Annotated in this window: 51 protein-coding genes (2 of these 51 cut by a window edge); 26 read left to right on the plus strand and 25 right to left on the minus strand. The window is 70.3% G+C overall.

The window, feature by feature from the left end; all coding sequences use genetic code 11:
• Positions 1-729: the 5' portion of a hypothetical protein gene (locus tag V1227_RS40180; protein WP_329790281.1), read on the minus strand. It extends 114 nt beyond the left edge of the window; the window shows 729 of its 843 coding nt (coding positions 1-729); it begins with the start codon at positions 727-729; its stop codon lies beyond the left edge, outside the window.
• A 166-nt stretch (positions 730-895) separates the two neighbouring features.
• Here V1227_RS40180 and V1227_RS40185 point away from each other — a divergent pair, with 166 nt between their 5' ends.
• Positions 896-1576, plus strand: a complete 681-nt coding sequence (locus V1227_RS40185) for a hypothetical protein (RefSeq protein WP_329790282.1) — start codon at positions 896-898, stop codon at positions 1574-1576.
• Positions 1573-3183: a serine/threonine-protein kinase gene (locus V1227_RS40190; RefSeq protein WP_329790283.1), complete on the plus strand. Its 1611-nt coding sequence runs from the start codon at positions 1573-1575 to the stop codon at positions 3181-3183. Before V1227_RS40185 ends, V1227_RS40190 begins: the two co-directional genes overlap by 4 nt.
• Here the strand turns inward: V1227_RS40190 and V1227_RS40195 are convergent.
• Positions 3170-3790 carry a TetR/AcrR family transcriptional regulator gene (locus tag V1227_RS40195; protein ID WP_329790284.1) on the minus strand — a complete coding sequence of 207 codons (621 nt, stop codon included), beginning with the start codon at positions 3788-3790 and terminating at the stop codon, positions 3170-3172. The two genes, V1227_RS40190 and V1227_RS40195, sit on opposite strands and share 14 nt — an antisense overlap.
• A 38-nt stretch (positions 3791-3828) precedes the next feature.
• Here V1227_RS40195 and V1227_RS40200 point away from each other — a divergent pair, with 38 nt between their 5' ends.
• Positions 3829-4932 (plus strand): hypothetical protein, encoded by a 1104-nt coding sequence (locus V1227_RS40200; protein ID WP_329790285.1) that lies wholly within the window; start codon positions 3829-3831, stop codon positions 4930-4932.
• Here the strand turns inward: V1227_RS40200 and V1227_RS40205 are convergent.
• The 3 genes from V1227_RS40205 to V1227_RS40215 form a co-directional block, all read right to left on the minus strand.
• Positions 4922-6073 carry a sensor histidine kinase gene (locus V1227_RS40205; RefSeq protein WP_329790286.1) on the minus strand — a complete coding sequence of 384 codons (1152 nt, stop codon included), beginning with the start codon at positions 6071-6073 and terminating at the stop codon, positions 4922-4924. The genes V1227_RS40200 and V1227_RS40205 overlap by 11 nt on opposite strands.
• Before the next feature lie 234 nt (positions 6074-6307).
• Positions 6308-6937, minus strand: coding sequence for a DUF4360 domain-containing protein (locus V1227_RS40210; RefSeq protein WP_236221193.1), 630 nt, complete (start codon positions 6935-6937; stop codon positions 6308-6310).
• Between the two features lie 63 nt (positions 6938-7000).
• Positions 7001-7729: a DUF4360 domain-containing protein gene (locus V1227_RS40215; protein WP_329790287.1), complete on the minus strand. Its 729-nt coding sequence runs from the start codon at positions 7727-7729 to the stop codon at positions 7001-7003.
• 92 nt (positions 7730-7821) lie between these two features.
• Here V1227_RS40215 and V1227_RS40220 point away from each other — a divergent pair, with 92 nt between their 5' ends.
• Positions 7822-8211: a response regulator gene (locus V1227_RS40220; protein WP_236221192.1), complete on the plus strand. Its 390-nt coding sequence runs from the start codon at positions 7822-7824 to the stop codon at positions 8209-8211.
• Here V1227_RS40220 and V1227_RS40225 read toward each other — a convergent pair.
• Positions 8199-10922 (minus strand): substrate-binding domain-containing protein, encoded by a 2724-nt coding sequence (locus V1227_RS40225; protein WP_329790288.1) that lies wholly within the window; start codon positions 10920-10922, stop codon positions 8199-8201. The two genes, V1227_RS40220 and V1227_RS40225, sit on opposite strands and share 13 nt — an antisense overlap.
• Before the next feature lie 213 nt (positions 10923-11135).
• Here V1227_RS40225 and V1227_RS40230 point away from each other — a divergent pair, with 213 nt between their 5' ends.
• Both V1227_RS40230 and V1227_RS40235 read left to right on the plus strand, forming a co-directional pair.
• Positions 11136-12476 carry a hypothetical protein gene (locus V1227_RS40230; RefSeq protein WP_329790289.1) on the plus strand — a complete coding sequence of 447 codons (1341 nt, stop codon included), beginning with the start codon at positions 11136-11138 and terminating at the stop codon, positions 12474-12476.
• A gap of 149 nt (positions 12477-12625) precedes the next feature.
• Positions 12626-13519 carry a M48 family metalloprotease gene (locus V1227_RS40235; protein WP_329790290.1) on the plus strand — a complete coding sequence of 298 codons (894 nt, stop codon included), beginning with the start codon at positions 12626-12628 and terminating at the stop codon, positions 13517-13519.
• Positions 13520-13521: 2 nt separating this feature from the next.
• On the opposite strand, the gene pgl is transcribed toward V1227_RS40235, so the two are convergent.
• Genes pgl through tkt form a run of 6 tightly spaced genes read right to left on the minus strand, consistent with a single transcriptional unit; the run spans position 13522 to position 21660 of the window.
• A complete protein-coding gene (pgl, locus tag V1227_RS40240; RefSeq protein WP_329790291.1) occupies positions 13522-14301 on the minus strand; it encodes a 6-phosphogluconolactonase in 780 nt (259 codons plus the stop codon).
• On the minus strand, positions 14298-15314 hold the full coding sequence (gene opcA / locus V1227_RS40245) for a glucose-6-phosphate dehydrogenase assembly protein OpcA (protein ID WP_329790292.1): 1017 nt from the start codon (positions 15312-15314) through the stop codon (positions 14298-14300). The genes pgl and opcA overlap by 4 nt, the downstream gene beginning before the upstream one ends.
• Positions 15311-16852, minus strand: coding sequence for a glucose-6-phosphate dehydrogenase (gene zwf, locus V1227_RS40250; protein ID WP_329790293.1), 1542 nt, complete (start codon positions 16850-16852; stop codon positions 15311-15313). Before zwf ends, opcA begins: the two co-directional genes overlap by 4 nt.
• Positions 16849-18435, minus strand: a complete 1587-nt coding sequence (locus tag V1227_RS40255; protein ID WP_329790294.1) for a glucose-6-phosphate isomerase — start codon at positions 18433-18435, stop codon at positions 16849-16851. Before V1227_RS40255 ends, zwf begins: the two co-directional genes overlap by 4 nt.
• 25 nt (positions 18436-18460) lie before the next feature.
• Positions 18461-19573: a transaldolase gene (tal, locus tag V1227_RS40260; protein WP_329790295.1), complete on the minus strand. Its 1113-nt coding sequence runs from the start codon at positions 19571-19573 to the stop codon at positions 18461-18463.
• The gene (tkt, locus tag V1227_RS40265; RefSeq protein WP_329790296.1) at positions 19570-21660 is read right to left on the minus strand and encodes a transketolase; all 2091 of its coding nucleotides are present in this window, start codon (positions 21658-21660) and stop codon (positions 19570-19572) included. The genes tal and tkt overlap by 4 nt, the downstream gene beginning before the upstream one ends.
• A gap of 252 nt (positions 21661-21912) precedes the next feature.
• On the opposite strand from tkt, the gene V1227_RS40270 reads away from it, so the two are divergent.
• Both V1227_RS40270 and V1227_RS40275 read left to right on the plus strand, forming a co-directional pair.
• Positions 21913-22836, plus strand: coding sequence for a heme o synthase (locus tag V1227_RS40270; protein WP_090104952.1), 924 nt, complete (start codon positions 21913-21915; stop codon positions 22834-22836).
• A 22-nt stretch (positions 22837-22858) separates the two neighbouring features.
• Complete coding sequence (locus tag V1227_RS40275; RefSeq protein WP_329790297.1) at positions 22859-24769, plus strand: hypothetical protein; 1911 nt, start codon at positions 22859-22861, stop codon at positions 24767-24769.
• Here V1227_RS40275 and V1227_RS40280 read toward each other — a convergent pair.
• The 3 genes from V1227_RS40280 to V1227_RS40290 all read right to left on the minus strand — a co-directional run bounded on the left by V1227_RS40280 (position 24762) and on the right by V1227_RS40290 (position 27063).
• Positions 24762-25409: an HD family phosphohydrolase gene (locus tag V1227_RS40280; RefSeq protein WP_442916428.1), complete on the minus strand. Its 648-nt coding sequence runs from the start codon at positions 25407-25409 to the stop codon at positions 24762-24764. The two genes, V1227_RS40275 and V1227_RS40280, sit on opposite strands and share 8 nt — an antisense overlap.
• Positions 25410-25470: 61 nt before the next feature.
• Positions 25471-26118 carry a hypothetical protein gene (locus V1227_RS40285; RefSeq protein WP_329790299.1) on the minus strand — a complete coding sequence of 216 codons (648 nt, stop codon included), beginning with the start codon at positions 26116-26118 and terminating at the stop codon, positions 25471-25473.
• Between the two features lie 6 nt (positions 26119-26124).
• The gene (locus tag V1227_RS40290) at positions 26125-27063 is read right to left on the minus strand and encodes a hypothetical protein (RefSeq protein ID WP_442916570.1); all 939 of its coding nucleotides are present in this window, start codon (positions 27061-27063) and stop codon (positions 26125-26127) included.
• 451 nt (positions 27064-27514) lie between these two features.
• Between V1227_RS40290 and V1227_RS40295 the strand changes: the two genes are divergently transcribed.
• The gene (locus tag V1227_RS40295) at positions 27515-28042 is read left to right on the plus strand and encodes an FKBP-type peptidyl-prolyl cis-trans isomerase (RefSeq protein WP_329790300.1); all 528 of its coding nucleotides are present in this window, start codon (positions 27515-27517) and stop codon (positions 28040-28042) included.
• 61 nt (positions 28043-28103) lie between these two features.
• Here V1227_RS40295 and V1227_RS40300 read toward each other — a convergent pair whose 3' ends face one another.
• Positions 28104-29045 (minus strand): quinone oxidoreductase family protein, encoded by a 942-nt coding sequence (locus V1227_RS40300; protein ID WP_329790301.1) that lies wholly within the window; start codon positions 29043-29045, stop codon positions 28104-28106.
• Positions 29046-29195: 150 nt separating this feature from the next.
• On the opposite strand from V1227_RS40300, the gene V1227_RS40305 reads away from it, so the two are divergent.
• Positions 29196-29942, plus strand: a complete 747-nt coding sequence (locus V1227_RS40305) for a glycoside hydrolase family protein (RefSeq protein WP_329790302.1) — start codon at positions 29196-29198, stop codon at positions 29940-29942.
• Here the strand turns inward: V1227_RS40305 and V1227_RS40310 are convergent.
• Complete coding sequence (locus V1227_RS40310) at positions 29939-31525, minus strand: DUF885 domain-containing protein (RefSeq protein ID WP_329790303.1); 1587 nt, start codon at positions 31523-31525, stop codon at positions 29939-29941. The genes V1227_RS40305 and V1227_RS40310 overlap by 4 nt on opposite strands.
• 36 nt (positions 31526-31561) lie before the next feature.
• On the opposite strand from V1227_RS40310, the gene V1227_RS40315 reads away from it, so the two are divergent.
• Positions 31562-31852: a hypothetical protein gene (locus tag V1227_RS40315; protein WP_329790304.1), complete on the plus strand. Its 291-nt coding sequence runs from the start codon at positions 31562-31564 to the stop codon at positions 31850-31852.
• Positions 31849-32697, plus strand: a complete 849-nt coding sequence (locus V1227_RS40320) for an ATP-grasp domain-containing protein (protein ID WP_329790305.1) — start codon at positions 31849-31851, stop codon at positions 32695-32697. Before V1227_RS40315 ends, V1227_RS40320 begins: the two co-directional genes overlap by 4 nt.
• 589 nt (positions 32698-33286) lie before the next feature.
• On the opposite strand, the gene V1227_RS40325 is transcribed toward V1227_RS40320, so the two are convergent.
• Positions 33287-34864, minus strand: a complete 1578-nt coding sequence (locus V1227_RS40325; protein ID WP_329790306.1) for a solute symporter family protein — start codon at positions 34862-34864, stop codon at positions 33287-33289.
• Entirely contained in the window at positions 34861-35271 is a 411-nt protein-coding gene (locus V1227_RS40330) for a DUF485 domain-containing protein (protein ID WP_329790307.1), read from the minus strand. Before V1227_RS40330 ends, V1227_RS40325 begins: the two co-directional genes overlap by 4 nt.
• A 333-nt stretch (positions 35272-35604) precedes the next feature.
• Here V1227_RS40330 and V1227_RS40335 point away from each other — a divergent pair, with 333 nt between their 5' ends.
• The 4 genes from V1227_RS40335 to V1227_RS40350 all read left to right on the plus strand — a co-directional run bounded on the left by V1227_RS40335 (position 35605) and on the right by V1227_RS40350 (position 39798).
• A complete protein-coding gene (locus V1227_RS40335; RefSeq protein ID WP_329790308.1) occupies positions 35605-38232 on the plus strand; it encodes a sensor histidine kinase in 2628 nt (875 codons plus the stop codon).
• A complete protein-coding gene (locus tag V1227_RS40340) occupies positions 38229-38648 on the plus strand; it encodes a roadblock/LC7 domain-containing protein (protein ID WP_236221164.1) in 420 nt (139 codons plus the stop codon). The genes V1227_RS40335 and V1227_RS40340 overlap by 4 nt, the downstream gene beginning before the upstream one ends.
• A 3-nt stretch (positions 38649-38651) precedes the next feature.
• Entirely contained in the window at positions 38652-39200 is a 549-nt protein-coding gene (locus tag V1227_RS40345) for a DUF742 domain-containing protein (protein ID WP_329790309.1), read from the plus strand.
• A gap of 79 nt (positions 39201-39279) precedes the next feature.
• On the plus strand, positions 39280-39798 hold the full coding sequence (locus tag V1227_RS40350; RefSeq protein WP_329790310.1) for an ATP-binding protein: 519 nt from the start codon (positions 39280-39282) through the stop codon (positions 39796-39798).
• Between the two features lie 68 nt (positions 39799-39866).
• Here the strand turns inward: V1227_RS40350 and V1227_RS40355 are convergent, their stop codons facing one another.
• Complete coding sequence (locus V1227_RS40355; RefSeq protein WP_329790311.1) at positions 39867-40331, minus strand: hypothetical protein; 465 nt, start codon at positions 40329-40331, stop codon at positions 39867-39869.
• A 141-nt stretch (positions 40332-40472) separates the two neighbouring features.
• Here V1227_RS40355 and V1227_RS40360 point away from each other — a divergent pair, with 141 nt between their 5' ends.
• A complete protein-coding gene (locus V1227_RS40360) occupies positions 40473-40937 on the plus strand; it encodes a GbsR/MarR family transcriptional regulator (protein ID WP_090104923.1) in 465 nt (154 codons plus the stop codon).
• A gap of 10 nt (positions 40938-40947) precedes the next feature.
• Complete coding sequence (locus tag V1227_RS40365) at positions 40948-42051, plus strand: ankyrin repeat domain-containing protein (protein WP_329790312.1); 1104 nt, start codon at positions 40948-40950, stop codon at positions 42049-42051.
• On the opposite strand, the gene V1227_RS40370 is transcribed toward V1227_RS40365, so the two are convergent.
• Genes V1227_RS40370 through V1227_RS40380 form a run of 3 tightly spaced genes read right to left on the minus strand, consistent with a single transcriptional unit; the run spans position 42030 to position 44628 of the window.
• Positions 42030-42956, minus strand: a complete 927-nt coding sequence (locus tag V1227_RS40370; RefSeq protein ID WP_442916571.1) for a COX15/CtaA family protein — start codon at positions 42954-42956, stop codon at positions 42030-42032. The genes V1227_RS40365 and V1227_RS40370 overlap by 22 nt on opposite strands.
• An 11-nt stretch (positions 42957-42967) precedes the next feature.
• The gene (locus tag V1227_RS40375; RefSeq protein WP_442916429.1) at positions 42968-43726 is read right to left on the minus strand and encodes an ABC transporter permease; all 759 of its coding nucleotides are present in this window, start codon (positions 43724-43726) and stop codon (positions 42968-42970) included.
• A complete protein-coding gene (locus V1227_RS40380; protein ID WP_245734241.1) occupies positions 43723-44628 on the minus strand; it encodes an ABC transporter ATP-binding protein in 906 nt (301 codons plus the stop codon). The genes V1227_RS40375 and V1227_RS40380 overlap by 4 nt, the downstream gene beginning before the upstream one ends.
• Before the next feature lie 201 nt (positions 44629-44829).
• On the opposite strand from V1227_RS40380, the gene V1227_RS40385 reads away from it, so the two are divergent.
• Both V1227_RS40385 and V1227_RS40390 read left to right on the plus strand, forming a co-directional pair.
• The gene (locus V1227_RS40385; RefSeq protein WP_329790315.1) at positions 44830-45405 is read left to right on the plus strand and encodes a DUF998 domain-containing protein; all 576 of its coding nucleotides are present in this window, start codon (positions 44830-44832) and stop codon (positions 45403-45405) included.
• Positions 45402-47387: a glycosyltransferase gene (locus tag V1227_RS40390; protein ID WP_329790316.1), complete on the plus strand. Its 1986-nt coding sequence runs from the start codon at positions 45402-45404 to the stop codon at positions 47385-47387. The genes V1227_RS40385 and V1227_RS40390 overlap by 4 nt, the downstream gene beginning before the upstream one ends.
• 60 nt (positions 47388-47447) lie before the next feature.
• Here the strand turns inward: V1227_RS40390 and V1227_RS40395 are convergent, their stop codons facing one another.
• Entirely contained in the window at positions 47448-51095 is a 3648-nt protein-coding gene (locus V1227_RS40395) for a patatin-like protein (protein ID WP_329790317.1), read from the minus strand.
• Positions 51096-51179: 84 nt separating this feature from the next.
• On the minus strand, positions 51180-52715 hold the full coding sequence (gene mptB, locus V1227_RS40400; RefSeq protein WP_329790318.1) for a polyprenol phosphomannose-dependent alpha 1,6 mannosyltransferase MptB: 1536 nt from the start codon (positions 52713-52715) through the stop codon (positions 51180-51182).
• Positions 52716-52809: 94 nt separating this feature from the next.
• Between mptB and V1227_RS40405 the strand changes: the two genes are divergently transcribed.
• The 6 genes in view from V1227_RS40405 to V1227_RS40430 are tightly spaced (at most 33 nt apart) and all read left to right on the plus strand, a layout consistent with a single transcriptional unit that may run on beyond the window.
• Positions 52810-53511, plus strand: a complete 702-nt coding sequence (locus tag V1227_RS40405; RefSeq protein ID WP_245734231.1) for a helix-turn-helix transcriptional regulator — start codon at positions 52810-52812, stop codon at positions 53509-53511.
• Entirely contained in the window at positions 53508-54962 is a 1455-nt protein-coding gene (gene sufB, locus V1227_RS40410; RefSeq protein WP_090104917.1) for a Fe-S cluster assembly protein SufB, read from the plus strand. The genes V1227_RS40405 and sufB overlap by 4 nt, the downstream gene beginning before the upstream one ends.
• Position 54963: 1 nt before the next feature.
• Positions 54964-56121, plus strand: coding sequence for a Fe-S cluster assembly protein SufD (gene sufD, locus V1227_RS40415; protein ID WP_329790319.1), 1158 nt, complete (start codon positions 54964-54966; stop codon positions 56119-56121).
• Positions 56118-56432 carry a non-heme iron oxygenase ferredoxin subunit gene (locus V1227_RS40420; RefSeq protein WP_236221151.1) on the plus strand — a complete coding sequence of 105 codons (315 nt, stop codon included), beginning with the start codon at positions 56118-56120 and terminating at the stop codon, positions 56430-56432. Before sufD ends, V1227_RS40420 begins: the two co-directional genes overlap by 4 nt.
• Positions 56433-56465: 33 nt before the next feature.
• A complete protein-coding gene (gene sufC / locus V1227_RS40425; RefSeq protein WP_329790320.1) occupies positions 56466-57239 on the plus strand; it encodes a Fe-S cluster assembly ATPase SufC in 774 nt (257 codons plus the stop codon).
• 26 nt (positions 57240-57265) lie between these two features.
• Positions 57266-57671, plus strand: partial view of a cysteine desulfurase gene (locus tag V1227_RS40430; protein ID WP_329790321.1) — the 5' portion only. Its footprint extends 872 nt past the window's final position; only the first 406 of its 1278 coding nucleotides appear in the window; the start codon lies at positions 57266-57268; its stop codon lies beyond the right edge, outside the window.

Here is a 57671-nt window from a genome sequence, read left to right on the forward strand (position 1 = left end):
GTCGACGTTGCCCACGAGCACGATTCCGCACTCCGCGCGCACCTTGTGGCGGCCGGGCTCGATGTTCGTGAACCTCACCGGGGAGCGGAAGTTCCCGTCCTCGTCGGCGACGGTCTGGCCGACGTCCTGGCCCAGCGACCGCAGCGTCACATTCGCGCCCTTCGGGCAGCCCGTGCCCGTCGCGGTCAGGTCGTCGCCGGGCTGGATGTTCTCCTTGTCGAGCACCAGGACGCCGTCGCCGGGGTCGGTCAGCGCGTCGGTGGACGAGGGAGGGGTCTCCGAGGACGACGGCGGCGTGGACGTCGTGGACGTCGTGGTCGCCGGGGGAGTCGTGGTCGTGATGACCGGCGGGCGGGTCGTCACCGGCGGGTTGGTCACCGGGGGGTTGGTGACGGGCGGCTGCGTGGTGGTGACCGGCGGCCGCGTGGTGGTGACGGGGGGAGGGGGCGTCACGGTGAACCTGCCGAACGCGGACCGGCCGCACTCGTCGGTCGCGGTGTAGCTGTACGTGGTCGGCTTGGAGCCGGCCGGGATGGTGGCGGTGACCGAACCGTTAGCCGCCCAGGGCGCGGTGGCCAGTACGCTTCCCGCCCAGTTGATGCGCATGGTGCCCTTGCACCTGTAGAAGCCCGACCAGGTGAAAGCCGCGGTCGAGCCCGCGGGTCCGCTGCTGGGGCTCACGGTCACCGAGGGCGCCTGCTGGGCCACCGCCGGTGTGGCGCTCAGCACCGTAACACCGGCCGTGATGGCCACGAGTAAGCCTGAAGACCGCATTCCCTCTCCCCGGATCAGAACCTAAGGTGCGCTAGTGAGACGTCGCATGGCCGGTGCAGGTTTACTGCTGTTGTGCGGAATTATGCTGCTCCCGTCCACGGCCTCCGCACAGGACTCGTCCGTGATCCTCGAGGCCGATGTGGACGGTAGGCCGGTCGGAGTAGGGACGCTGGTGCTGGACCCGTCGAAGACCGCCAAGGTCTCCATCACGGTCCGCAACAACACGAGCACCGTCCAGCGCGTGAAGACCGTGCGGATCAGCGGCACCGCGCTGGCGTTGACCTTCTTCGCTTACGACACAACGGTTCCGTTCGACGTGCCGGCGAAGTCCTCGGAGACCCGGTCGTTCCCGCTCGAGCCCACCGACCTCGGCTCGCAGGCGATCGGTCTGCTCCCGGTCGCGGTCGAGGTGGTCGACACCCAGCGGGACACCATCGCGTCGGTCGAGACGACCGGCGACATCAGGGGCTCGCTCTGGTCGGTCTACGGGGCGTTCGGCCTGGGCGTCCTCGTGCTGACGGGGTTGTCGTGGGCGGGGGCGTTGATCGCGTTGGCGCGCAGGCGACTTCCCGCGAACCGGTGGCAGCGCGCGATGCGGTTCCTGCCCGCCGGGATCGGGACCGGGCTGATCGCGGTGATCTCGTTGTCGGTGCTGCGGCTGGTGGCGCCGTCGCCGACGGCGGAGATCCCGTTCATCCTCGGCGCCGCGGCGGCAGCGTTCTTCCTCGGCTACGTGACACCGCATCCGGGTGGGAGGCAACCGTCCTCAATGGACGCGGAGACCGTGAGGTTCCGGCTGTGAACCAGTCCAGCGTGGTTGCCGCCCTGCCGCAGTACGCCGTCGGTGAGCAGATCGGCGAGGGCGGCATGGGGGTCGTCTACGGTGGCGTGCACCGGCAGCTCGGGCGTCCCGTGGCGATCAAACGGCTTCCGCACGCGGTGGCCGAGGACCCGCGGATGAGCGAGCGCTTCGAGCACGAGGCGCGGCTGCTGGCGCGGCTGGACCACCCGCACATCGTGCCCGTCTACGACTACGTCCGGCAGCAGGGCGAGCACCTGCTGGTGATGGAACGCCTCGACGGCGGCACGGTCTGGTCGCGGTTCGCGAGCGACGGCCTCACGGCGCAGCAGTCGTGCGGGATCGTGCTGGCGGCGCTGAGCGGTCTGCACGCCGCGCACGAGGCCGGGGTGCTGCACCTCGACGTGAAGCCCAAGAACCTGCTCTTCACCTCGAACGGCGTGGTGAAGGTGGCGGACTTCGGCATCTCCCAGGTGGTGTCGGAGGGCGCGACTCTCGTGACGCACGGCGGCGCGGTGCTCGGCACGCCCGCCTACATCGCGCCGGAGCAGGCGATGGGCAACCCGTTGTCGCCGGCGGCGGACGTCTACGCGACCGGCACGGTGCTCTACGAACTGCTGTGCGGCGACCTGCCGTTCGGCCGCGGCGGCGGCCCGATCGCCATGATCCAGAAGCGGGTGTTCCAGGACCCGCGGCCGTTGCCGAAGGTGCCGGAACCCCTTGCGGGCGTGGTGATGCGCAGCATCGCGCGGGAGCCGGAGGCCCGCTACCGCAACGCCGAGACGTTCGCGATCGACTTGGCGGGCGCGGCGGCCCACCTGTTCGGCCCGGACTGGCTGCTGCGGCTGACCATGCCGGTGCACCTCGCGCCGCAGGTGTCGGCGTCGTCCACCCGTCCGTCGCTGCGGCCCGTGCCCGAACGCGACACCGTCACGCTGACGGGGCAGCGGATCCGGGCGACGCTCGTCGACCCGGTCCCCGCCGCGCGGCTGAGCGGCGGCAGCACGCTGGTGCCGGCCGCGCAGGTGATCAAACCGCCGTCGGCGCCGTGGGCGCTCTGGCTGGTGGCCGCGCTCGCGTTGATCGCTCTCGTCGTGGTGCCGTTCGTCGCGACCGGCACGCCGCCGGACACGAAGATCACGCAGGACCTCGCGGACCCGGTGAAGGTCGAGGGCACGCATCTGGTCGTGACGGCCGCGGGCATCCCGCTCGCCGACGTGCCCCAGCGCGGACCGGAGGGCTTCGTGCTGCCCGGTGCGGCGCGGTGGATCATCGGCGGTGTCGTGACGGCCCAGGTCGACGAGCAGCCGCCGTTCCTGCTGGAGTCGAGCCGGACGCCGTGGCTCAGCCTCATGGGCACCGGCTCGCTGCTGTTGCTGCTCTTCACGTTCGCGTACCTGGAGTCGAACCTGCGCGCGTTGCGGCGCCGGCAGACCGGCATGGCGGCGGTGATCGCGTCGGTGCCGCTGGGGCTCGGGCTGGGACTCGCCGTGTGGCTGCTTGTGTCCGTGTTGCTCAAGCACGAGCCGACGATGTCCATCGCGCTGACGTGCGGTGTGCTCGGCGCGGCGGCGGCGTTGAGCGCGTCACTCGCCTCTAAGCGGCCCTGACCGCCCGCTCGACCAGGTCCGCGAGCTCCCTCGCGTACTCGGAGACGTCGGTGTCCGGCCGGGCCCAGAGCTCGGCCGGTGCCGCCTCCATCGCGGCGACCACCGTCACCGCCATCACCCGCGGCGAGAACTGCCGCAGCTTACCGGCCTGCTGACCCTCGCGGAACATGTCCTCCAGCTCGGTCAGCGTGCGCGCGTTCTGCTCCTCCGACCACGTCCGCGCGGCTTCGGCGTCCCGCGCCGCGGCGGCGATCTGCCCGATCGCGACCAGTTCGGCGGGGTGCTCGGCGCAGTAGTGCACGAAACCCTCGACGAGCGCCCGCAGGGCCGAGACGTACCCGTCGGCGTTCTCGGTGCGCGCGGTCAGCGCCCGGTCCATCGAGTCGTGCACGGTCAGCACGACCTGCTTCATCAACTCCTCGCGCTTCGCGAAGTGGTACGTGATGAGCCCCGGGCTGATGCCCGCACGCTGCGCGATCTGCACGAACGACGCCTTGGCGTACCCGATCTCGGCGATCGTCGCGATGGTCGCGGCGACGATCTGCGAGCGCCGGGCATCCTCGATGAAGCTGCGCTTCTGGTCGCCCGACCGATTTTCTGATTGCATGACCAGTAGCCTAGTTGAGCAACTAGTCAGGGGGAACGATGTTCAGTCGGAAGGTGTTCCTGAAGTCCGTCGCGGGGGCCGCCGCGCTCGCGACCCTTGGGCCGGGTGCGGCGTCGGCGGCACCGAAGAAGCGCGGCGGCGTCTGCTACGACACGGGCGTGCTGCACGCGGTCGGGGAACCGTTGAGCCGTGTGCGGTGGAGCCGCCGCCGGCTGGAACAGGAGATCGGCCTGATCGCGGGCGACCTGAACTGCCCGTCGATCACGGCGTTCGGCACCGACCTCGGCCGCCTCGCGGAGACCACGGACGTGGCGCTGCGCCACGGCATGCGGGTCTTCGTGCAGCCGCGTCTCTACGACCACCCGCAAGAGGAGGTCCTGGAGCACATGGCGGAGGCCGCGCGCACGGCCGAACGGAAGCGGCACGGCGACAACATCACGTTCGTGACGGGTTGCGAGCACTTCCTCTTCACCCCGGGGATCATCCCCGGGGACTCGTTCCTGGAACGGATCGCGACCATCCCGGCGATCCCGGGCTCCGAGTGGCCGAACGTCGTCCGGCGCTTCCGCGCGTTCATGGCGGAGGCCGTCGAGGTGTCGCGCCGGGAGTTCCGCGGCCGCATCACCTACGGCGCGGCCGCGGGCGCCGACGCCGGGTGGAACGACTGGTCGCTGTTCGACCTCGTCGGGCTCGACTACTACGCGCACTTCGAGACCGACGCGGAGTACACCGCCGACCTGGACGGATACCGCCGCTGGGGCAAACCGCTCATGGTCCTCGAGTACGGCTGCTGCACCTTCACCGGTGCCGCGGAGGCCGGGGGGATGGGCTGGGACATCGTCGACCACGAGGCCGACCCGCCGGTGGTCAAGCCCGGCTTCGAGCGGGACGAACGCGAGCAGGCCGACCACGTCGCCCGCATGCTGCGCGTATTCGGCGCACAGCCCGATGTCGAGGGCTCGCACCTGTACTCGGTCATTTCACCGGACTCGCCGCACCACCCGACGTGCCGCGATCGGGACTACGACATGGCCTCATACAGCTTGCTGCGCACGATCCGTGAGCGGTTCGACGACGACAACTCTCCATACCGCCTGGAGCCGAAGCAGTCGTTCCACGCGTTCAAGCGCTTCAATCGGTGATGACGCGTTCCCTCGGGAACGACGCCGTCACCAGGAAGCCGCCGTCCTCGGTCGGTCCCGCCGAGAACTCGCCCCCGAGCAGCGTGGCGCGCTCACGCAGACCGACCAGGCCGTGACCACCGCTGGGCAGCGACGACGACGGGCTGGACGGGGCGGTGTTGCGCACCTCGACCTGCACGTTGTCGTCGTACTGGGCGTCGATGAGCACGGTCGCGCTCGCCCCGACGGCGTGCTTGCGGATGTTGGTCAGGGCCTCCTGCACCGTCCGGTAGACGGCGCCGGACACCGGTGCGGCGAGGTCCTCGACCGGGCCCTTGAGCTGGACGGTGACCTCGAAGCCCGCGTCGGCGGCCAGTTCGGGCAGCTCGTCGACGCCCGGCTGGTTGTCGTCGGTGGTGCGCAGGACCGACACGAGCTGACGCAGTTCGTCGAGGGTGCGCGTCGACAACGTGCGGATGGTGCCGGCGACCTGCTTGTGCTCGGCGTCGGCCACGGCCATGCGCAGCGCACCCGCCTGCATGGCGATGAGGCTGACCTGGTGCGACACGACGTCGTGCATCTCGCGGGCGAGCTTCGCCCGTTCGTCCGCGCGGATGGCGTGCGCGTGCAGCACACGCTCTCTCTCGCGTGACTCGGCCAGTTCGCGGATGCGGTCGGACAGCTCCTGCCGCGCGTGCACCAGCAGGCCGATCGCGATGGGCAGACCTGCCACCAGGAAGCCGTAGATCGCCGAGTGGAAGTGGCCGGACGCGGGCCGTTCGATCAGCTCCTCGAACGGCCAGGCGACGAACCGGCACAGCCACACCAGCGCGGCCGCGAGGCCCGTCTGCCAGCCACCGATGTAGCGGCGGGCGACCGTGTAGAGGGCGATCATCGCGGCGAGCTGCGACCAGCCGACGAAGAAACCGGGGATCGTCAGCACGAGCGTGAGGAACGGGAACCGGCGGCGCAGCACCAGCGCGCCGACCGCGAGCCAGTTGAGCCACAGCTGGTAGTCCTCGATCGGCGGCAGGTCCGTGATCGGGTCGGCCTCGAGCCACAGCCCGTACAGCCAGACGTCGAGAACGGCGAAGAAGATCAACGCCAGGTCCGCGAGCACCTGCCGGTAGTCACCACTGATCGGCCAGCGCGAGCCGGCCACCCTCTTCGACCGGCCGGCCGGGAGCAGCGTCGTGGTCAGGATCCGACCTCCCCTGTGAGCCTTCCGACCCTCACCGTACTGCGCATATGCGGCGGATGGCATTGGCTGCCCCTTCACCCCGACCTGCCCCGTCATGGGGGTAAGACGCCCGCACACGCGAATCTGTACGGCTGTCGGCTCACATATGTGCTACCGCACACGCTCGTGCGAGCGCGTGCGGTAGTCACAGCACCACTACGGGCAGAGCTTCCAGCTGAACCGGTACGTCGTGTCGATCGCGCCGTCGGTCGAGTCCATCGACACGAAGCTCGTCGTAGTGGCCGTGTTGGACGTGCCCGGGTAGACCCGCAGCTCGGTGTTGATGTTGAAGTTCCTCTTCTCGCCGCACGGCGAGTAGACGATCGCGGCGACCTCGGTCGTGTCGGTGGCCTGCCAGGCGTCGCTGTGCGGGCCGTTGTACCGGTGCTGCGCCGAGTCGTTCTGCGACATGCCCTGGAAGTAGTAGTTGGCCTTCTGGACGGCGTACGCGCCTCTCTCCAGGTGCGCGAAGCCTCTGTAGTCGGCCTGGGCGATGCCGTAGGTGAAGCCCTGCGGCACGTTCACCCGCAGGTTGAGCTGGCAGTTCTTGCGGAAGTCGGTCGGCCGCGCACCGACCCCGACCTGCGCCAGGTAGTCGCTGTAGGTGACGGTGAACGCCTTGTTGTCCTCGGACACCGCGACGGCCGCGGTGCCCGCCGGGCAGCCCGAGCCGTTGACCGTGACGATGTCGATCGTGATGTGGCCGGGCGGCGGCGTCCCGTTCGGCGCGCCGGGCGGGATGACGATGGTCGAGGCCAGCAGAGCAGCGGCAACCGCGTTGAGCATGGGGGCACCTTTCCGACGCGTCTCACAGGGGGGTGGCGGCGGTGGCGGCGGCCTTTGTGGAAATCAGCAGCGCTTCCAGGAGAAGTGGTACAGCGTGCGCACTTCTCCGCGCGTGTAGTCCATCGTCATGAAACTGTTCGCATTGGGGTCCGAGGTACCTTTGTCGACGCGCAGCGAACTGTTGACGTTGAGATTCTTCTTCTCACCGCAGGGGGCGTGGACGATGTCCGCGAACTCGGTTCGATGAGTGATCGACCAGTTGTCGTCGAACGGCCCCGTGAACGTGTGCTTCCACGTGTTCGTGGCCGATTGACCCTGGAAGTAGTAATTCACGTACTGGTACCCGGTCGCCCCGCGCTGGAGGTTCCCGTACCCCGCATAGGTGGCTTCCGCGATGCCGTAGGTGAAGCCCTGCGGGACGTTGACCTGCAGGTTGAGCTGGCAGTTCTTGCGGAAGTCGGTCGCGCCCGCGCCCTTGCCCGCCTGGGCCAGGTAGTCGCTGTAGATCACCCAGAACGAGGTGTTGTCCGGCGAGACGACCACTTCGGCGCTGCCCTGCCTGCACCCGGAACCGTTCACCGTCACCACGTCGATGGTCACCCTGTCCGCGGGCCTCGGATCGGCGTTCGCGGGTGTGGACGACAATGAGAACAGCACGGCCAGGGCGGCTGCCGCCGTCGCTTTGCGCATGAAGTTGGCCTTTCCTGGTGCCTCTTTCCCGGCGTGGAGCGGCAGCGGTGCCGCGAAGGTTAGCGCAGGTCCTCGACCAATGGTGTGACCCAAACGGCTCAAGTCATCCCGACGGAGCAGCCCGTGAACGGTTGCCGGAAATAGCCGGACACCTGGTGCTGAGGGAACGAATGGTTTCAGGCATACTTGCCCGCATGTCGCTGGCCGGCCTGGTGCTCGTCGTGGAAGACGAAGACCCCGTGCGGAGGTACACCGTGAGCCTGCTCGAGGAGCTGGGCTTCGCAGTCCTGCAGGCCAGCGACGGCACGGAGGCCATCGCGATCCTGCGCGACCGGCGGGCCGAGGTCGGCGCGATGCTGCTCGACCACAGCATGCCGGGCCTGTCCGGCGAGGAGGTGCTCGCCGAGCTGGAGCGCGAGGGCCTCACCGTACCGGTGGTGCTGACGAGCGGCCACGACCGCACGTCGCTCGAACGCCGGTTCGCGGGCCACGAGGTCGCGGGCTACCTGCAGAAGCCGTTCCGGATCGAGGCGCTGGACGAGACCGTCCGCCACGTGCTCGCGCGGAGCGCTCAGGCGTCCTGAGCCAGCACCTCGCGGACGCGTTCGAGCAGCTCCGACTCCACGTACGGCTTCGTGATCAGCACCTCGTCGTCGAGGACCTCGTCGGTCGTGTAACCGGACATGTAGATCACCGCGGGCGCGACGCCGGTCGAGCGCAGCAGCCGCACGAGCTCGGGACCGCCCATCTTCGGCATGACGACGTCGGTGAGCACCAGGTCGATCGTGCTGCGGTGCGCGGTGGCGAGCTGCAGCGCTTCCTGGCCGTCGCCCGCCTCGATCACCGCGTAGCCCGCGGTCTCCAGCGAGCGCCTGGTCATGATCCGCACCTGCGCGTCGTCCTCCACGAGCAGCACCGTGCCGACGCCTCGGTGCGTGGGGATGCGCCGCGCGCACGGAGCCTCAGGGGTGCCGTCGCGCTCGACCGGCACGGGTAAGTAGACCTCGACGGTCGTGCCGGCGCCGGGTGCGCTGATCAGCTCGATCTGCCCGCCGGACTGCTGCACGATGCCGAACACCGTGGACAGGCCGAGCCCGGTGCCCTTGCCGACCGGCTTGGTGGTGAAGTACGGCTCGAACACCTGCGCCCGCACGTCCGGTGCCATGCCGAAGCCGGTGTCCTGCACGCGCAGCACCACGTACGCGCCCGGCCGCACGCCCACGATCCGGCCGGTCTCGCCGCCGCCGAGCGTCGTGTCCTCGATCGAGATCGTCAGCGTGCCGCCGTCGGGCATGGCGTCGCGGGAGTTGACCGCGAGGTTGAACAGGATCTGCTCGACCTGACCCGCGTCCGCCCACACCCGCGCGGTGTCGGGCAGGCGCATCTCCAGCTCGATGCGGTCGCCCACGAGCGTGCGCAGCATCGAGTGCACCTTGGTGAGGTTCCGCTTGAGGTCGAGCGACTCCGGGTGCAGCACCTGCTGGCGGGTGAAGGCGAGCAACTGGCGCGTGAGGTTCGCGGCCCGTTCGCCCGCGTGCCGGATGTCCTCGATAGCCGTGCGCCGCGGATCGTCCTGGAGGGTGCGGCGCAGCAGCATCTCGCTGTTGCCGTTCACGACCGTGAGGATGTTGTTGAAGTCGTGCGCGATGCCACCGGTCAACCGACCGATGGCCTCCATCTTCTGCGCGTGCCGCAACTGCGCTTCCGTCTCGCCGACGCGTTCTTCGAGGCGTGCGCGCGCGTCCTTCAGCTCCTGCATCAACCTGATGCCGCGCAACGCGCTGCTGAGCTGCTGCTGCACGGCCTCGTAGATCCAGCCGGGCTCCGGGCCCTCCTCGAAGAGCACGTACCCGAGGTGGTCCTCGTCGGTGTAGAGCGGCGCCACCAGCGCGCTGAACGGCTCGTCGCGCCGGAACGGGTACGGCGTCAGGTTGATCGTCGGGAACGGCGTCTCCTGCGGGCTTTTCAGCTCGTTGCTCTCGAACCGCACGAGCGCGCGCGCCGTGCCTGGCGTGTCGTACGCCATGACGTGACAGCCGGGGATGTTGAGGCGGGGGAGCTCTTCGGCGAGCGCGGTCGTCAGCTCTTCCACGCCCCGTGAGGCGATGAGCCGTTGCCCTGCTTCGCGCACTCTCTGGTCGTGGCGCTCGTGCTCCAGGTATTTGAAGCGTGCGTCCGTGGCGAACGCATCGCCCAGAAGAAGCTGCACGCGCAGCCACAGGTCGTTGATGATCGTGGCGTCACTGATGCGTGCCGTCACGAACCGGTGCAGGTCGAACAACGGTGGCCACCACCGCGCCGGTTCGCACCCGGCGCGCGCGCTCGACCGGATGTACTCGGCGAGCAGCTTCAGGAACTCCGCGCCCTCGACCTCGCCGCGCCCGGCGGCCATCAGTTCGACGACCAGCTGTTCGGCCCAGTCCCGCGGCAGCCTCGCGGACGGGCGCCCGATCGAGTCCCGCAGGTGGTCGGCGACGGTGGACGCGGTCGCGGACTCGTTGACGACGAGCCGGTCGTGCGCGGGAGCGTGGCCGCCCAGCCCGGACGGCAGGCAGCCGCACGACCGGCGCACGACCAGCTCGGTCGGCATCATCTGGCGCTGCCGCGTGGGTTTGCCGTGCACCAGCGCCACCGCCAGCTCCACGGCCCGGATGCCCATCTCGCGGAACGGCGCGCGCACGGTCGTGAGGTCGTTCGCGCGGACGTCGGTGTGGTTGTCGTACCCGACGACGGCGATCTCCTCCGGCGTGCGGAACCCGAGCTCCTCCAGCACGGCCACGATCCCGAGCGCGTAGTCGTCGCTCGCGGCGGCGATGGCGTCCGGTGGCTCGTCGAGGCCCGCGAGCATCCTGCGCACGGACCCGGCGGCGCGTTCCGGCTCCCAGATCACCGGGCCGGGCATCGTGACGAGCTTCGGGTCGAGCGGGATTCCGTGGTTCTGCAACGACTCCATGTAGCCGAGGAACCGTTCTCGGGCACCCGCATGCGTTTGAGGTCCCCGGACGAACGCGATCCGCCGCCTGCCGTGCACCTCGATGAGGTGGTCGACTGCCTGCTTCATGCCGTCCTGGTTGTCCACCAGGATCGTCGGCCAGTGCGCAAGGCTCGTCTCGACGCTGACGATCGGCATGGGCGCGTAGCGCTTCGTGAACTCGTACATGCCTTCGGAGCCGACGAGCTGCCCCACGCGCGCAGTCCACACCACGAGCGCATCGATGCGGTTCGGCGAGATGAGGTCGTAGACCGTGTTGGCCCTACGCTTGTGCGGATCCGGATGGTCCAGTGCACTGCCCACGAAACACACGAGGTCGCATCCGAGCCGCTGAGCGCCGTCACTGACACCACGCCACTGTTCGCCCGCGAGCTCGATGAGCGGGCCAGCGGTGATCATCCCGATGGTGGGACGTCGCCCAGCACTGCCGTTTGCCACAAAACCCCCGCTACTCAACGCGATTGGGGATGATACGCGTTGCCGGGGGGAATGAGCGCCGTGTTACCGGGGAGATCGGTGAACGTTGTACTGGAGGGCTTGGCGTCGAACCCCGCGCTCCCGGGCTTCCTGCTCGACCGCCTGGTCACCCGCCCCGAACTGGCGTGGGAACTGGCTTCCCGCAACGACCTCTCGTCCGGCCACGTGCGCGCGTTGCTGACACACGGTGACTCCGCGGTCGTGAGCGAGCTTCTGTCCAGAGGTCTTGCCCGGCCCGAAAACGTGCCGATCCCGGACGAATCGGTCGCACTGGCCGTGCTCGAACACCCCGACGCCGACCCCGCCCTGGCCCGCGTCCTCGCCTTCCACCCGGACCCCGCGATCCGGAGCCGGCTCCCCGAGTGGGCGCACCACCTGGCGCCCGACGTCGTGGACCTGCTGGCCGCCGACCCCGACCCGGAGGTGGTCGCCGGACTGGTGACCTTCCACGCCGTGCCACCGGCCCTGGCGCTGTCGCTGAGCCGGCATCCGAGCCCCGACGTGCGCCGCGCCCTCGCCGCCTCCCCGCACACACCTCCCGCCGTGCTGGCGCGGCTCGGTTCCTCCGCCGCCCGCGAACTGGCCTCCAACCCGTCGACCCCGGCGGCCCTGGCGGCGGAACTGGTGCGCCACCACGAGGCCCGCTACTTCCTCGCCTCGCGCACAGACCTGCCTCCCGCCGTGTACGAACAACTCGCCTCGGAGATCGAACCGGGCATCCTGTCGGCGCTCGCGGTGAACCCCGCGGTGCCGGTCGCCGTGTTGCGCCGGCTCAGCGGCGTGCTGCGCAACCCCGCGATCCCGCTGGACCTCCTGGTGGAGCTGGCACCCTCCGCGCGCCTCGGTTCCGCGGAGGTCCCGCCCCGCATCGCCTCCGCGTCGGAGGCCGAACTCCGCGCGCTGGCGGATTCCTCCGTGACGCAGGTGCGGCTGATGGTGGCCCTGCGCCCCGACCTGCCGCCGGACCTGGTGCAACGCCTTGCGCGCGACCCGGATCCGTCCGTCGCCACCGCCGTGGCCGCGCATCCCTCGCTGACCGGCGCGCGGTTGCGGGACCTGGTGTCGCGGTGCGGGGCGCGGTCGTACCCGCGGGTGGCCCTGAACCCCTCCTGCCCCGCCGACCTGTTGCACCACATGGCTTTGCACGCCGCCTGGTCGGGGAGCACGTACCGGGCGATCGCCGGGAACCCGGCCGCCCTGGGCGAAACGTTGGTGCTGTGCTTGGAGGACGCGCGGGCCCGGCACCTCGCGGCGGCGCACCCGAACCTGCCGGTGGCGGTGGTCGTGCAGATGCTGGGGAACGAGTTCACGGCTTCGGCCGCGGCGGCGAACCCGTCGTTGCCGGTGCCGGTGATGGAGGAACTGGTGGGCGGCGCGTGAGCCTGTAGCCGGTTCGCACCGGTGACAGGTGCTCTCGTAGTCGCTGCGCTGGACGTACCGGTTCACCCTCCAGCCAACAGCGCTGAGCGGGTCGGGCGACTCGGCTGGACACGAACGGTGCCGGGCTGGAACGCTCGAGCCCCGAGGTGATGACGGTGCCGAGGACCCGAAGGCGCTTCGACCTGTCCGCTGTGTCCGAGTTGCTGCTCGGCATGCCGACCGTGCTGAGCAGCCTGCTGGTGTTCTTCCTCGCGGGGCGGGCGCTCGTCCCGCAGACGCCCTGGCTGGTGCCCGCGCTGTGGCTGCTCTCCGGCGCGGTCGTGTTCGTGCCGGCGACGGACGTGGTGCTCGCGGCGCTCGCGCACCGGCTCAGGAAGCCGACGGCCGCGGAAAGGGCTCTCCTGGAGCCGTTGCTCGAGGAGGTCTGCGGGGCGGCGGGGGTGGAGCCGGGCCGGTACTGGTTGCGGGTCCAGAACTCCCGCGAGATCAACGCCATGGCGGTCGGCGGGCACGTCGTGGGGGTGTCGACGGCGGCGTTGCAGTTGCCGCGCAGGCAGTTGGAGGCGGTGCTGGCGCACGAGCTCGGGCACCACCTGGCCGGGCACACGCGGATCTCGTTGCTGCGCTGGTGGTACGAGCTCCCGGCGCGGGTCGTGGTGCGGGTGGTGGTGCTGGTCGCGACAGGCGTTCTCGTTGCGGGGCAGGCGATCGGGACCAGGGCCGCGGCCGTCACGAGTCTCCTGCCGGTGGTGGCGCTGGCGGTGGCGGCGGTCGTGGTCAGCCCGTGGTTGTTGCTGGTGCCCGTGGTCGCGCCGCTGCTGGCGCTGGCGAGCCGGCGGGGGGAGCTGCACGCGGACCGGGTCGCGGCGGAGCTCGGGTACGGGCCGCTGCTGCTGGAAGTGTTGCAGCGGTGGGTGAAGGAAGGTCACGACGACGCACGGGCCAGGGCGCCGATGCGGGCGCGGATGCTCGCGTCGCACCCGTCGTGCGCGCAGAGGATCAGCAGGCTGAGAAGGCCCCCGGGCCGGAACCCGGGGGCCTGAGCTCACGCCAGCGGAGGCTTGAACAGGGCGGGCACCGCCGAGGCGGCCGCCGTGTCCAGCAGCCACAACGTCCGGCGCCGGCCCGTGGCGCCCGCGGCGGGCAGCTGCACCTCGCCGGCACCGCTCAGGGCCATGGCCACCGCGGCGGCCTTGGCCTCACCGGTGGTCATCAGCCAGACCTCCTGCGCACGCCGCACCGACGACAACGTCAGCGACACGCGCGTGGGCGGCGGCTTCGGGCAGTTGCGCACCGCGACGACCGTCCGCTCCTTCTCGTACACCGCAGGAGAAGCGGGGAACACCGACGCCACGTGCCCCTCCTCGCCGACGCCCAGCATGCACACGTCGAACGACGGCACGTCGCCGTGGTCCTCCGGCCGCGCCAGCGACGCCAGCAGGGACGCGTACGCCTCCGCCGCGGCTTCGGGGTCGTCGCCGAACTTGCCGTCCGAGGGCTCCATCACGTGCACCCGCGACGGGTCCACCGGCACGTGGTCCAGCAGCGCCGCCCGGGCCTGCGTCTCGTTGCGCTCCGGGTGCCCGGACGGCAGGAAGCGCTCGTCGCCCCAGTACAGGTCGACGCGCGACCAGTCCACGGCGTCACGGGCACCGTTGCGGTTCAGGTGCTCCAGGACCGCGGCGCCGGTGCGGCCACCGGTCAGCACGACCGACGCGTGACCGCGAGCGGCCTGCGCGTCGACCATGCGGGTCACCAGGCGTGCCGCCGCGGCGGCGGCCAGGAGGTCGCCGTCGCGGTGCACCACTACTTGCGCATTGCTCACGAACTCGCCTTCGCCTTCGGCTTCTTCGCGGCGGAACCGTTGGCGGGCTCCGGCGCGGCGGCCGGGGCCTCCTCCGGCTTCGCGGACGGCGTGCGGCCCTTCGAGACCTTCGACAGCGACCTCAGCGCCGCCGCGTAGACCTCGTCCGGGTCGAGCCTGCGCAGTTCCTCGGCGAGGCAGTCGCGCACCGAACGGCGCTGCAGCGCCACCCGCCGCGACGGCTGGCCGGGCTGCGACAGCGTGCCCACCCTGCCGTCCGGGCGGTGCAGGTCGACGGCACCGGACGGGCGGTCCAGCTTCACCTGCACGATGCCTTCGCCCGAGGTCGCCTTGAAGCGCTTGGCAGGGACCTTCAACCGGTCCGTGAGCCACGCGGCCAGCAGGTCGGTGGACGGCGAGTCGGCCTCGCCGGTCACCTCGGCCTCGGTGATCTTCTCGTACGGCGGCAGGTCCAGCGACGCGGAGAGCATGGCGCGCCACAGCGTCAGACGCGTCCACGCCAGGTCCGTGTCACCCGGCGCGTAGTGCGCCCGGCGGGACTCCAGGGCCTTGATCGGGTTCTTCTCGGCGGCCGCGTCGGTGATGCGGCGCTGCGCGAGCTGACCGATCGGGTCCTTCGACGGCGAGACCGGCCCGTCGAACGGCCACCACGCCACGACCGGGGTGTCCGGCAGCAGCAGCGGCATGACGCACGAGGCGCCTTCCTTGGCCAGTTCGCCGTACAGGCGCAGGACGACGACCTCGGACGCGCCCGCGTCACCGCCGACGCGGATCTGCGCGTCGAGACGAGGGGCGGCCTGGCGAGCGCCGCGGGCCACGACGATCACGCGACAGGGGTGCTCGCGCGAGGCGTCGTTGGCCGCGTCGATCGCGGCGTCGGTCCGCTGGCCGTCCTCGGTCACGATGACCAGGGTCAGCACGCGGCCCAGGGTGGTCGCGCCACCCTCGTCCCTCAGCCGCACCAGGCGGGAGTTGATCTGGGACGTGGTGGTCGAGGGCAGGTCGATGATCACGGACGCCTCCACTGCCTTCCGGTCCTGGCGGTCATCGTCTCCGCCGACGGCGGGCCCCAGGTCCCGGCCTTGTACTTCTCGAGAGCGGGTTCGTCCTTGCGCGCCCAGAACTCCAGCACCGGGTCGAGGATCTCCCAGGACAGCTCGACCTCGTCGTTCTTCGGGAACAGCGACGGCTCACCGAGCAGCACGTCGAGCAGCAGCCGCTCGTAGGCCTCCGGCGACGACTCGGTGAACGAGTGGCCGTAGCCGAAGTCCATCGTGACGTCGCGGACCTCCATCGTGTTGCCCGGCACCTTCGACCCGAACCGGATCGTCACGCCCTCGTCCGGCTGCACGCGGACCACCAGGGCGTTCTGCCCGAGCTCCTCGGTCGCGGTGTCGTCGAACGGCAGGTGCGGCGCCCGCTTGAACACGACGGCCACCTCGGTGACGCGGCGGCCCAGGCGCTTGCCGGTGCGCAGGTAGAACGGCACCCCGGCCCAGCGGCGGGTGTTGACCTCGCAGGTGATCGCGCCGAACGTCTCGGTCTTCGACTCGGGCGAGAACCCGCCCTCCTCGAGCAGGCCGGGGACCTTCTGACCGCCCTGCCAGCCACCGGTGTACTGGCCGCGCGCGGTGGTCTCCTCGAACGGCTCCGCGGGACGCGTCGCCGAGAGGATCTTCACCTTCTCCGCCCGCAGGTCGGCCGGCTTGAAGGAGACGGGCTCCTCCATCGCGATCAGCGCGAGCAGCTGCAGCAGGTGGTTCTGGATGACGTCGCGCGTCGCGCCGATGCCGTCGTAGTAGCCGGCGCGGCCACCGAGACCGATGTCCTCGGCCATGGTGATCTGCACGTGGTCGACGTAGTTCGAGTTCCAGATGGGTTCGTACAGCTGGTTCGCGAACCGCAGCGCCAGGATGTTCTGCACGGTCTCCTTGCCGAGGTAGTGGTCGATGCGGAACACCGACTCCTCGGGGAAGACCTCGTTGACCGTGTGGTTGAGCTCCTTGGCCGACTTCAGGTCGTGGCCGAAGGGCTTCTCGATGACGACGCGGCGCCACTGGTCGTCCTTGGCCTGGGCGAGCCCCGCGCGCTTGAGCTGGTTGATCACCGTCGGGAACGCGCCCGGCGGGATCGACAGGTAGAACGCGTGGTTGCCGCCCGTGCCGCGCTCGCTGTCCAGGGCCGCCAGGCACGACGCGAGGTTGTCGAACGCCTCGTCGTCGTCGAACGTGCCCTGCACGAACCGGATGCCCTCGGCGAGCTGCGCCCAGACCGCCTCGTTGAACGGCGTGCGCGCGTGCTCCTTCACCGCGTCGTGGACGACCTTCATGAAGTCCTGGTCGGCCCAGTCGCGGCGGGCGAAGCCGACGAGGCCGAAGCCCGGCGGCAGCAGACCCCGGTTCGCGAGGTCGTAGATCGCGGGCATCAGCTTCTTGCGCGACAGGTCACCGGTGACACCGAAGATGACCAGCGCGCTCGGGCCCGCGATGCGGGGCAGGCGCTTGTCGCGCGCGTCCCGCAGCGGGTTGCGCCACTTGGCGGATGTGGTCACGAGCCGTCCTCCTGGACTGCCTCGACGAGCTGGGCGAGACCTGCGATGCGGTCCTCGAGGTGGAGCCGCAGCACGGGACGGCCGTGTTCGGCGAGCACCTGACCGTCGCCGAGCGCCTGCGCGAGCTGCAGCTGCGCCAGCGTGTACGGACGGCCGGGCACCTCCAGGTCGTCGCCGGACTCGCCGGTGATCTGGATGAACACACCGTTCTGGTGACCGCCCTTGTGGTACTGGCCGGTCGAGTGCAGGAAGCGCGGACCCCAGCCGAACGTGGTCTGCAGGTGCGTCCTCTTCGCGATCTCCGCGCGGAGCAGCTCGAACGACGCGTCGTCGATCCTGTCCAAGTACGCCTGAACGGAGATGTAGCCGTGGTCGGGCGCCACTTCGACGAGGGCAGCCAGGGCTTCCGCGACCGTGTGCACCTTGCGCTGCGCCCAGTCGGTGCCGTGGCCCTGGACCGGTCCGTCCACGAAGGACGGCGTGGTCGCCGACGCGACCGGCGCGTCCAGCAGCGCGCGCGCCGCCTTCTTCGCGGCCTCGACGTCGGGCTGGTCGAACGGGTTGATGCCGAGCACCCGGCCGACGAGCGCGGTCGCGTACTCCCACAGCAGGAACTGCGCGCCGAGCTTGCCCTCGACCGCGACGTTCGCGGAACCGGTGGCCGGTCCGATCGCGACGGTCGTGGCGTCCGAACGCGCGTTCACGAAGCCCTCGGCGCCGGGGCCCTCGACGACGACCGGCAGCAGGCCGGTGCCGTTCTTGCCCGTGGACTCGGCGATGAGCTGCTCCGCCCAGTCGCCGAAGCCCTTGATGCCCGAACCGGTGTCCGCGAAGACGATCTTCTCGGCACCGTTCGCGTGCGCGGCGCCGAAGATCGCGGCCAGCCGGACGGCCGGGTTGTCCACGTCGTCCTGCGACACGACCTTGGCGACCTCGGCCGCCTCGTCGAGCAGCGACTCCACGTCGGCGCCGGCGAGGTAGGACGGCACCAGGCCGAACGCCGTCAGCGCCGAGTATCGGCCACCGACGTTCGGATCGGCCAGGAACACCTTGCGGTAGCCCGCCTCCTCCGACGCGGACTGCAGCGGCGAGCCGGGGTCGGTGACCACCACGATGCGCGACGCGGCGTCGATGCCCGCGTCGGCGAAAGCCTTCTCGAAGATCCGCCGGTGGCTGTCGGTCTCGACAGTGCCACCGGACTTGGACGACACCACGATCACCGTGCGCTCGAGGTCACCGGCGAGAGCGTCGGCGACCTGGGCGGGATCGGTGGTGTCCAGCACGACCAGCGGGACGCCCTGCGTCCGCGTGATCACCTCGGGAGCCAGCGACGAGCCGCCCATCCCGGCGAGCACGACGCGGTCGACGCCCTCGGCGTGCAGTTCCTCGCGCAGCGCCTTGAGCTCCGGGAGCAGTGGACGGGACGTCTCGTGCAACGTCGTCCACGAGAGGCGGATGCTCGCCTCGGACTCGGCTTCCGGCCCCCACAGGGTCGGGTCCTGCGCGGTCAGCTTGCTCGGCACCGAATCCGCGACCAGGTCAGCAGCGATGGTGCTGACCTGGTCGGCGTTCGGTGACCTCACGATTTCGACGGAGGTCACTTGGGTATCAGCCCTTCAGCTTTGCCAGTTGGTTCGTCACCGTCTCGAGCAGCTCTTCCCAGGACTTCTCGAACTTCTCGACGCCCTCGGTCTCCAGCGCGACGAACACGTCCTGGAGGTCGATTCCCACGGCGGCGAGCTGGTCGAACACCTCCTGGCCCTCCGCGGCGCGTCCGGTGACCGTGTCACCGGTGATCTTGCCCGCGTCGGCGACGGCCTGCAGCGTCTTCTCCGGCATCGTGTTCACGACGTCGTTCACGACGAGCTGGTCGACGTAGAGGGTGGGGGAGTAGCTCGGGTCCTTCACACCGGTCGACGCCCACAGAGGACGCTGCGCGTTCGCGCCGTCCGCCTTCAGGGCCTCCCAGCGCTCACCCCGGAACGTCTTCTCGAACGACCCGTAGGCGATCCACGCGTTGGCGAGAGCGGCCTTGCCCTTGAGCGCGGTCGCCTCGTCCGTGCCGATCTTGTCGAGGCGCTTGTCGACCTCGGTGTCCACGCGGGACACGAAGAACGAGGCGACCGAGTGGATCGACCGGAGGTCGTGGCCGTTCGCCTTGGCCTGCTCGAGGCCCGCGATGTAGGCCTCCATGACCTTCTCGTACCGCTCGACGGAGAAGATCAGCGTCACGTTGACGGAGATGCCCTCGCCGATCACCTTCGTGATCGCCGGGATGCCCGCCTCGGTGGCCGGGATCTTCACCAGCAGGTTCGGCCGGTCGACGGTCTTCCACAGGTCCTGCGCCTCGGCGACGGTCTTGTCCGTCTCGAACGCCAGGCGCGGGTCGACCTCGATCGACACGCGGCCGTCCACGCCGTTCGTCGAGTTGTAGATGTCGCGGAACTTGTCGCACGCGTTGCGCACGTCGGTCGTCGTGACCTCGCGGATGGTGGCCTCGGTGTCGGCACCACGGTTCGCGAGCTCGCGGACCTGCTCGTCGTAGGACTCGCCCTTCGACAGCGCCCCGGCGAAGATCGTCGGGTTCGTCGTGACACCGACGACGTTCCAGTCGCGGATCAGCTCGTCCAGGTTGCCGCTGGTGAGCCGTTCGCGGGACAGGTCGTCGAGCCAGATGGAGACTCCGGCGCCGGAGAGGGCGTCGAGGTTGGGCTTGTTCACTTGTTACCCCTCACGTTGTCAAGGGAACGGCGGGCGGCGGCGACGACGTTCTCCGTCGTGAAGCCGAACTCCTTGAACAGGACCTGGTAGTCGGCCGAGGCACCGAAGTGCTCGATCGACACGATCTCGCCGGCGTCGCCGACGTAGCGGTACCACGGCTGCGCGATGCCGGCCTCGACCGCGACGCGCGCCTTCACCGAGGACGGGATGACCGACTCGCGGTAGTCGGCGTCCTGCTGCTCGAACCAGTCGGTGGACGGCATGGAGACCACGCGCACTGCAACGCCCTCGCCCTGCAGAACCTTCCCGGCCTCGGCGGCGACCTGCAGCTCAGAGCCAGTGCCGATGATCACGATCTCCGGGTTCTCGTCACCGAAGAGCACGTAACCGCCGCGCTTCACGCCCTCGGCGGAGGTCCCCTCGAGGATCGGGAGGTTCTGCCGGCTCAGCGCCAGGCCCACCGGGCCGAGCTGCTCGATGACGGCCTTCCACGCGAACGCGGTCTCGTTGGCGTCACCGGGGCGCACGACCGCGAAGTCCGGGATCGCGCGCAGGGCGGCGAGGTGCTCGATCGGCTGGTGCGTCGGGCCGTCCTCGCCCAGGCCGATGGAGTCGTGCGTCCACACGTACGTGACGGCGGCCTTCATGATCGCGGCCAGGCGCACGGCGGGACGCATGTAGTCGGAGAACACGAGGAACGTGCCGCCGAACGGACGGGTCGGGCCGTGCAGCGCGATGCCGTTGAGGATCATGCCCATGGCGTTCTCGCGGACACCGAAGTGCAGCACGCGGCCGTAGGGGTCGGCGCTCCACATGCCGGTGGAGATCTCCGCGGGACCGAAGGACTTCGCGCCCTTGATCGTGGTCAGGTTCGACTCGGCCAGGTCGGCCGAACCGCCCCACAGCTCCGGCAGGTGCTTGGCCAGCGCGTTGATGACCTCACCGGAGGCCTTGCGGGTCGGCACCTCCTTGCCACCCACCTCGTAGACCGGCAGGTCCGCGTCCCAGCCCTCGGGCAGCTCACGGGCGATCAGGCGGTCGAGCAGCGCCTTGTTCTCGGTGTTGGCCGAGGCCCACGCGTCGAAGGTCTTCTGCCACTCGGCCTTGGCGTGCTCACCGCGCTTGACGACCTCGCGGGTGTGCGCGAGGACCTCGTCGGCGACCTCGAAGGTCTGCTCGGGGTCGAAGCCGAGGATCTCCTTGGTGGCCTTGACCTCGTCGACGCCGAGCGCGGCACCGTGCGCGGCACCGGTGTTCTGCTTGTTCGGCGCCGGGTAGCCGATGATCGTGCGCAGCAGGATGAACGACGGCTTGTCGGTGACGGCCTTCGCCTTCTCGACCGCCTCGAGGATGCCCTTGACGTTCTCGCCGGACTCGACGACCTGGACGTGCCAGCCGTAGGCCTCGTAGCGCTTCGCGGTGTCCTCGGACAGCGCGATCGTCGTGTCGTCCTCGATGGAGATCTTGTTGTCGTCGTAGAAGACGACCAGGTTGCCCAGCTGCTGCGTGCCGGCGAGCGACGACGCCTCGGAGGTGACGCCCTCCTCGATGTCGCCGTCGGAGGCGATCACGTAGACGTGGTGGTCGAACGGGCTCTCACCCGGCGCGGCCGACGGGTCGAACAGGCCGCGCTCGCGGCGGGCGGCCATCGCCATGCCGACGGCGGCGGCGAGACCGGAGCCCAGCGGGCCGGTGGTGATCTCGACCCCGCGGGTGTGGCCGTGCTCGGGGTGGCCCGGCGTCTTCGAGCCCCACTTGCGCAGGTGCTTGAGGTCGTCCAGCTCCAGGCCGTAGCCCGACAGGAACAGCTGGACGTACAGGGTCAGGCTGGAGTGGCCCGCGGACAGCACGAACCGGTCGCGGCCGATCCAGTCCGGGTCGGCGGGGTCGTGCCGCAGCACCCGCTGGAACAGCGTGTACGCCAGGGGTGCGAGGCTCATCGCCGTGCCGGGATGGCCGTTGCCGACGTTCTGCACGGCGTCCGCCGCGAGCACGCGCGCGGTGTCGACGGCGCGCTTGTCGAGCTCGGTCCAGTCGTCAGGCAGATCGGCCTTGGTGAGCCGGGCGATGTCGTCGGTGACGGTCACGGACTTACAGCTCCAAACTTGTCGCTAGGGCGGGTGCCCGGCCGCTTCGGAATCGATCCCGAAGAGCCTGACCCGCGTGTCTCCCACGTCCTCCGGCCAGCCTAGTCCTGAGTGATTCGGATGTTGCGCTGAAAGGTCGCAGGCCGGTGTGTGCCCAGGCACACGAGTACCCGAACGGGCTGTGAATATTGAACGCGGTTACCATCAGTCGCTGGATTTCCCACCACATGCATCACGAGGAGCGATCACGCGATGAGTGCCGTCCTCGAGGCCCCGCAGCGGTCGCCTCGTCAGGTAGTTGGCGCCTACGTGGCACTCACCAAGCCGCGGGTCATCGAACTCCTGCTGATCACCACGATCCCCGCGATGCTCCTGGCCCAGCACGGCCTGCCGCCGCTGTGGCTGATCGCCTGCACCCTCACCGGCGGCACGCTCGCCGCGGGATCCGCCAACGCCCTCAACTGCTTCGTCGACGCCGACATCGACTCGGTCATGAAGCGGACGGCGGCCCGCCCGCTCGCGCACAACGCCATCCCGCCGCGCAACGCCCTGATATTCGGCATCGTGCTCGGCGTCTTCTCGTTCGCGTTCCTGTGGATCTTCGTCAACCTGATGTCCGCCGCCTTCGCGGTCGCGACGATCCTCTTCTACATCTTCGTCTACACGCTGGTCCTCAAGCGCCGCACCTCGCAGAACATCATCTGGGGCGGCATGGCGGGCTGCATGCCGGTGATCATCGGCTGGAGCGCGGTGACGGGCACCGTCGAGTGGCCCGCGCTGGTCATGTTCGGCGTCATCTTCTTCTGGACGCCGCCGCACACCTGGGCCCTCGCGATGAAGTTCAAGGAGGACTACGCCCGAGCAGGCGTGCCGATGCTGCCCGTGGTGGCCACAGCTCAGCAGGTGACGCGGCAGATCGTGATCTACAGCTGGATCACCGTCCTGTGCACCCTGGCCCTCGCCCCCGTCACCTCGTGGATCTACGTGGCGGTCGCGGCGCTGTCCGGCGTGTGGTTCGCCGTCTTCGCGCACAAGCTGCACAACGTCGTGCGCCGCGGCGGCTCCACGAACACGATGAAGTTCTTCCACATGTCGAACCTCTACCTGATGCTCGTGTTCTGCGGTCTCGCCGTGGACGCCGTGGTCGGGTTGCCGGTGCTGGGCTGGCCGTTCTAGCTGCACTTCCAGGCGTACGGCTGTGGCGCCCGTTGAGTTCACCGTCACCGGTGGTGAGGGTTCACCACTGGACTTCGTCGCGGCCCTGACCCCGTCGGCCTCGCTGGTCGTCATCACCGATCCGGCCGGCTGGGCCCAGGTCAGCGCGGGCCTGCCGGTCCGCGCCGCCACCTCCACGACGGTCGCCACCCGCGTGCGCCCGCTGCGGTTCGCCGTCCTGGACCTCCGCCACTTCGCCTCGGCCTCGTCGCTGCCGCCGATCCCGGACGTGCCGGGCGACCTGGTGGCGCTGCACGACACGCGCTCGTGGGACTCGGCCCCCGTCGTGGCCGCCCTGCGCGGACTCGGCCGCCCGGTCGTGCTGTTCACCGCCGTGCACACGTGGGTGCCCGGTGTGGACGCCACCTCGGTGCTGATGGGCTGGAGCGCACCGCACGTCGTCCTCGCCGTGCCGCACGGCTCCGGCGAGGGCCGCGTCGAGGACGTCCTCTGGCAGTTCCGCGAGCGGGAACGGCGCGGGATGATGACCTACACCGCCCTCCCCGCACCGCCCGTGGTCGCCGACCGGTCCGTGCCGGTCGTGGTAGCGCTCCCAGGAGCCACCGAGGGCATCGCCGGAGCGCTGCGGCCCGGTACCGACTACGAGGTGTGGACCCGCGTCGGAGCCGGCGCCACCCTGCCCGGCGACCTCGAACTGCGAGCCGTGCTCGGCATGAACGGCCGCGAGGTGCAGACCGAGACGTTCGTGCTGCCGGCGGACGGCGCGAGCCCGTGGGTCAGCTTCCCGGTGACGACGCCGTACGCCTCCGTGCCGTGGAGCGGTGAGCTGGTCATCTACCGCGGCGCCGTGCCCGTCCACGTCCAGCAGGTGGTGCTGCCGGTCGGCGGAGGCGAGTCGCAGGCCCGGCTGCGGTTCCGGCTCTCCCGGACGTTCGCGGACCTCGCGCCCCTGTCGTCCCGGACGGCGTCGGTCCTGGTGCTCGGCGAACGGGCACTGGTGACGACCGGCAGCGCGCCGCACGGGATCAGCGTGGGCCCGGTCGCCGGCCTGCCGGTCGTGGCCGGGCTGGATCCCTGGTACGGCAAGGGTTTCCCGGCGTTCTGCGAGGACCTGGCCGCGTTCGCGGTGCGGGGTGCCGCGCTGCACGCCCGGCTGTTCCCCGGTGGCGCGGCGGTCCGGCGCGGAGGGGTGATCACGATCGCGGGCGCGACGCGCGTGCCGTGGGCGCACGTCTACGACCTGCCGTTCGCCGAAGGCCCGTACCGGCTGTGCGCTTCGGTGTCGCGGTTCGGCCCGTTCGGCGCCGGGGGAGAGGTGCCGCCCGGCTGCCCGGAACCGGACCACAGAGGGAACGTGTTGTGCCCCTTCGGCTTCTGGGGCCTGTCGAGCGTCCTCGAACAGCCAGCGGGCCCGCTGGCGTGGCAGGTCTCGCCGACCGGTCGCCAGGTTCAGGTGGCGCTGGCCGCCGATCCCGGCCTCGACCGGGCGCTCACCCAGCGGCACGTGGCCGAGCTGATGTCGTTCCTGCCGCCGGAGGCCATCTCGTCCGCCTACGTCAGCCCCGCGGACCTGCCGCGCGCGCTGACCGACGAGCGTGCGGACGTCATGCACCTCGTCTACGACGAGAACGCCTTGGAGGCGATCGAGATCGACGGCTGGCCCCACCGGCCGCTGGTCGTGACGACGTCACCGGCGGCGCACCTGGTCGACGCGTTCGTGAACCAGGCCGGTGCCGCCGGTGTGGTCTGCCCGGAGGTGGTCGTCGACCAGGGCATGGCCGGCTGGGTGAGCGGCATGCTGCTGGCGAGGCTCGCCGGGGGCATGCCCGCGGGCGAGGCGGTGCGGCGCACCCGCTGGGAGATGCTCGGCCGGGGCAACGTCCTCGGCCTCGCCTGGACCCTGCACGCGGGTGCCGACCTGCGCCTCAGGTGACGCTGGTCAGCAGGTCCTCCACGCACGGGTCGTCGAGCGACTCGACGATGCACCGCCACAGCGACAGGTTCGCCTCGGCCCACTTCGTGTAGGTCGCGGCGGCCTCCGCGTCGTAGAAGTAGTAGCCCTCGTCGGCCTTGCCCACCTGCTCGCCCACGATCTTGTGCGCGAGCTCGCGCAGCGTGATGCCGTTCTCCTGCAAGTACTTGTGCGCTAGGACGACCGGCGTGACGGGCAGAGCCTTGAACAGCGTGTCCGCGTCGGACAGCGCCTGCGCCTCCAGCGAGATGTCGCGGGAGCGGGTGCGCATCTCGGCCTCGACGACGATCCGCTCGATCCACTCGATGTCGCCCAGCGGGACACCGGCGACGAACAGGACCTTCCTGCGCAGCGCCGCGCCGTCCGTGGGCAGCGAGTTGCGCCGGACCATGTAGTTCAGGTCGTGCACCAGTGCCGCGACCTCGACGACGTCCACCGCGGCGCCGTTGCGCTCCGCGAAGTGCACGGACTTGTCGCGGACGAAGCTCACGTGGTGCCACCCGTGGAACTGCAGCTTGGCGGCCAGGTCCTCGCACAGCCGCCTCACACGCTGCTCCACGTCCGCTATGACAGACCTCGGAATCCTTGTGCGCGTACGCATCATCAGCCCTCCCGACCAGGTGGGCTGATGGTAGGCGCGCCGCGGCGGCCCCGGTGGGGCTTCAGAGTCGGTTCGTCAGATCCTCCAGCCGGTCCTCGACGGGCACGTGGCGGTGGCTGATGCCGGTGTCCGGGTCGTAGCTGAGGCTCCACGGCGTAACGGCACGCGACTTCACGAGGAACGTCATCGTCCCGTCCGCCGCCCGTGGGATGCGGTGGAACTCGTGCGCGAGCAACGTGCCCGTGGTGCCCTCGGTGCACTGGGTGCGGTTCGTGAGCTCGGTGCCGACGATCGAGCGGCCGCCGACGCCGAGCCGCGCGTCAAAGCGTTCATGCAGGTAGGCGCCGCTCAGGATGGTGGTGCAGAAGTGGTAGCGGTGGTTGTGGACGGAGTCGGCGTACCCGGCCCGCCAGTCCGCGAGCGGCTTGTACTCGTGCAGCCAGAACGTGAACGGCTCCTCCACCTCGTCGCGCAGGCACCAGGCGAAGTGCGTCGTCGTCTCGCGGGAGTGCGCGATCACCCAGGTCGCCTGCTGGGGTGTGAGCCCGTCGATGTGCGCGCGGAGCTCCTTGCGCAGCTCCGGCCGGGCCGCCCAGTCGCGGAACCACGTGCCGACGTCGGCCCAGTGGTCGACGACCGGTGATTCGGTGTTCTTCACCCGAGCGGCGAGCTCCTCGAGCGCGGACAACCCGGTGAACTCGGCTGGCAAGATCGATCAGCTCCTCAACTGAGCGGATGTGGAGAATTCGCGGCGGAATGCGTGGAACTTGTCCTCCAGCTCCGCGAAACCGTCTTGGGTGAGAGTCTCGCCGGTGATCTTCTCGAACAACGCCACGAAGTCGGTGCGCGACGTTCCCGGTGTGATGGCGAAGTGGTAGCCGGCCCTGGAATTGCTGATGCGCAGGAACTCCGCGCGTTCCATCGCGTAAAGGAACGAACTCTCGGTGAACCGCAACGTGCGCGGATACGGCCTCAGCACTCCCGCGGTGTTGCTGTAGAGCGTGAGCCACGCCGAGTCGTCGAACAGCTCGAGGCGGTCCAGAGGCGGATCCGACACGATGGTGACGTCGATCCGGCTGCACCGGCTGCGTGCCGCGAACAACCCGACGAGTCCTATTCGGATCTGTTCCTTGAGCCGCTTCTGGATCTCCTCGTAATCGCCGTCCGCGCCCTCGTTGCGCAACAGGTACCGCGCCCGCCCGCTCAGGGCGTTGTCGTCGCGCGGGTCGGCCAGCACGGCCCTGAGCTCGCACTCCGACTGGCTGAGCAGCACTCTTCCCGCCGCGTACCGCCCGGCGAACCCGCGGAAGCAGTACAGCCGGGTCCGCTCCAGGTCCTGCATCATCAGCTGGTTGAACACCGGGTCCGGCGTGGCAGTCGGCTCGAACACGTGGCTGGGGAAGAACTCCCGGTCCAGTGCCCGGTACTCCTCGCTCAGCTCCTTGAGCGCCTTGCGGCTCTCCTCGACCACGGGAGCGAGAAGCGCTTTCTGCGCCGCTTTCGACGTGATCAACGTTTGCGTGAAGCTCACGACAGCCGAAATGAGAGTGCCGGTGCCCAGTGCTGTCAGCAGGTTTCTCGCTGTGCCGGAATCCATGTGACTGGAAATGGCCAGCGACGCACCGGACGTCACGACGAGTACGAGGAGGAGCAACCCGGTCCGAGTCCAGAACAACTCCTGGAGCAGGTTGCTGCGGATGCCTCCGGCCTCCGCGGACACGAGTTCCACCTCCTGCGTCACCAGATCGGCCGCTACCCGAACGGACGAATGCGGGCGGTGTCCGATCAAGTGCGAGGAGTTACTGTACGCGCCGGTCAAAAGATAAGGAAGCTGCTATTCGTGCGACATCCACGGTCGCAATAAGCGCGTATGAAGCCGGTGGGTGGCCCGCATACGTGCACTTCGGTAACGCAAAGTCGCCGATTGCCCTCATCGTGTCGGATGAGGGTGACCCACCCACCCGAAAGCACCCAAGCCGTGCGTTTTCGCCCGGTCGGCGTTGTCCGCCGTTGGTCCACCGAGCCGAGCCCGCGGGCCACCGCCCCGGCGCGCTCGCCCGGCCTGCTACGCCCGGCTAACACCGCTCCGAATACGCTCACGCACCATGCGCAACGTCCTGCTCATCGCGTCCCTGGCGCTCGCGGCGGCCACCGGTCTGGCCGGGTGCGGCAGCTCCGCCCAGCCCTCCGCGGGTGGCTCCTCCGCGACCCCGACGAACCCCTGCAAGGCCGACGACTTCAAGGTCTCCGGCGACTTCGGGTCGGCGCCCAAGGTCGAGATCCCCGCGTGCAAGCCCACCGACGAGCTCATCGTCAAGGACCTGGTGCAGGGCACCGGCGAAGAGGTGAAGACGGGCACGACGGCCACCGTCAACTACCAGCTGACGACGTTCAGCGACAAGAAGGTGCTGGACAGCTCCTTCGAGCGCGGCGCGCCGTTCGACGTGGAGAACGTCGGCCAGGCGCCGGTCATCGACGGCTGGAACGAGGGCATCGTCGGCCTCAAGGAGAAGGGCCGCCGCCTGCTGATCGTCCCGCCGGCCAAGGGCTACGGCAAGGGCGGCCAGGGCATCAAGCCGAACGAGACGCTGGTCTTCGTGATCGACGGCGTGAAGGTCACCCCCTCCGCCTGACGAGCGACGACGACCCCCGGAGCCCAGCGGGTCCGGGGGTCGTTCGCCGTCACCGTCACCGTCACGGCAGGAGCAGCAGCTTCCCGGTCGTCTTGCGCGACTGCAGGTCGGTGTGCGCCTGAGCCGCCTCCTCCAGCGCGTAGCGCCCGCCGACCCGGACGTTCAGCTCACCCGACGCGATCGCGCCGAACAGATCGGCGGCCCGCCACTCGAACTCGGCCCGGTCGAGCAGGTACGCGCCGGTCGAGGGACGCGTGAGGAACACGGACCCGGCCGCGTTCAGCCGCTGCGGGTCCACCGGCGGCACCGCCCCGGACGACGCCCCGAACAGCGCCAGCAGGCCGCGCGGCTTCAGCGACGCCAGCGACTGGTCGAACGTGTCGCGCCCGACGCCGTCGTACACGACGTCGACCTTCTCGATCTGCGAGGCGAAGTCGCCGTACCGCAGCACCTGGTCCGCGCCCGCCTCCCTGGCGAGCGCCTCCTTCTCGTCGGTCGACACCGTCGCCACGACGACCGCGCCCTTCGACTTCGCCCACTGCGTCAGCAGCAGACCGACGCCACCGGCGGCCGCGTGCACCAGCACCCGGTCGCCCTCCTTCACGGCGTACGTCGAGTGCACGAGGTAGTGCGCGGTGACGCCCTGCAGCAACGAGGCCGCGGCCAGTTCCACGTCGAGCTCCGCGGGCACCCGGACCGCCGCGGACGCCGGCACCACGACCTCGGACGCGTAGCTGCCCAGCACGCTCATCCACGCGACCTTGTCGCCGGCGGCGAAGTCGGGGGAGTTCGACACGACGACCTCGCCCGCGCCCTCCAGGCCGAGCGTGGTGGGCAGCGGGATCTGGTAGACGCCGCTGCGCTGGTAGGTGTCGATGTAGTTCACGCCGGCCGCGGCCGTGCGGACCAGCAGCTCGCCGTCGCCGGGAGTGCGGGCCTGCACCTCCGCGTGCTCCAGCACCTCGGGACCACCGGTCTCCCGCACCACCACTGCCTTGGGCATCTGTCCTCCTGGATCGGCTCAACCTGGGACAACCCCGGTCACCGACCCGATGTTCCCGCTCCCGGCCCGCACGGGCAAAACGAGGCCCGCAGGTGGTAAGACCGGTGCATGCGAAAAACAACCCTGCTGCTGATCGCATGCCTGCTTCTCATGGGAGCGCTTCCATCCCACGCCGCGTCCGCCAAGAAGGGCGTCAACGCGGCCGACGACCCCGGCCCGGCCGGCGCCGCGATGGCCGCCCTGGACGCCCGCTGGTACTACAACTGGGCCTCCGACCGTCGAGGCATCCAGAGCGGCGCCGAGTTCGTCCCCATGATCTGGGGCGCCGCCAGCGTCACCGACACCGAGCTCGGCAACGCCAAGGCCAACGGCCGGCAGCTGCTCGGGTTCAACGAGCCCGACATGGCGGGCCAGGCCGACATGACCGTCGAACACGCCCTCGACCTGTGGCCCCGCCTGCAGAGCGCCGGCCTGAGGCTCGGCGCACCCGCCGTCGCGTTCGGCGGTGACGTCGCCGGCGGCTGGCTCGACCGGTTCATGGCCGGCGCGAAGGCGCGCAACCTGCGCGTCGACTTCATCCCGCTCCACTGGTACGGCCAGGACTTCTCCAGCGCGGCCACCGGACACCTGGAGTCCTACCTGCGCAACGTGCACGCCCGTTACGGCAAACCGATCTGGCTCACCGAGTACGCGCTGATCGACTGGCGTTCCGGCCGGGCGGTCTACCCGACCGAACAACAGCAGACCGCCTTCATCACCGCGTCGACCAGGATGCTCGACGGGCTGCCGTTCGTGGAGCGGTACGCGTGGTTCACGCTCTCCACCAAGACCAGCCCGACCGGCCTCTCCACCGGCACGGCCCTCACCGCGGCGGGCCGCGCCTACCAGCGCGCCTAGTCCTCGCCCAGCGCCACCCGGCGCGCGAGCCCGAGCGGCAGCGCGCCGGACCCGGCGATCCGGTCGTGGAAGTCGCGCAACGACCCCAGCCCCGCGACCAGGAACTCCTCGCGGATCGAGTCGATCTCCAACGCCCCCGTCAGGTACGACGGCGCCTGCGTCGGCCACGCGCAGTACCGCTTGACCTCGCCGGCGGCCGTGCCCGGGGTCAGCGCCGTGCGCGCCACCATGAACGACTCGGCCTCGGCGGGAGTCATGTCGCCGCAGTGCAGCGCCGTGTCGACGATCATCCGCGCCGCCCGGAACAGCCGCGCCTCGACGTGGCCCATGAGAGCGCCTCGCGTCGTGTAGTACCCGACCGACCGCAGCAGCTTCTCCGAGTACAGCGCCCAGCCCTCGGAGAAGTACGACGTCCGGAACACCTTGCGCACCGGGTGCGCGGGCCCCTGCGCCGCCAGCCACGCCGAGTGCCAGTGGTGGCCGGGGTAGGCCTCGTGCACCGAGATCGTCGGCAGCTGCGACCGGGCGTTGGTGCGCAGCCGGTGCGCGACCTGCTCGTCCGTGGCGCCGTCGGGCGTGAACGGCACGAAGAAGTACCCGACCCGCCGTGACGTCAGCGGCGGCGGCCCGAGGTAGCTCGCCACCGACATGACCGCCCGCTGGAACGGCGGCGACGGCACCACCCGGCAGTCCTCGCCCTCGGGCATCGTGACCAGCGAGTGCTCCACCAACGCCGCCCGCGCCCGTGCCGTCTCCGCCTCGTACTCGGCGCGCATCGCCTCCAGCGTCGGCGGGTGGTCGTCCTGCAACGAGCTCATCACCGCCCGCCAGTCCTCCGCACCCGCCAGCTCCTCCAGCTCCGCCTCCAGCGACGCGTACGCGTCCTGCCCGCGCTGGTGCAGCTCCGGCGCCCCGTACCCGAGCAACTCCTTGTCCTGCAACAGGGCCGAGTAGAGCTTCTCGCCCATCCGCCAGTCACCGCTCGCGCGCGGGGCCAGGTCCTCCAGGAACGCCGCGTGCCGGTCGAACGCCTCGGCCGCGGGCCCCGCCGCCTCGACCAGCGCCGCGCGCAGCTCGGGTGAGGACACCTGCAGCGGCAACGACTCCAGCAGGAACGACCGCCCCGTCCGCACCTGCCCGAGCGTCCTGCGCACGACCAGCTCCGACGCGAGCGACGGGTCGAGGTTCGCCTCCGCGGCGGCGAGGACCGACGGCACCTCCCGCAGCTTCGCCACCGCCGACCCGACCAGCTCGGCCTCGGGCAGCAATCCGTGCAGGAACGGCCCCAGCAGCCCGAAGAACACGATCCCGGAGTACTCGTGCGGATCACGCCGCCACCCCGGCCACGTCTCCGCCGCCGAGGACCCGCGCAGCACCGACAGCGCGAGATCCCGGTCCACCGACGCCGGCAACGGCTCGAGCCGCGCCAGCCACGCCTCCTTCTCCCGGGCGCGCTGCTCGAACGCGGAGGCGGAGAAGTCCCCGAACGTCGAGTAGTGCTCGAGCGAACCGGCCGCGGCCGCGTGGGCGGGGTGGTGGTCGAAGTACCACGAGAGGAAGGACGCCAGCGTGTCGGTGGTCACCCGGCCGAAGCTACTCGCTGGTTTTACAGTGTGGGGGTGTCTGATCAAACCACGCAGAAGCGCATCGCCGACTTCGTGAAGGCCCACGGCAAGCCCGGCACCGCCGTCAAGGCCGTCGTCGAACCGATCGGCCGCGCCGGCGCGCGCATCGTGCTGGTCGGCGCGGACGGCGCCATGGGCGACGTCATGACGAAGGACGTCGAGTCCGCCACGGCCGCAGTCGAAGCCGCCGCCGACGTCGAGGCTGCCGAGTGGGACCGCGAGACCACCGCCGCCACGAAGATCGGCCCTGCCCACCGCCGCAAGATGGCCAAGATGCAGTCATGAAGGTCGTGCTCGCCTCGTGCGACCGGCTGCCCTCCGGCGACGGCGACGAGGAAGCACTGGTCGCCGCGCTGGAGCGCGACGGCGTGGAGGTCGTGTGGCAGCCGTGGGGCGGACCGGTCTCGGCCGACCTCGTGGTGCTGCGCACGACCTGGGACTACCCGGACCGGCTCGACGAGTTCCTGACGTGGTGCGCCGGGGTGCGCGGACTGGCGAACCCGCTGCCGGTGGTGCGGTGGAACACCGACAAGTCGTACATGGTCGACCTCGCCGACCGCGGCGTCGCCGTGGTGCCCACCACCGTCGTGCTGCCCGGCGAAGACGTCGTCTTCCCGGCCGGGGAGTTCGTGGTGAAGCCCGCCGTGGGCGCGGGATCGCGCGGCGCCGGCCGGTTCACCGACCACGCCGAGGCTTCCGCACACCTCGAGGCTCTGGGCGTCAAGGCTTTGGTGCAGCCCTACCAGTCCAGTGTGGACGCGAACGGCGAGACCGCGCTGGTGTTCTTCGCCGGTGAGTACTCGCACTCGTTCCACAAGGGACCGATGCTGGCCCAAGGTCTGGCCGAGGCGGAGTCCGGGCTCTACGTCGAGGAACGCCTCGGGAGCATCGAGCCGTCGCGCCGTCAGGTGCAGCTCGGTGACCAGGTGCTCGACGTGGCTGCGGACCTGCTCTCGTTGCGGCGCAGCGACTTCCTGTACGCGCGTGTGGACGTCGTCGAGGGGCCGGACGGCGAGCCCATGCTGCTCGAACTGGAGCTGACCGAGCCGTCGCTCGGGTTCAAGCACACGAGCGAGGAAGCCGCGTCGCGGTTCAGCAAGGTGATCCAGGCGGCGGCGTCGCGGGGCTAGTCCGGTGTGGGACGCCCCGGTTGTGGGACGCCCGGTTGTGGGCTGGTTGAGAGTGCGGCTGGCCTCGGGCCCAGCTGAGCCTCGGCTCAGCTGGGCTTCGGGCGCGCTGGGCGTCGGACTCAGTTCGGCGTCGGGCTCCTGGCGCGGCTGAGCGTTGGGCCTGGCTGCTAGTAGGGCGCGGCTCGGCACAGTCGCAGGCTCGCGACGCCTGCGGGACTCGCCGGTCCTGTACCGATGCGAGCCGGGCCTGTACCGATGCGATGAGCCACGGTGAGCGGCTGCCGACCCGGTGGCTCGCCCGTGACCCCGACCGCCCCCGCGCTTCCTTGCCTTGCGGAACGAACAGATCGCGATTTCGGTTCCCTGCTTGTCCACAACCTACCGCGACCAGCGAAGGCACAGGTCAACGACTCGGCAGCCTGTGGACAACTCGAGATCTTGCTGTCCTGCTCCAGGTCCGCCCCGGCGGCCGACGAAGCCACCGCCGCACCGGACCTGGAGCACCGGCACGCCGGACCTGGAGCACCGCCGCGCCGTCCGCAAAGGCCAGAACCAGAACCAAGGCCAGAAGCAGGACCAGGACCAGGACCTAGCGCAGACCCGACCCGATCCCGGTCAGCCCGCGCACCTCCATCTCCGCCTGCTTCTCCGCGTCCGCCCGCTCCCCGCCGAGCACCGTCCCGAGGAACCCGGCCAGGAACGACAGCGGGATCGACACGATGCCGGGGTTCGCCAGCGGGAAGAAGGCGAAGTCCACGTCCGGGAACACCGAGGACTTCGAACCGGAGATCGCGGGTGAGAACACGATGAGCAGCACGCACGACGTGAGGCCGCCGTAGATGCTCCACAGGGTGCCGCGCGTGTTGAACCGCTTCCAGAACATGGAGTACAGCAGCGTCGGCAGGTTCGCGGACGCGGCCAGGGCGAACGCGAGGGCGACCAGGAAGGCGATGTTCTGGCCGTTCGCCGCGATGCCGCCGGCGATCGCGAGCACGCCTACGCAGACCGCGGTGATGCGGGCCACGCGGACCTCGTCGCGCGGGTCGGCCTCGCCGTGCTTGATGACGTTCGCGTAGACGTCGTGCGCGAACGACGCCGAGGCGGTCAGGGTCAGGCCGGCCACGACGGCGAGGATCGTGGCGAACGCCACGGCGCAGACGATGCCGAGCAGCACGGTGCCGCCGATCTGGAACGCCAGCAGCGGTGCGGCCGAGTTCTCGCCGCCCGGTGCGCTGGTGATCTTGTCGGTGCCGACGAGGGCCATCGCGCCGAAGCCGATGACGAGGGTGCACGAGTAGAAGATCGCCATCATCCACGTGGCCCACACGACGGACTTACGTGCTTCGCGGGCGTTCGGGACTGTGTAGAAGCGCATCAGCACGTGCGGCAACGCTGCGGTGCCGAGCACGAGGGCCAGTGCGAGAGAGATGAAGTCGATTTTCGACAGGCCCGTGGCGCCGTACTTCACGCCCGGTGAGAGGACGGCTTCGCCCAGGGGGGAGCGTTGAGTGGCGCGGTCGAGCATCGAGGAGATGTCGAAGCCGAACTTGCCGATGAGGAAGATCGTCAGCAGCGATACCGACAGCAGCAGCAGGACGGCTTTGATGATCTGCACCCACGTGGTGCCCTTCATGCCGCCGACCAGCACGTACAGCACCATGACGATGCCCACGACCGCGATGATGACGGCCTGGCCGATCTTGCTGTGCACGTCCAGCAGCAACGCCATGAGACCGCCGGCGCCCGCCATCTGCGCGATCATGTAGAACAGCGAGATGACCAGCGTGGAGTTCGCCGCCGCCGCGCGCACGGGGCGCTGGCGCATGCGGAACGCCATGACGTCGCCCATCGTGAAGCGGCCGGTGTTGCGCAGCCGTTCCGAGATGAGCATCAGGCCGATCAGCCAGGCGACGACCCACCCGATCGAGTACATGAAGCCGTCGTAGCCGTTCACGGCGATCGCGCCGGAGATGCCGAGGAACGACGCGGCGGAGAGGAAGTCGCCGGAGAGCGCGATGCCGTTCTGCGTTCCCGTGAAGCTGCTGCCCGCCGCGTAGTAGTCGGACGCGCTGACGTTCCTCGTCGACACCCGGTAGACGACGTAGAGCGTCAGCAGGACGAAGACGCCGAAGACGGTCAGGTTGATCGCGGTGTTCGCCCCGGTCACGCGAGCTCCTCGTCGGTTTCCGCGAGCGCGCGCACCTCGTCGACCTGCGGGTCGAGCTTCCGCTTGGAGTAGCGCGCGTACGCCATTGTGATGATGACGGTGGTGACGATCTGGAGAAATCCCATCGTCAAGCCGACGTTCACCGTTCCGAACAGCGGCGTGCTCATGAAGTCGACGGCGTAAGCAGAAAGCAATACGAACGTGATGTACCAAGCCAGGAACAGCACCGTCGCCGGGAGAATGAAACGGGTGATGCGCCGCTTCAGCGCGAGGAAATCCTCACTCGTTTGGATGGCACTGTAATCCGGCTCTCCGTCACCGTCTATGAGCAATGCGTGACGGGGTTCTTCAAAGGTCGCGAAACCGGGGGAGGCCGGGCGTGACACGGAGGGCAGCGCCTTCGTCATCAACCGCTCGCATTCGTTACGGGGAGTGCCCGGCGAGACTCCGCGCGGAAGGCGCGTCCGATCCGGGGGTGGGAGGCGCAAGCGTAACCACGCGTGGCGGGGAGTCAATCCCCTGAACCCCCAGGACCACCCCAAAAGGTAGGCCGTCACCGTCGGTGATCGATCGTGCACGACTGAGGTCATTGTCGCGTCACGCTGTCTGGCCTACTATCCGCTCACACCCGATACGGCTGATCTGGATATCGAGCTGCGGGGGTATCGACTCTCGAGGATTCACCAGGCCAGGAGGTAGCCGATAGTGGGGCACTTCGAGCGCGCCTTGGGGACCATTTCGTGAATGTCGAGTGGAGAAAGATCAGCGACTGGCGCAACTGGAGGCTGCCGGTCAAGCTCGGCGTCGTGCTGCTGGTGCCGGTCGCCGTCGCCGTCGGTGCGGGCGCCCTGCAGATCTCCGGCTACGTCGACCGGTCCAACGACTACGTGCAGATGCAGGGCCTGGTTCGCCTGAGGGCGGACCTCGCGCCGTTGATCTCCAGCGTCCAGCAGGAACGCACGCTCGCCGCGCAGAGCTCCACGAGCGGCTCCGGCGTCGGCGCCTACCAGAACCAGATCCGGTCGACGGACAACGCCGCCGAGACGCTGCGCCGCCGTGTCGACCGCACGGACGGCATCAGCGACGTCGCGCGCAGCCGCTTCACCGAGCTCGGCGGTCAGCTGGACACGCTGAAGAACCTGCGCGAGAAGGTCGCGCAGGGCGGTGACGGCGGCGACCCGTCCGGCGGCACCACGGGCTACACGGCGATCGTGAAGTCGTTGCTGGACTTCGAGCAGGCGCTCGTCGGCCAGTTCAACGACAACGCCATCTCGGGCACCGCCGCGGCGCTGCACAACCTCGTCATCGCGCAGGAGCAGGTCTCGCTGCAGCACGCCGTCGTCCTGGCGGGGATCAGCCGGGGCAAGCTCCTCGGCCCCGAGGTCCGCGTGCTGGAGCAGTCCGACATCCGGCTGCAGGACCGCCTGGGCGACTTCCAGGCCATCGGCACCACCGACCAGCGCCGCGCCTACGACCAGACCGTGACCGGTGCCGCCGTGGCGAACCGCTCCGCCCTCGTCGAACGCGCGCTCACCCAGCCCGACGGCACGCCGCCCCCGGCCACCCGTCCCGGCCAGCCCAGGCCCGCGCCGTCGTTCGGCATCGCCGTCGAGGACTGGAACAGGTCCTCCGGCACGACCGCGCGGCTGATGGAGCAGGTCGTCCGGCAGATGCAGGACGAGCTCGCGGACTCCGCCGCGGCACTGCAGGACGACACGTCCGACAAGGCCGGCGCCGCCGCGGTCATCCTGCTCGCGATGCTGCTGGTCGCCGGCACGCTCGGCTTCGTCATCGGCCGCTACCTGCTGCGCTCGCTGTCCGAGCTGCGGCACTCCGCGCTCGACGTGGCGCACCACCACCTGCCCGAGGTCGTCGCCGCCATCCGCGCCGACCGCAAACCGGACACCGAGATCGAACCGGTGCCCGTGCACACGAGCGAGGAGTTCGGCCAGCTCGCCCGGGCGTTCGACGCGGTGCACGAGCAGGCCATCCGCTCCGCCGTCGAGCAGTCGACGATGCGGTCCGGCATGAAGAACATCTTCGTCAACCTGTCGCGCCGCTCGCAGGGCCTCGTCGAGCGCCAGCTCAAGCTCATGGAGGAGCTCGAGCGCCACGAGGAGAACCCCGAGCAGCTCGCGAACCTGTTCAAGCTCGACCACCTCGCGACGCGCATGCGCCGCAACAACGAGAACCTGATGGTGCTGTCCGGCAGCGATGTCGCCCGCCGGTTCCACCAGCCCGTCCCGCTGGCCGACGTGCTGCGCGCCGCCGCGTCCGAGATCGAGCACTACCAGCGCGTCGTCGTGAAGTCGACGCCGTCGGTCGAGATCGTCGGTTACGCGGCCAGCGACCTCGTGCGCCTCGTCGCGGAGCTGCTGGACAACGCCACCGCGTTCTCCGCGCCCACCACGCAGGTCGTGATCGGCTCCCGGCTCGACCAGCAGGGCGCCGTGCTCGTCGAGGTCGCCGACGAGGGCATCGGCATGGGCCCGGCCGAGCTGACCGAGGCCAACGAACGGCTGTCGTCCGGCAACGAGGAGGACGTGCCCGTCTCACGGCAGATGGGTCTGTTCGTCGTCGGACGCCTCGCGGGCCGCCACGGCATCACCGTGCGCCTGCGCGGGGCGGGGGAGGGCCGCGAGGGCCTGCGGGCGTTCGTGCTCGTGCCGGCGGAGCTCGTCCGCTCGCGCGAGGAGGCCCCGGCGCCGTCCCAGCCGCGGCACGCCGCGCTGCCGCAGCCGAAGCCGGCGCTCGTCAAGCAGCCGCACGTCGTGGTGAAGACCCCGAACCTGGCACCGCCCGCCCCGGTCATCGAGCACCCGCGCGAGTCGGCCGAGTGGGCGCCGTTCCGCGGCGCCGCGATCGACGAGTCGGCACCCCGGCGCGCCCCCAAGCCCGCACCCCGCGCTGCGCAGACCCCGCACAACGGGGTGCCGGCCGAGTCACCGGGCGAGAAGACGTCGTCCTGGTTCGCGGGCGGCGGTGCCTCGGACGAACCGGTCAACGGCGACCGTTCGCCGGCGGCGCCCCGATCCGGGCCCTCCCCAACCTCGTCACCGTCCGTAGTGGCATCCTGGTTCGGCAAGAAGCCGGGCGGGACCGTCTGGGAACAGGCGGGCGACCCCGTCGCGGACGCCGGCGAGACCGATGCCGGCTTGCCGAAACGGGCGCCGCGTAAGAACCTGCTCCCCGACCTCGCGGAACGTCCCGAGAACGGCACACGCCCTGCCGTGGGCCCGAAGCGCGATCCGGAACGAGCACGAGGGTTTCTCGCGAGCTACCAGACGGGCCTGCGCCAGGCCCCGCTGGGCGGCGGCGGGAGTGGAAACGGCCAGGGGAACGGCCAGTGGAACGGGGAGAAGGCATGAGCACGCCTCAGTCGCGCCAGGTGGACCAGTTCGGCTGGTTGATCACGAACTTCACCGATCGCGTGGCCGGTGTCGCCCACGCGATCGTCATCTCGGTGGACGGCCTGCTGCTCACCAAGTCGTCGGCTCTCCCGCCGGAGCGCGCCGACCAGCTCGCCGCCATCGCCTCGGGCGTCGCGGCGCTCACGGCGAGCGCCTCGCGCTGTTTCGACGGGGGCGGAGTGTTGCGCACCGTGATCGAGATGGACTACGGGATCATGCTCCTCATGTCCATTCGAGACGGGTCTTGTCTGGCGGTTCTCGCCGCGCCCGACAGCGATGTCGGCCAGGTGGCCTACGAGATGACCGTGGTCGTCGACCAGGTGGGCCAGATCCTCACCCCCGAACTGCGAGCGCAGCTGCACAGCGTGAGGTGATCCATGAGTCCTTCCCCTGACGCGCCCCGACGACGGCGGCGGGCCCAGACGGCCGCCGAACAGACGTTCGCCGACCTGATGAACGGGTTCTCCCTGGACTCGGGTCGCAAGCGGACGCACGAGCCGGAGTCCGCCACGCCCGGACGGGACGAGCTTCCCGTCGTGCGGCAGGAGGAGGTTCCCGCCTTCGAACCGGTGTTCCCGGAGCCCTCGGACGCCTCGATCGTTCGTGCATACGCCTGGACGGGCGGGCGCACACGGTCGAACGTCAACTTCGAGATCGAGACACTTGTCTCCGCGAATGATCAGAGCCGGCAGTCGGCAGGTATCTTGCAGGCTGAGCACCAACGCGTCGTCGAGCTCTGCCACTCCCCGCGGTCCCTCGCGGAGGTGGCGGCACTGATGCGGCTCCCGCTGGGAGTCGTGAAGGTGTTGCTCGGCGACATGGCGGAACGAGGTCTGGTGGACGTGCACCAGACCGCTTCCGCGGGCGGTGACACGCCGGACCTCGGGTTGATGGAGAGAGTGCTGAGTGGACTACGTCGGCTCTAGATTTCCCGAATTCGGGCCCCCAGGGCCGCCCGGACGGGAGCTGACCTCGGCCAAGATCGTCGTAGCCGGCGGTTTCGGCGTGGGCAAGAGCACCTTCATCAGGTCCATCGTGGAGAACGACCTCCTCACGATGAGCGCACTCCCACCCGAACGCGCGGGCGGCGTCACGGAGCTCGTGCGCATCCAGTTCGGACGCGTGTGGCTCGACCCGGGCCTCGCCCTGCACCTCTTCGTGGCCCCGCAGTGGCAGGACCCGCGCGCGGGCTGGAAGGACGTGGTGCGCGGCGCCGTCGGTGCCGTGGTGCTGTTCGACGTGATGCGCCCCGCCGACTCCGTCGACGCGATGCGGTACTTCGAGGACCACAACATCCCGTACGTGCTGGCGCTGAACAACGTGCACGCGTCCGTCCGGTCGGACGTGAAGGCCATCATCCGCGGCATGGGGATCTCTCCCGACGTGCCGGTGCTGAACTGCGATCCGCGCGTGCGGCTGTCCGTGCGGGAGACGCTGATCTCGCTGACGGAACACGCCAAGCTGGACCGGTGGCGCCGCCGGGCGGGGCCTGACGAGACGACCCCGCTCGCGCCCGTGTGCTGATCAGCCCGGCTTCGCGGGCCATCCGGAACCGGGAGGCGATCCGCCTCCCGGTTCTCGCTTTTCCAGGCCTAACGGCGAAGATCGGCGAGCTGCCGGGTGTGCCCGGGAACGTGGTTCGCGGCGAGGCCGTGGACGAGGTCGGCGAGCGGCACCGGCTGGTCCACCAGCACCTCGTCCCCGGACATCAGCAGCGTCGGCACCAGCACCGCGCCGGACGCCCCGTCGAGCCGGCCGGCGACGTCGCAGAGGACGGCCGCCTGGCGGCGCACGCCGTCGATCAGACCGGCCCTGCCGGGATGCGCGCCGATGATCCGGTCGAGGTTCCCGCCGTCGAGGCAGATCCGGTTGTCGAACGCGGGCCGCGCGCCCGACACGACGCCGAGTGCGACAGCGGTGGTCGCGGCGTCGACGCTGAGGACGTGGGCCAGCACCTGGTCGGCGTTCCACCCGCCGTCGGCGGCGTCACCGAGGTCCGGCAGCGCCGCCATCTCGAAGAACTCCTCGTACGCGCTGCGCAGTGCGGTCGTGTCCACGGGTACGTCCTCGGGTCGAAGTCAGCTGATGTGCAACCGATGGTTGCACGTTGAGATCCTGCCCTGCAACCGCCAAGTTGCGCATAGCCGTTGACAAGATCGCTACGATGATTTCAGTGTCGACCGAAAGGAATCACTGAGATGAGCGTCGGCAGGGAAACCCGCCTCTCCGCCTGGATCGAGCGCTTCGCCGCCCACTTCGCGGAGGAGGGCATCCCGCTGATCGGCGGCCGCATCCTCGGCTACCTGCTCGTGTGCCAGCCGGTCGAGCGCACCGCCGCCGAGCTCTCGCAGGAGCTGGAGGCCAGCAGCGGGTCGATCAGCACGAACCTCAAGTACCTGGTCAACGTCGGCCTGGTGACCAAGCGGACCCGCCGCGGCCGGCAGGCGGCCGAGTACCGGATCAACGAGAAGGCCTGGACGGAGTTCATCCAGCGCAAGCTCAACGCCATCGCGAGCGTCCAGACGCTCACCGACGACGGCATGCGGCTGCTCAGCGGTGACCCCGAGCGCGCGCAGCGGCTGAAGACCGTCGACCGGCTCTACGGCTGGCTCTCGGAGGAACTTCCCGCTTTGTGGGAGCGCAGGCCCGCAGCGCCGAAGTAGCGTGGGTGCCATGTGGCACCCGTTCCGCGATGACGTCGAGTACTACGAGGAGCGGGCGCGCGGGCTGCTCGCCTCCGCGTGGGACGGGGTGCCAGGCGCGCTCCAGGTCTTCGACGACGTTCCGCTCACGGACGAGGGCGCGCACATCGTGCTCGCCCAGGCCCACGGCTGCCAGGACTGGAAGGCGCTCAAGGCCAACATCCGCAAGCCCCGGCCGTTCGCCCGCGCCTACCAGGCCATCGAGATGCAGAACCCCGGTGAGCTGAAGGCGATCATCACGCGGGACCCGTGGCTCGTGAAGGCCCGCGGTACCAACGGCAACGACCTGCTCGGCCTCGCCACGGCCAAGTGCGACGAGCGGCTGGTCGAGGTGATGCTCAACGCCGGTGCGGACGTCGACCACCAGAACGTCCACGGCTGGACGGCGTTGCACCAGGCGGCCTGCTCCGGCCTCGACGACCTGGCGGCGCTCCTGCTGGCGAAGGGCGCGCGCACGGACCTGGAAGCGCGCGGCGGGGGCGGCACACCGTTGACCGTCGCGTTGTTCTGGGGCAACGCGAAGACGGCCGAACTGCTGGCGGGGCACGGGGTCCACCCGCCGAACCTGCGCGTCGCCGCCGGGCTGGGCGACCTCGCCCTCGCCACCGCACCGGAGGCCGGTCGCGGCTACTACCGGCCGCACAGCGGTTTCCCGCGCTGGTGGCCGACGGACGACCCGCAGGAGGTGCTGGACGAAGCGCTGTCGTGGGCCGCCCGCAACGACCGCGTCGAGGTCCTGGGCGACCTGCTCAAGCGCGGCGCCCGGATCGACGCCGACGTCTACCGCGGCACGGCGCTGGCGTGGACCGCGTGGTGCGGGCTGGAGAACGCCACCCGCGTGCTGCTCGACCTGGGCGCGAACCCCAACCAGCGCACGACGTTCGGGGGGCCGATGCACGGCGAGGGCGTGACGGCGCTGCACCTCGCGGCCGAGCGCGGCCACCTGCCGGTCATCCGGGTCCTGCTGGACGCGGGCGCCGACCGGACCATCACCGACGTCAACTTCGAGGCCACGCCCGCGAACTGGGCCGGCCACAACGACCAGGGCGAGGCTCAGGCCTTGCTGAGCGCCTGATCGCCGGAGGCGGGCAGTTCGACCTCGTGCGTGCGCTCGCGCGACGACGTCCACAGGGCGGCCGTGGCGATGACGACGGCACCGGCGCCGAGCACGTGCAGCGACACGAGCACCTCGGGCACCCCGGTCCAGTACTGCACCATGCCCAGCGCGCCCTGGGCGAGCACGACGCCGACCAGCGTCCAGTACGCGCGGGTGCGGGTGAAGAACCCGACCGCGATCAGCAGGCCGAGGAACAGGAACAGCAGGTCCGCGTGGACCTGCGCGAGCGTCGCGACGTCGACGCCCAGGCGCGGGGTGGAGGCGTCACCGGCGTGCGGGCCGGCGGCCGTCACCCACGTGCCCGCGAGCAGCAGCGCGCCCAGCACGACCGCCATGACGACCTGGAGCTTCATCAACGGCGCCGGCACCTTGAGCCGCGCCGGCCCGTCGCCCTCGGCCAGCGAGCTCACCAGCAGCACGGCCATCCACACGAGCGCCATCGAGATCATGAAGTGGATCGACACGGTGTACCAGGCGAGGCCCGTGAGCACCGTGATGCCGCCGACGACGGCCTGCACGACTACGCCGACGAGCTGCACGAGCGAGAGCACCAGCACGCGGCGGCGGCGCGGGAGGTGGAACCACGCGGCCAGCACGCACAGGCCCGCGATGACGCCGACGACGCCCGTCAGCGTCCGGTTGCCGAACTCGACCCACTGGTGCAGGGTCGCGACCTCGGGGTGGTCGACCGGGGTGACGCTGCCCTCGAAGCACTGCGGCCAGGTCGGGCAGCCGAGGCCCGAGCCGGTCACGCGGACGATCGACCCGGTGACCGCGATTCCGGCCTGCGCGATGACGACGGCAATCGCGAACGCGCGCTGCCAGGACACGAGGAAGGCGGTCAGCTTCGACACGCCACTGATGGTAGGCGTGCTCAGGTCAGGCGAGTCGTCCGGGTTGCCAGTGCCCCGGCGACAACGCCCCAGGCCACGAGCACCGCGACGGGGCCGGCGCCGGGCGCCGTGCCGTGCACCACAGAAGTCTCCAGGGCCTCGGCGAGCGCGGCCGACGGCAGCAGGTGGATGAACCCGACGGGTACCGACAGCGCCACACCGCCGACCATCAGCAGCACGAACCAGATGATGTTCGCCAGCGCGAGCACGATCTCGGCCCGCAGCGAGCCGCCGAGCAGCACGCCCAGCGCACCGAACGTCAGCGTGCCCAAGATGATCAGCAGCACGACCCACGGCAGGCCCGCGAGCGGGAAGCGCCAGCCCAGGACCAGCGCCGTCACCGCCAGCAGGGCGATCTGGAGCGCCACGACGACCAGGGCACCGCAGACCCGTCCGGCCACCAGCAGCCACCGGGGCAGCGCGGAGGCCGAGAGCCGCTTCAGTACGCCGTAGCGCCGGTCGAACCCGAGCGCGATGGCCTGCCCGGTGAACGCCGACGAGATGATCGCCAGCGCGAAGATCCGCGCCGTCGCCGAACCCACGCGCGGCTCGGGCATCGGGATCACCGACATCACCGACAGGGCCACCAGCAGCGCCAGCGGGATGATCACGGTCAGCAGGATCTGCTCGCCGTTGCGCAACGTCAGCATCGCCTCGGTGCGGGCGTGCACGAACAGCATCTTCGGCAGCGAGCCGCGGCCGGGCGCGGGCTTGAAGGTGCCGGGAGCGAAGGTGGTCACGAACGCAGCTCCCTGCCGGTCAGCTCCAGGAAAACGTCTTCGAGGCTGCGCTTGGCGACCGTCAGCTCCTCGGCCAGCACGCCCTGCTGCGCGCACCACGACGTGACGGTCGAGACGACCTGCGGGTCGATGTGACCCTCCACGACGTACGCGCCCCTCGTCGCCTCGCGCACCTTCAGGCCCTCGGGCAGTGCGGCGGACAGCAACGACGTGTCGAGACCCGGCCGCGCGCGGAACCGCAGCTGCTGGTCGTCCGGCCGGTTCGCGGTCAGCTCGGCGGGCGTGCCCTGCGCGACCACGCGGCCCTGGTCGATGATCACGACGTCGTCGGCGAGCGCCTCGGCCTCGTCCATGAGGTGCGTCGTGAGCAGCACGGCCACGCCGTCGTCCTTGAGGGCGCACACGAGGTCCCACACCAGCCGGCGCGCCTGCGGGTCCATGCCCGCGGTCGGTTCGTCGAGGAACACGAGCTCGGGACGGCCGATCAGCGCGCACGCCAGGGAAAGCCGTTGCTGCTGCCCGCCGGAGAGCCTCTTGTATGGGGTGCGCGCCGCGCCGCCGAGTCCGAGGACCTCGATGAGCCACTTCGGGTCGAGGGGGTTCTTCGCGCACGCGGCCACGAGGTTCAGCATCTCCTCGGCGCGGATGCCGGGATAGCCGCCACCTCCCTGCGGCATGACGCCGATCCGCGGCCGCAGCTCCTCGGAGCCCGCGGCGAGACCGAGCACGCGCACCGAGCCGTCGTCGGCCCGCCGGAAGCCCTCGCAGATCTCGACGGTCGTCGTCTTGCCCGCGCCGTTGGGTCCGAGCAGGGCGAGAACGGTGCCGGGCTGCTGGACGAGGTCGAGGCCGTCGACGGCGGTCTTCGAGCCGTACCTCTTGACCAGCCCCGACACTTCCACCGCAGGCTGGGGATTCGGGCTCACGGACACGCAGCCTAGGCGGTCCGGGCAATCCGCACTCGACCGGGTTACGGCCCTCATTCCCGAAGCGCGGCTGAAAAAGGTGGGGCTGGCCCTACCCCGGTACCTCAGGGACACCTCAGGGTCGCGTCGGGGGAGTTCCCCATTGGTTGATCACCGCGTTCACCAGAGACTTTTCTCGTGATCGAGGCGGGGGCGAAAAGGCGGGGCCTGGTGGTCGGGGGACTGGTGTTGTCACTGGTTCCGATTGTGTACCTGCATGTCGTGTCGGCGGGTCAGCTCAACCCGGTCACGGACGTGATCAGCGACTACGTCTTCGTCGACAACGGCACCGGGTGGCTGGCGGCGACGTCTCTTGGTCTCGCGGCCGTGTCGGCGTTGCTCGCCGTCAACCTGCGGGGTGTAGGCAGGTCAGCGCAGTGGTTGATCGGCATCTGGTCGGCGGGACTGGCGGTGGCGACGATCTTCCCGACGGACCCGACGGGGGCTCCGACGTCGATGTCGGGCTACGTCCACCGCTACGCCGGGGCGGTGATGTTCGTGGCGCTGCCCGCCGCGGGCGTGCTCATCGCCCGGCAATTTCCGGCCCTGATCGGTATCGCAACAACGGCGAGCATCTCCAGCGCGGCATTTCTGGTCAGCCACGTTTCGTTCGCCGGTTTCGAGGCGCGCGGTCTGACCGAACGCGTTTTGTTCGCATCCCTTTACGCACTCCTTTTCGCCATCGCGGCACCACAGGTGAGGCGCACGCCATGACACTGCTCGCCGTCACCCTCGCCGTGCTCGGCGCCGTCTGCTTCGCCTTCGCGGCACGCCTGCAGCACGACGCGGTCGCCTCGACCGGTGCGCGCGCCGGTGTCCTGCGCCAGCCCCGCTGGCTGGGCGGCCTCGCGCTGCTGGTCGCCGGCGCCGGGGTGCACGCCGCCGCGCTGGGCATGGCCCCGCTGACCGTCGTGCAGCCGATCGGTGTCGTCGCGATCGGCCTGACCGCCTTGCTGGACCGCCGTTTCCGCGAGATGCCCGCGATCCTGCTCACGACCGTGGGCGTGGGCGCGTTCGTGTTGCTGGCCTCCGGCAGTGCGACCGCCACGAGGGTGGCGCCGGACGCCGAACTCACGGCCGGACTCGTCACTCTCGGCGCGATCGCGGTGCCTGGCCTCGTGGCTGCCCTTACCTCCAACGCGCGCATCCGCGCTGTGGCATTCGCATCAGCCGGTGGCGTCGCGTACGGGTACGTGTCCGTCCTGATGCGCGCCGTCTCGCAGTCGGTGCAGCAAGGCGGTTTCGGGCTCTCGCACCTCGCGTCGGTGCTCGGCATCGCCCTCTCGCTCGCCGTCGGCGGCTGGCTGGTCCAGCTCGCCTACGCGGGCGGACCCCCTCATCTCGCCGTCGCCTGCCTGACCGTGGTGGACCCGCTGATCGCCGTGGGCATCGGCGCCTTCCTGCTCGGCGAGGCCGCGCACCTGTCCGCCGTGACCGGTGCCGCGCTGTTCGCCTGCGCTCTCGCCGCTGTTTGCGGCGTGTTCGCACTTGCTCGTCAACCTCGTGAAAACATCCGAACGGAGCTTCCCGTGAACACCTCCAGCGCCCTGCGCGTCGTCATCGCCGCCGACACGTTCCCGCCGGACGTCAACGGTGCCGCGCGCTTCGCGCAGCGCCTGGCGGTCGGTCTCGCCGGCAACGGCCACGACGTCCACGTCATCGCACCGGACTCGCCGAAGGCCACCGACATCCCCGGCGTCACGGTGCACCGCCTGCGGTCGCACCGGCTGCCGTTCTACCCGGACTTCCGGTTCTGCCTGCCGTGGCAGGCGTCGAAGGAGGCCGACGAACTGGTCAAGGCGCTCAAGCCGGACGTGGTGCACGTGCAGGCGCACTTCGTGGTGGGCCGGTTCGTCCTCAACTCCGCCGTCGCCCAGGGCATACCGACCCTCGCGACCAACCACTTCATGCCGGAGAACCTGTTCAGCCACGCGCACGTGCCGGCGTTCCTGCAGGGCCTGTCCCGCAAGTGGGCCTACCGCGACCTGGCCCGCGTCTTCGGCCGCGCCGACGTCGTCACCGCCCCGACACCGCGCGCCGTGCAGCTGCTGCACGACAGCGGCTTCCCCGAACGCGCGATCCCCGTGTCGTGCGGCATCGACATCGCCCGCTACCAGCGCGAGGTCACCCACAACGACCGGCCGACCGCGCTGTTCGTCGGGCGGCTCGACGAGGAGAAGCGCGTCGACGAGTTCCTGCGCGCCCTGGCCCGCGTGCCGGGCGCGTTCGGCGAGATCGTCGGCGACGGCACCTGCAGGGCCGAGTGGGAGCTGCTGGCCCGCGACCTGCAGATCACCGACCGGGTGCGCTTCCACGGCTTCGTCTCCGAGGACGAGCTGCTCGACGCCTACGCCCGCTGCGACCTGTTCGTCATGCCCGGTGTCGCCGAGTTGCAGAGCCTCGCCACCATGGAGGCGATGGCCGCGGGCAAGCCGGTGATCGCCGCGAACGCCATGGCGCTGCCGCACCTGGTGCACCCCGGCCGCAACGGCTGGCTGTTCGAGCCCGGAGACGTCAACCAGCTCACCCAGCGCCTGCACACGCTCGTGCACGACGCCCCGATGCGGGCCCGCATGGGCGCCGCCAGCAGCGAGATCATCTCCCACCACGCGCTCGCCGCGACGCTGGAGCGGTTCGAGGGCCTCTACGCGCGGGCCATGGGCCGGACGGCTCCGGTCATCGCGCTGGCGGCCTGACGGTTGCACTGGGACGGGCCCGTCGCGCGTGGCGGCCGGGTCCGTTCCTTCGTGGAGCGACTAGCGGAGCTTCTCCTCGATCCGCCGCGCCACGACGAGCCCGGTGCGCGACAGCGCCAGCTCGGCCGGGTGCTCGCCCTCGCCGTCGACCAGGAACCGGTACAGCGAGGCGTGGCCCTCCAGCCGTTCGCGCAGCGTCGCCGCCACGTCGCAGCCCCGCGGGTAGATCGCCGGGATCGCCTCGTCGACGAGCTGGCGGCGGATGCGGCGCCGTTCCGCGCGCGGCACGTACCAGGACGTGATCAGCAGCAGCGTCAGGCCGAACACCAGCGCCGTGCCGATCACCGCCTGCCAGCCCCACCCGCGCGGCCCGGCGACCAGCAGCACGTCGGCGACCGCGAGGTAGGCGATGCCGTAGACGACGGCCCAGCCCGCGGTCGCGGCGGCGGGAGGCTCCGCGCGTTCCGTGCCCCACACGCCCTCCACCCGGCGCCACCGCTGCAGCGACTTGCCGCCGCTCAGGGCCATCCGCACCCCGAACGCTCCACACAGGACCGAAGCAGGGATCACCAGCCACGGCTGCGCGTACAGCCCGAACCGCCACACCGACCAGGCCACCCCGGCCGCCGCCAGCGCCACGGCGGCCTGCTTCCAGCGCCGCCGGATGATCCGCAACGGCTCGAAGTCGGCGAGCACCGCGAGCGGTGTGCGAACCGGGGCGGGCAACGAGCCGAGCACCAGCAGGGACGCGACGACGAGCGCCACCCCCGCCACCGTCACCGTGCCCGTCGTGACCTCGGAGCGGTCGTCCGGCATCCGGTCGAGCGCGATCGCCACCAGCGGGATCACCGGGGACAGCAACACCAGCCCGTGCAGCATCGTGCCGCTTCTCAGTGCCGCGTAACCGAAAGCGGCGAGCAGGCTCGCGGCGCCGATCGCCGCGCCCGGTCCCGCCGCCCAGGCCGGCAGCATCCCGAACAGCGCCATCACGACCAGTGCGCCGCCGACCGCGAGACCCAGCAACCCCAGGAACTGCGCGAGCTTCCCGCCCCGCGTCAGGCCGGTGATCGTCCAGTAGGGCAGCAGGGCGGCTCCGCGCAGGACCCGCGTCACGGGCCGCACGGCGGCGAGCCCGGACTGCTCCGAGTCGGCGACCGTGACCGCGACGGCCGCGGCGGTGGCGGCCGTGCGGATCATCTGGTCCGACGCGGCCTCCTGGGTGAGCGGCTCGCGGCCGATGCCGGCGCGGTCGAAGGCGTTGAGCGCCGACATGCCGAGAGTGACCGTGTGCTCGTGCGGATATTCCAGCCGCCGCAACAGGTCCGCGTGCTCTTCGAGGAACAGCTCTCCCCGTGACCGCTTGTCCGCGCCGTCGCCCCGGTCGGCGATGATCGCGGCGCGCAGCCGGGGGAGCTCCTCGCAGATGATCCGCCAGTGCAGGCCCCACGCCGCCAGTTCCGCGAGCTTCAGCGACGACGGCGACAGGTCGCCCTCGGCCTCGTAGATCCCGGTCAGCTCCTCGCACGCCAGCTCCGCGCACGTCGCCATCTGGACCGGCAGCTCCGGCCCGAACATCGTGGCGACCACCTGGTCGACCACGGCCCGCGCGCGCTGCGCCGGGGTGCGCTCGTCACCGGCGGGCCGTCCCAGCAGGTCCATCCGCCGCAGCCGCCGCGGGTCGAACAGCACCCGGCACAGCATCGTCGCGCCGTCCAGGCGTCCCCAGATCCAGTCGTTGACCCGCCACGAGCGCTTGAGGAACCCGGAGAACCGCGACAGCGACGCCCCGCCCGCCTTGTCGTCGGCGGTGATCGACTGCTGTGCGAACGCGTTGCGCGTCTGCAGCGACACCTGCACCAGCTCGACCGGCGAGTCCGGCCCGGCCGAGGCGTCGTCGGACAGGCACGTGCCCGCGACCTCCAGCGCCAGCAGGCGGTTCAGCCACCGCTCGCCGTCGTCCAGCCCGGCCTCCCGCGGCGTGGGCGGGGCGTCGAGCAGGGCGTGCCAGCAGACGAGCCCGCCGAGCCGCAGCCGGTGCTCGTCGAGCGCCGCCACCACCTGCCGGGCCTGCCCGACGATCCGCCCGACCTCGGCGACCTGCGCCCTGACCTCCCGCCCGAGGCGCCCGTCGACCACCTGCTCCTGGTAGCTCGCGAGCCGGCCGGTCCAGTACTCCTCGCCGAGCGACGAGGACGGCTCCCACGCGAACAGCTCGGCCCGCAGCCGGCGCAGCTCCGCCCGCACCCGGTGCAGTCCCCGGCGGGCCGTGCTGATCTCGTCGGCCTGCTCCTCCGGCACGACCCACACGAGCCTCTTGAGCAGGTCGAGCGCCGACGCCCCGAGGCGCTCGGCCATCGTGACGCCCCACTCCCAGCCCGCGTCCTCGCGGCACACGATGTCCGGCAGCTTCACGCCCGGCACGTACGGCAGCACGCCGTGCCGCTCCTTCCACCTGCGCTGCGCGGTCTCGGCCGCACGCCGCGCCCGTTCGAACGACCAGTTCGCCGGGTTCCCGCCCCGCAGCGCGAACTGCTGCGCCGTGACCTGCCGCGCCGCGAGCCGGATCTCGACGTCCTCGTAGTGGCCGAAGAGCTTGTCCGCCAGCGAGTACACCTCGTCGACCACGTCGCCGCCGCCCGCGTGCAGCCGTTCCAGCAACGCCATCCGGCCGCCGCGCGAGCTCGCGGCCCGCCGGTTGTGCTCCTCGATCTTCTCGACGTAGGTCCGGCCCGCCTGGCTCGACATCGCGCTGAGCAGCCTGCCGCCGGAGCTGACCGTCGTGACCACCTCGTCCGCGGTGTCGGCGACCGGCTCGGAGCCCAGCGGCTCGGCGTGCGGGAACACCAGCAGCATGACCCGGCGCACCGGCCCGTCCGCGGGCATCCGGTCGATGGCCTCCAGCGCCTCCCTGGTCGGCGTGTTCACCAGGACGCCGCCGTCGACCGCGAACCTGCTGCGGTCGCCGTCACCGGCCCAGCTCGCGACGTCCGCCATGTCCGGGCGGTCCGGCGTGCCCTGCCCGCCGACCGGGATGAAGCTCGGCTCGAACGCGAACGGGAAGCTCGCGCTGGACCGGGCCGCGAGCGCGAGCTGCCGCACGCGGCCGGGCAGGGTGTCGGCGCGGAAGTCGTCCCTGGTGTCCTCGCTGACCCAGGTGTAGGGGTCGCGGCGGAACGAGAACGAGCCCTGGTGCACCGACTGCGTGAGCGGCTGGCCCAGGTCGTCGTAGGTGACCGCCGGGACGCCGCCGAGCAGCGTCGTCGTGATGCGCAGGTCGATCGGGCGCTCGTCGGCGCCGGTCGGGGAGAAGTCGGCGGTGAGGCGGGCCAGCGCCTCCTGCAGCCGGGGCAGGAAGAACTCGTCGCCCTGCAGCAGCGACGCGGGCTGGCCGCGGAACGGCGTCCTGAGCAGCTGTTCCATCCGGCCCTGCTCGGCCCACAGGTCGCGCAGCCTGCTCAGGTCGGCGTTCTTGTTGACCTGCGACAACGCGAGCGCGGCCCCGTTGACGCCCCCGGCCGACGTGCCCGCGATGACGTCCGCCCTGGCCGTGCAGCCCACCAGGTCGAGCAACGGCTGGTACACCGATCCCGGCCTGGTCAGGCGGTCGAGCTCCAGCACGACGCCGCCCATCCAGACGGCCAGGCTCACACCGCCGTTGAGCACGACGGCGAACCGCACCTCTTCCCGCGACATGGGTTGCCCGGTCATGTCGCACCACCCCCTCGGCGACGATCTTCCCGTGACTGGGGGGTCGTCCGCCGGGGGTTCGGGGTTACCGGTCCGGGAAGTCCGTCACACGGCCGTGTCGGACTTCAGGAACGGCCCGACCCGCTTGCGCGCGATCAGCACGCAGACCGCGAAGGTGATGACCGCGCCCGCGACCGCCTGCGGCACCGTGTAGGCCCGCCCGTCGAACGCGGAGCCGGTCGGCGGCAGGATGATCGCGATGACCGCCGAGGCCACCATGGCGATCAATCGGAACTTGGGCCCGACCACCGCCGTGGCCAGCGGGATCGCCGCCCACAGCACGTACCAGGGCTGCAGCACCGGCCCCAGCACCAGGATCGCGCCGAGCGCAGCGCCCAGGCCGTTCATCGCCTTGATCCGGCCCTTGAAGCTGCGCCACAGCAGCATGACGGTGATCAAGATCGAGATGCCCTGCCCCAGCAGCCGGGTCAGCGAGATCATCGCCTCGGTGTGGTTGCCGAGGCCGAGCAGGATGCCGGTGCCGGCCCCCAGGAACCCCAGCGCCGTCGGCGGCGACATCCACGACTTCACGGTGGAGGCGACGTTCAGCGTCTCCACCCAGCCGAACCCGAACCCGGTGCCGAGGCAGATCACCACCACCCCCGCCGCGGCGATCACCGCCATGATCCCGGCCACCAGCGCGAGGTGCTTGACCTGACCGCCGAGCTTGCGCGCCACCAGCACGCCGAGGAACCCGAGCGCGGCCATCGCGGGGATCTTCACCATCGCGCCGCACACGATGACCCCGGAGCCCAGCACGATCCACGACCACTTCAGCGGTTCCAGCCCGCGCATCGCGAGCTCCAGGCCGACCAGCATGAGGCCGAGCGCGAGTCCGTCGTTGTGCACGCCGATGACGATGTGGAACAGCACCAGCGGGTTCAGCGCGCCCAGCCACAGCGCGCCGACCGGCGGCACCCCGAACCGCGCCGCGAGCCGCGGGAGCGCCCACACGATCATCACCAGGCCGCACAGCACCAGCAGCCGGTGCACGAACACGCCGGACACCACGTGGTCCCCGGTCAGCATCGCGGTCAGCCGCCCGAACGCGAGGAACAGCGGCCCGTACGGCGCCGGCGTCTCCCGCCAGATGTTCGGCACACCGCGCGTCAGCACGTGGTCGACGCCCAGCGCCGTCGCCGGACCCAGCTCGTACGGGTCCTGCCCGCGCGCCGCGATCTCGCTCTGCGCGAGGTAGGAGTACACGTCGCGGGAGAACATCGGCACGCAGAAGACCAGCGGAACGGTCCACATCAGCAGCGTGCGGTCCATCTGGCCGCGTGAGATGAGGCGCGGCCTGCCCGGACGCACGAACCGGCCGAGCGCGAGCCAGGCCGACACGATCATGAAGATGCCGGTCCAGACGACCCCCATCGCGACGCTGGGCATCCTCGAGAAGAGTCCGAGGACGGGCACGCCGTAGAGCGGCGAGTAGATGGGTGCGGCGCCACCGCCGAGCGACCCCACGGTCAGCAGGAGGGCGCCGATCGTGCCCCAGCGGCGCACGATGTCCAGCTGGCGACGTTCCCGCACGTTCAGGAGGTCGCTCTCCGGAGTCACGGCTCCGCCGTTGGTGGACATGGGGGCAGCGTATCCAGCCACGTTCAGCCGTGAGTCAGGTCACCCTGTGACCGCGATCTTTGCGACCTCCGGCGAAATACGCAACACTGGTGTTGTGAAAAACGCCGAGACCCACCTTGACGCCGTGCCGCAGCACGACGGCAAGACTCGGCGTGCCGTAGCCAGGCTCCTCCTGGAGCAGGGCCCGGTCACCGCGGCGGCCGTCGCGGAGGAACTGGGCATCAGCCCCACGGCCGTGCGTCGTCACATAGACGCGCTGCTCGCGGACGGCGAGGCGATCACCAGGGACGCACCCCGGCAGACCCAACGCGGCCGTGGCCGTCCCGCGAAGCTCTTCCTGCTGACCGACGCCGGACGCGCCCGGTTCGGCCACGCCTACGACGACCTCGCGGTCGCCGCGATCAGGTTCCTCGCCCAAACAGGCGGGGAAGAGGCTGTGCGCGCTTTTGCGCGAAGTCGTGTCGACGCACTGGTGGACCGGCACCGTTCAGCGATCGTGGCCCAGGTCACGCCCGCCGAACGGGCGAAGGCCCTCGCAGCCGCGTTGACCAGGGAGGGTTACGCTTCATCGGCGCGGAACGTCGGGGTGGGCGAGCAGTTGTGCCAGCACCACTGCCCGGTCGCCCACGTTGCCGCCGAGTTCCCCCAGCTGTGCGAGACCGAGACGGAGACGTTCGCGAACCTCCTCGGTACCCACGTGCAGCGCCTCGCGACGATCGCCCGCGGCCACGCCGTGTGCACGACGCACATCCCGAACGTTCAACGGATCCCAGATGATGGAGGGGAGCCCGCATGACTGCCGCTGCCGAGCAGCGCACGCCCACCACGGTGCAGTCTCCGCTCACGCAGGAAGAGACCATCGCGTCTCTCGGCAACTACGAGTTCGGCTGGGCCGACTCGGACGTCGCCGGCGCGAGCGCCCGCCGAGGCCTCAGCGAGGATGTCGTCCGCGACATCTCGGCGAAGAAGGACGAGCCCGAGTGGATGCTCGAGTACCGGTTGAAGGCGCTCAAGCTCTTCGACCTCAAGCCGATGCCGAACTGGGGCGCTGACCTCTCTGGGATCGACTTCGACTCGATCAAGTACTTCGTGCGTTCGACCGAGAAGCAGGCCACCTCCTGGGAGGACCTGCCCGAGGACATCAAGAACACCTACGACCGCCTGGGCATCCCGGAGGCGGAGAAGCAGCGCCTCGTCGCCGGCGTCGCCGCCCAGTACGAGTCCGAGGTCGTCTACCACCAGATCCGTGAGGACCTGGAGGAGAAGGGTGTCCTCTTCCTGGACACCGACACGGCCCTCAAGGAGCAGCCGGAGCTCTTCAAGGAGTACTTCGGCTCCGTCATCCCGGCGGGTGACAACAAGTTCTCGGCGCTGAACGCCGCGACGTGGTCCGGTGGCTCGTTCATCTACGTGCCGAAGGGCGTGCACGTGGACATCCCGCTGCAGGCCTACTTCCGGATCAACACCGAGAACATGGGCCAGTTCGAGCGCACGCTGATCATCGTCGACGAGGGTGCCTACGTGCACTACGTCGAGGGCTGCACGGCGCCGATCTACTCCTCGGACTCGCTGCACTCGGCCGTGGTCGAGATCATCGTGAAGAAGGGCGGCCGCTGCCGCTACACGACGATCCAGAACTGGTCGAACAACGTCTACAACCTGGTCACCAAGCGCGCCAAGGCCGAAGAGGGCGCGACCATGGAGTGGGTCGACGGCAACATCGGCTCCAAGGTGACCATGAAGTACCCGGCCGTCTTCCTGATGGGCGAGCACGCCAAGGGCGAGGTCCTCTCGATCGCGTTCGCGGGCGAGGGCCAGCACCAGGACGCCGGCGCCAAGATGGTCCACATGGCCCCGCACACCTCCTCGACCATCGTGTCGAAGTCGGTGGCGCGCGGCGGTGGCCGCACGTCCTACCGCGGCCTGGTCCAGGTCAACAAGCGGGCGCACCACTCGAAGTCCACGGTGAAGTGCGACGCGCTGCTGGTCGACACCATCAGCCGCTCGGACACCTACCCGTACGTCGACGTCCGCGAGGACGACGTCGCGATGGGCCACGAGGCCACGGTCTCGAAGGTCTCCGAGGACCAGCTGTTCTACCTGATGTCGCGCGGCCTGAACGAGGACGAGGCCATGGCGATGATCGTGCGCGGGTTCGTCGAGCCCATCGCGCGCGAGCTCCCCATGGAGTACGCCCTCGAGCTCAACCGCCTGATCGAACTGCAGATGGAAGGGGCCGTCGGCTGACATGGCCGCCCTGTCGACTCAACCTCACTCCCACGGCGCTGTCGTCCCGGTCGCCTCGCGCGCGGAGCACTTCACGTCCTACGACGTGGACGCGTTCGAGGTCCCGGGCGGCCGTGAGGAGATCTGGCGCTTCACGCCTCTCAAGCGTCTGGCCGGTCTGCACTCCGGCGCTGCGGCAACGGGTACCGCTGCCGTCGAGGTGAACGCCGCCGCCGGTGTCACCGTCGAGACGGTCGGTCGTGACGACGACCGCCTCGGCAAGGCCGGCGTTCCCGGTGACCGCGTCGCGGCGCAGGCCTACTCCTCGTTCGAGCAGGCCACGATCGTGACGCTGCCCGGCGACGCGAAGACCGAGCCGACCACCGTCACGGTGACCGGCGCGGGCACCGGAACCGTTGCCTACGGCCACATCCAGATCAAGGCCTCGCAGTTCGCCGAGGGCACCGTGATCCTGGACTTCCGCGGCTCCGGCGCGTACGCGGACAACGTCGAGTTCCTCGTCGCGGACGGCGCTCACCTCACGGTGATCACCATCCACGACTGGGCCGACGACGCCGTGCACGTTTCGCAGCACCACGTGAAGCTCGGTCGCGACGCGACCATCAAGCACACCGTGGTCACGCTCGGCGGCGACGTCGTGCGCGTGACGCCGGTCGTGCAGTACGCCGGTCGCGGTGGTGACGCGGAGCTGTTCGGTCTGTACTTCGCGGACGCGGGCCAGCACCAGGAGCACCGGCCGTTCATCGACCACGGGCAGCCCAACTGCCGCAGCAACGTCGTCTACAAGGGCGCGCTGCAGGGCGAGGGCGCGCACGCGGTGTGGATCGGTGACGTGCTCATCCGTGTCGCTGCCGAGGGCACCGAGACGTTCGAGCTGAACCGGAACCTGATCCTGACCGACGGCGCGCGTGCCGACTCGGTGCCGAACCTGGAGATCGAGACCGGCGAGATCGAGGGCGCGGGCCACGCCAGCGCCACCGGCCGGTTCGACGACGAGCAGCTGTTCTACCTGCAGGCGCGCGGCATCCCGGAGGACCAGGCACGGCGTCTCGTCGTGCGCGGCTTCTTCCAGGAGCTGATCGCGAAGATCGCCGTCCCCGAGGTGCGCGAGCGCCTCGAGGCCGCCATCGAGGCAGAGCTCGAGGCGGTCGGCGCGTGATCAAGGTGTGTGCACTGTCCGAACTGGACAACCGCAAGCCGTTCGCCGCCACCGTGGACGACGTGGACGTCGTCCTGGTGCGCGACGGCGAGCGGGTGCACGCGCTCGCGGATCTGTGCTCGCACGCCGCGGTGTCGCTGAGCGAGGGCGAGGTCTCCCGCAAGGGGATCGAGTGCTGGTTGCACGGGTCGTGCTTCGACCTGGAGACCGGCAAGCCCTCGTCGCCGCCCGCCAGTGAACCGGTCGACGTCTACGCCGTCGACATCCGTGACGGCGACGTGTTCGTCGACGTCACCGTCACCACGAACTGACTTCTAGCTACACCACCAGGAGAACGGCAAGTCATGGCCACCCTTGAGATCAAGGACCTGCACGTCTCGGTCGTCAGCGAGGACGCTCCCAAGGAGATCCTCAAGGGCGTCGACCTGACGATCAAGGCCGGCGAGACGCACGCCATCATGGGCCCCAACGGCTCCGGCAAGTCCACGCTGTCCTACGCGATCGCCGGACACCCGAAGTACACGATCACCTCGGGCTCCGTCACGCTCGACGGTGAGGACGTCCTCGAGATGTCCGTCGACGAGCGCGCCCGCGCGGGCCTCTTCCTCGCCATGCAGTACCCGGTCGAGGTCCCCGGCGTCTCGATGTCGAACTTCCTGCGCACCGCCGCCACCGCCGTCCGCGGCGAGGCCCCGGCCCTGCGCCACTGGGTCAAGGAGGTCAAGGGCGCGATGGCCGACCTCGACATCGACCCGGCGTTCGCCGAGCGTTCGGTGAACGAGGGCTTCTCCGGCGGTGAGAAGAAGCGCCACGAGATCCTGCAGCTGGGCCTGCTCCAGCCGAAGGTCGCGATCCTCGACGAGACCGACTCCGGCCTGGACGTCGACGCGCTGCGCGTCGTGTCCGAGGGCGTCAACCGCTACAAGGCCTCCGGTGAGGTCGGCGTCATGCTGATCACGCACTACACCCGGATCCTCAAGTACATCCAGCCCGACTTCGTGCACGTCTTCGCGAACGGCCGCATCGTCGAGTCCGGCGGCCGCGAGCTCGCCGACCAGCTCGAGTCCGAGGGTTACGTGAAGTACACCGGCAAGACGGAAGCCGCGGCCCTTTCCTGACGTTGCAGGTGTTGAGAGGAGGCGCTGTGACCACCACCGCAGCACCATTGGACGTAGCCGCTCTCCGAGCGGACTTCCCGATCCTGTCCCGCACCGTTCGTGACGGGAAGCGCCTGGTCTACCTGGACTCCGGCGCCACCTCGCAACGCCCGACGCAGGTCCTGGACGCGGAGAAGGCATTCCTGCAGACCGCCAACGCGGCGGTCCACCGGGGTGCCCACCAGCTGGCGGAGGAAGCGACCGACGCGTACGAGGGTGCGCGTCAGCGCATCGCGGACTTCGTCGGCGCCGACTTCGGCGAGCTGGTGTTCACCAAGAACGCCACCGAGGGCTTCAACCTCGTGGCGTACGCGATGGGCAACGCCGCGACCTCGGGCCCCGAGGCCGCGCGCTTCCGGATCGGCCCCGGCGACGAGATCGTCGTGACCGAGA

The organism is Lentzea sp. DG1S-22, from assembly GCF_036321065.1.
GTDB lineage: Bacteria > Actinomycetota > Actinomycetes > Mycobacteriales > Pseudonocardiaceae > Lentzea > Lentzea jiangxiensis.

What these genes read in the sequence shown, in the direction of transcription:
- V1227_RS40195 (WP_329790284.1), bottom strand. Translation starts at nt 3,790, where the DNA reads ATGCAATCAGAAAATCGGTCGGGCGACCAGAAGCGCAGCTTCATCGAG.
- V1227_RS40200 (WP_329790285.1), top strand. Translation starts at nt 3,829, where the DNA reads ATGTTCAGTCGGAAGGTGTTCCTGAAGTCCGTCGCGGGGGCCGCCGCG.
- V1227_RS40210 (WP_236221193.1), bottom strand. Translation starts at nt 6,937, where the DNA reads ATGCTCAACGCGGTTGCCGCTGCTCTGCTGGCCTCGACCATCGTCATC.
- V1227_RS40220 (WP_236221192.1), top strand. Translation starts at nt 7,822, where the DNA reads ATGTCGCTGGCCGGCCTGGTGCTCGTCGTGGAAGACGAAGACCCCGTG.
- V1227_RS40235 (WP_329790290.1), top strand. Translation starts at nt 12,626, where the DNA reads ATGACGGTGCCGAGGACCCGAAGGCGCTTCGACCTGTCCGCTGTGTCC.
- V1227_RS40270 (WP_090104952.1), top strand. Translation starts at nt 21,913, where the DNA reads ATGAGTGCCGTCCTCGAGGCCCCGCAGCGGTCGCCTCGTCAGGTAGTT.
- V1227_RS40280 (WP_442916428.1), bottom strand. Translation starts at nt 25,409, where the DNA reads ATGCGTACGCGCACAAGGATTCCGAGGTCTGTCATAGCGGACGTGGAG.
- V1227_RS40295 (WP_329790300.1), top strand. Translation starts at nt 27,515, where the DNA reads ATGCGCAACGTCCTGCTCATCGCGTCCCTGGCGCTCGCGGCGGCCACC.
- V1227_RS40300 (WP_329790301.1), bottom strand. Translation starts at nt 29,045, where the DNA reads ATGCCCAAGGCAGTGGTGGTGCGGGAGACCGGTGGTCCCGAGGTGCTG.
- V1227_RS40305 (WP_329790302.1), top strand. Translation starts at nt 29,196, where the DNA reads ATGGGAGCGCTTCCATCCCACGCCGCGTCCGCCAAGAAGGGCGTCAAC.
- V1227_RS40320 (WP_329790305.1), top strand. Translation starts at nt 31,849, where the DNA reads ATGAAGGTCGTGCTCGCCTCGTGCGACCGGCTGCCCTCCGGCGACGGC.
- V1227_RS40330 (WP_329790307.1), bottom strand. Translation starts at nt 35,271, where the DNA reads ATGACGAAGGCGCTGCCCTCCGTGTCACGCCCGGCCTCCCCCGGTTTC.
- V1227_RS40340 (WP_236221164.1), top strand. Translation starts at nt 38,229, where the DNA reads ATGAGCACGCCTCAGTCGCGCCAGGTGGACCAGTTCGGCTGGTTGATC.
- V1227_RS40345 (WP_329790309.1), top strand. Translation starts at nt 38,652, where the DNA reads ATGAGTCCTTCCCCTGACGCGCCCCGACGACGGCGGCGGGCCCAGACG.
- V1227_RS40360 (WP_090104923.1), top strand. Translation starts at nt 40,473, where the DNA reads ATGAGCGTCGGCAGGGAAACCCGCCTCTCCGCCTGGATCGAGCGCTTC.
- V1227_RS40365 (WP_329790312.1), top strand. Translation starts at nt 40,948, where the DNA reads ATGTGGCACCCGTTCCGCGATGACGTCGAGTACTACGAGGAGCGGGCG.
- V1227_RS40390 (WP_329790316.1), top strand. Translation starts at nt 45,402, where the DNA reads ATGACACTGCTCGCCGTCACCCTCGCCGTGCTCGGCGCCGTCTGCTTC.
- V1227_RS40395 (WP_329790317.1), bottom strand. Translation starts at nt 51,095, where the DNA reads ATGACCGGGCAACCCATGTCGCGGGAAGAGGTGCGGTTCGCCGTCGTG.
- mptB (WP_329790318.1), bottom strand. Translation starts at nt 52,715, where the DNA reads ATGTCCACCAACGGCGGAGCCGTGACTCCGGAGAGCGACCTCCTGAAC.
- sufB (WP_090104917.1), top strand. Translation starts at nt 53,508, where the DNA reads ATGACTGCCGCTGCCGAGCAGCGCACGCCCACCACGGTGCAGTCTCCG.
- sufD (WP_329790319.1), top strand. Translation starts at nt 54,964, where the DNA reads ATGGCCGCCCTGTCGACTCAACCTCACTCCCACGGCGCTGTCGTCCCG.
- sufC (WP_329790320.1), top strand. Translation starts at nt 56,466, where the DNA reads ATGGCCACCCTTGAGATCAAGGACCTGCACGTCTCGGTCGTCAGCGAG.